Origin of the sequence: Mesorhizobium sp. LNHC232B00 (assembly GCF_000502435.1) — a bacterium.
GTDB classification, from domain to species: Bacteria; Pseudomonadota; Alphaproteobacteria; order Rhizobiales; family Rhizobiaceae; genus Mesorhizobium; species Mesorhizobium opportunistum.
Window position 1 is genome coordinate 112,013 of record NZ_AYWP01000003.1, and the last position, 54,282, is coordinate 166,294.

Below are 54,282 nucleotides of genomic sequence, written 5' to 3' on the forward strand. Positions count from 1 at the left end.
AAGATGGCCTGCAACACGCTGCTGTTGTCGGACGATGGCGAGTTCTCGACCAAGCCTGAGCTCGAAATCTTCGCCGACGACGTCGTCTGCGGCCACGGCGCGACGGTCACCGAGATCGACCACGACCATCTGTTCTACCTGATGGNATGGCGCGCGGTGTCGACGAGAAGAGCGCCCGGGGCCTTCTGGTCAAGGCGTTCGTCGCCGAGGTGATCGAGGAACTGGACGACGAAGCGATCGTCGACGCGCTCGAGGCGCGGCTCGACGGCTGGTTCGTGGCACACGGGTAATTGGATGGGGCCCGGCAAAGCCACCCCTCATCCGTCTCGGCGCTACGCGCCGATCCACCTTCTCCCACAAGGGGAGAAGGTTGGGCGCTCTTCCTTCTCCCCTTGTGGGAGAAGGTGGCCGAGCGAAGCTCGGTCGGATGAGGGGTGTTGCGAGGAACGCGGCCTTGGACGGCAAGGACTTTGAAATGGACCAGAAAGTCGAAAACATCCCTTACGACGTCGAGGCGATCCGCCGCGATTTCCCCATCCTGTCGCGGGAAGTCTATGGCAAGCCGCTGGTCTATCTCGACAATGGCGCCTCGGCACAGAAGCCGCAGGTGGTGCTGGATACGATCCAGCATGCCTATTCCCAGGAATATGCCAACGTCCATCGCGGCCTGCATTTCCTGTCCAATGCGGCGACCGACGCCTATGAAAAGGCGCGGGAAACGGTGCGTCGCTTTCTCAACGCGCCGAGTACCGACAACATCGTCTTCACCTCGAACACGACCTCGGCGATCAACACGGTCGCCTATGGCTATGGCAGGCCCAACATCGGCGAGGGCGACGAGATCGTGCTGTCGATCATGGAGCATCACTCCAACATCGTGCCCTGGCATTTCATCCGTGAGCGGCAGGGCGCCAAGCTGGTCTGGGTGCCGGTCGACGATCTCGGCATCTTCCACATCGAGGAATTCGAGAAGCGCCTGACCGATCGCACCAAACTGGTCGCCATCACCCAGATGTCGAACGCGCTCGGCACGGTGACCCCGATCAAGGAAATCGTGCGCATTGCGCATGCGCGTGGCATTCCCGTGCTCGTCGATGGCAGCCAGAGCGCTGTCCATATGCCCATCGACGTCCAGGACCTCGACTGCGACTTCTTCGTCTTCACCGGCCACAAGGTCTACGGCCCATCGGGCATCGGCGTGCTCTATGGCAAGAAGGATATTCTCCAGGGCATGCGCCCCTTCATGGGCGGCGGCGAGATGATCGAGGAGGTGACGGAAGACATCGTCACCTACAACGAGCCGCCGCATCGCTTCGAGGCCGGCACGCCGCCGATCGTGCAGGCGATCGGGCTCGGTGCCGCGCTGGAGTATATGGAAAAGACCGGCCGCGAGCGCATTGCCGCGCATGAGGAAGACCTCAAGATCTATGCTCATGAACGGCTGCGCGCCATCAACTCGCTGCGCATTTTCGGCGACGCTCCAGGCAAGGGCGCCATCATATCGTTCGAACTCCAGGGTATTCATGCCCATGACGTGTCGATGGTGATAGACAGGCAAGGTGTCGCTGTCCGCGCCGGCACCCATTGCGCCCAGCCGCTGTTGAAACGCTTCGGCGTAACCTCCACATGCAGGGCATCGTTCGGCATGTATAATACCAGGGCCGAAGTCGACGCTTTGGCCGAGGCGCTTGAAAAAGCGCGCAAATTCTTCGGGTGACGATGATGGATGACGCGAGCACCACTGCCGAGACCACCGCGGAAACCGCCGCCAACGCCGTGGTTTCGGCGTCCACCATTCCCGCCGACGAACTGGCGCGGTTGACCGACGACATCGTTTCGGCGCTTAAGACGGTCTACGACCCGGAAATCCCCGCCGACATTTACGAACTCGGCCTCGTCTACAAGATCGACATCGAGGACGACCGCTCGGTCAAGATCGACATGACGCTGACCGCCCCCGGCTGCCCGGTGGCCGGCGAAATGCCGGGCTGGGTCGAAAATGCCGTCGGTGCCGTCGAAGGCGTCTCCGGCGTCGAGGTCAACATGACCTTCGACCCGCCCTGGTCGCCCGACCGCATGTCGGAAGAGGCGCAGGTAGCGGTGGGCTGGTATTAAGTGCAAGCGGAAGGCGCACTTGCGCCAGCGGTAAAACTTCACCATTTTAGGTGAGGAATCATTCGGCAGGCCTTGAACCTGCATGGAATGGAGAAGGAAAAAGAATGGGACGCTTTGCCGTCATCACGATGACCGAAAAGGCCGCCGACCGGGTGCGCGAGATCGTGGCCACGCGTGAGAACGCGCATGGCATCCGCCTCGGCATCAAGAAGGGCGGCTGCGCCGGCATGGAATACACGGTCGACCTGGTGACCGAACCCAACACCAAGGACGACCACATCGAGCGCGACGGCGCCCATGTCTATGTGGCACCCGAGGCCGCGCTTTTTCTGTTCGGCACCGAGATGGATTTCGAGCAGACGACGCTGCGCACCGGCTTCACCTTCCACAACCCGAACCAGAGTTCGGCCTGCGGCTGCGGCGAATCCGTCGAGCTGAAGCCGGCCGACCTGAAGGCGCTGGCCGAGGCACGTGCTTCGGCCTGATCTTCCTTCGCCCCGTTTACGGGGAGAAGGTGGCCCGAAGGGCCGGATGAGGGGCCGCGCCAGCCTCTCCAGAGTTAGCTCCGCCCCTCATCTGCCTGCCGGCATCTTCTCCCCGTAAAACGGGGAGAAGGACGCTACTTCACCCACATCCCCGTCCGCTTGTGCCAGTCGGCGATCGATTCCTCGGGATAGACGTCAAAAGTCTTGTCGCCTTTGCCGACATCCGGCTCGACCCAGTTCGCCTTGTATTTCAGCATCAGATGCACCTTTTCAGGCGGTTTCGGCAGGTCGCTGTCGATCGCCGAGGCGAAGGGATGCACCAGCTCCGGCCAGGTCGGGTCGTAGAGCCAAAGTGCTGATCCACATTTCTTGCAGAAATTGCGCTCGCCGGTCGAGACTTCGCAATGCGGATGCTCGTCGTCCTCGATCTCGGCGCGGTAGACGCCAAGGCTCCTCTTGCCCCGGATGTTCAGGGTCTCATAGTCGGCGCCGAGATTGATGGCGAAACCGCCACCGCCCTGCTGCTTGCGGCAGATCGAGCAGTAGCACAGCATGAATGGCACCGGCGTGTGGCTCTCCACCTCGAAGCGGACGGCGTTGCAGCGGCACGAGCCTTTGAGCAAGACAGGCATGGCGGGAAACTCCGATCGATCCTCTTTCAACCTGTCAGCATGATTTTGGTTGCGGCGATGACAAGGCCTGACGCCGATGACATGATCGCGGCATGGACAATGAACGCATCGCCGAACTGTTCGAGGGCCTCGGCCCGCTCAGCATCCGCAAGCTGTTCGGCGGCAAGGGCATCTATTTCGAAGGCGTCATCGTCGCCATCGTGCTGCGCGGCGAATTGCTGCTGAAGGCCGACGAACAAAGCGCGCCCGACTTCGAAGCCGCCGGCTGCAAGCAATGGACCTACACCGGCTCTCGCCACGGCAAGCTGGTCGCCATGCCCTATTGGAGCGTTCCAGACAGTGCTTTCGATGATCCCGACGAGATGACGGTGTGGGCGCGCCGCGCGTATGAGGCGGGGCGAAGGGCTGGGAAGTGATGCCAACTTGCGGACGTTGCGGGACAGTACCCCCCTCTGGCCTGCCGGCCATCTCCCCCGCAAGGGGGAGATTGGCAGCTCAACTGCCGGCTCTCGCTTTCAACGTCTGCGATTGGCGAAGGCCGGAGTGACAAGCAATCTCCCCCCTTGCGGGGGAGATGTCCGGCAGGACAGAGGGGGTGCTGTCCCGCCGACATTGGCCGCCCTACAGCGCCTTCGCAATCCGCGCCGCCAACCGCGCATTGTTTTCGACCAGGGCGATGTTGGTCTTCAGGCTCCGGCCGCCGGTCAGTTCGAGGATTTTCGACAACAGGAACGGCGTCACCGCCTTGCCCGTCACATTGAGCGCCTCTGCCGCCTTCTGAGCCGCCCCGATATAGCCGGCCATCTCCTCAGCCGGGATTTCGTGGTTTTCCGGCACCGGATTGGCGATCAGCATGCCGCCATTCAAGCCTAGTGCAGCCCTGGTCCGGAAGAAATGCGCGATCTCTTCCGGCTTGTGCAGGGTCAGCGGCGCGCGGAACGGCGACTGCCGCGACCAGAAGGCCGGCATCGTCTCGCAGCCAGCGCCGACGACAGGCACGCCGCGCGTTTCCAGCACTTCCAGCGTCTTTTCAATGTCGAGGATGGCCTTGGCGCCGGCCGAGACGACGATGACCGGCGTGCGCGCCAGTTCGTCGAGATCGGCGGAGATGTCAAAACTCTTTTCCGCGCCCTTGTGCACGCCGCCGATGCCGCCGGTGGCGAACACTTTTATGCCGACCATGTGCGCCGCGATCATGGTGGCGGCGACCGTGGTGCCGCCGGTGCGCCCTTGCGCGACGGCAAAGCCGAGATCGGCACGCGACAGCTTCATGGCATCGCCCGTCATGGCCAGCGATTCCCGCTCTCCATCCGCAAGGCCGATCTTGATGCGGCCGCCGACCACTGCGATCGTCGCCGGCACGGCGCCGCCGTCACTGATGATCTTTTCCACATCGGCCGCCATGGCGCCATTGTCGGGATAGGGCATGCCATGGGTGATGATGGTGCTTTCCAGCGCCACCACCGGCTGGCCGGCGGCGAGGGCCCGCGCCACCGGCGCATGGACGTCGATGAAGGGGTGGGCGGTTTCCGGGTTCATCTGGATCTCCAAGCTGGAGCGCCCGCATCTATCTCGACGCTAGCCGGCGCTGCGGACCATGAATTTGCCGGTCTCATGCCATTTCCTGCGCATCCGGCACAAGGGCCAGGGCTTGCACGAAGGATGCCTCGCTGAAATCGGGAACGGCGTCCGCGCTTTCGATGGCCAGCGTCGCCGCCGCGACGCCGTCGCGCAAGGCCTCGCGAAAAGGCAGACCGCGCAGCAAGGCCGCGATCGTTGCACCTGCCAATGCGTCGCCGGCTCCGGTGACATCGGCGATTTTTCTCGGGGCAGGCGGCAAGATCGAAAAGGCGCCTGCTTGGTCGAAACCCAGCACCGCGCCGCCACCTGCGGTAACCACACCGCTTCTGAGACCGCTGCAGCGCAGCCCGTCGACGACAGCCGGATTCGCGGCATTTGCGTTGACGCCCGCCAGCACGATGGCCTCGCTCCGGTTCATGAAGACCAGCGCCAGCGCGCCGAGCACCGGCATCAGCCGCACCACCTTGGCCGGCGAAATGGCAATCGCGTACACCGGCTTGCCCGCGGCGAGTGCGACGAGCCGCTCCAGCGCCGAGGACGGCAAATTGGCGTCGCACAAGATGGCATCGGCGGCCGCGACCACCTCCCGCACCTTGGAACGCCTGATCTGCTTGGGAAACGCCAGGTCGTAGAGAGCCATGTCGGCAAAGCCGACGATCAGTTCGCCCTCGCGGTCGATCAGCGCCGTGTAGCTCGGCGTGGTTCGGTCGAGGAACACCGCCGACAGATCGGCGATGCCAGCTTCCGCTATGGCGCGCGAAACGGTGTCGCCCGCCGCATCGCCGCCGCGCATCGACATCAGCGAGGCCGACACGCCGCGCCGCACCGTGCTGCGCAATGCATTGAAGACGCCGCCGCCGACATCCTCGCGCATCGTGCCGGGATTGGACGCGGCGGGCACATAGGCGCCGGACACCTGGCCACGCCGGTCTATGTGGGCGCCGCCCACGGCCAGTATCTTTGCGGATTTCACCATGCCGGCGATATGCCCTTTGTTATTCCTGCCGCACAAGCGTTAGGCTGCGGATGGAGTTTCGCACGCAAGGCAGCGATTCGGCGAACCGAAACAATCGAGCTGTCTGGCCCAATGCGAGGTGCATTGCTGTTCGATCTCTTGGTACGAAAAAAGAACAAATCCGGATATCACTTGTTTTTCAGATGTTTGATCCCTCTTGCCAAACGAGAACAAAAAAGGTACAAAATGGTAGGGATTACGGATTGTCCGGCCTTCATTGACGACCAAGGGGTGATGTATCATGGCTCAGAATTCTTTGCGGCTTGTAGAGGATAAGGCAGTGGACAAATCAAAGGCTCTGGATGCGGCGCTGTCGCAAATCGAGCGGGCTTTCGGCAAGGGCTCGATCATGCGGCTCGGCGCGAACGAGCAGGTCGTCGAGATCGAGACGGTGCCGACCGGCTCGCTCGGCCTCGACATCGCGCTTGGCGTCGGTGGCCTGCCGCGCGGCCGCATCATCGAGATCTACGGGCCGGAAAGCTCGGGCAAGACGACGCTGGCGCTGCACACGGTGGCCGAAGCCCAGAAGAAGGGCGGCATCTGCGCCTTCGTCGATGCCGAGCATGCGCTCGATCCGGTCTACGCCCGCAAGCTTGGCGTCGATCTCGAAAACCTCCTGATCTCGCAGCCCGACACCGGCGAGCAGGCGCTGGAAATCTGCGACACGCTGGTGCGTTCCGGCGCCATCGACGTGCTGGTGGTCGATTCGGTCGCGGCGCTGACGCCACGCGCCGAAATCGAAGGCGAGATGGGCGATTCGCTGCCGGGTCTGCAGGCCCGTTTGATGAGCCAGGCGCTGCGCAAGCTCACCGCCTCGATCTCGCGCTCCAACACCATGGTCATCTTCATCAACCAGATCCGCATGAAGATCGGCGTCATGTTCGGTTCGCCCGAAACCACCACTGGCGGCAATGCGCTGAAGTTCTACGCCTCGGTGCGCCTCGACATCCGCCGCATCGGTTCGGTCAAGGACCGTGACGAGGTCGTCGGCAACCAGACCCGCGTCAAGGTGGTCAAGAACAAGCTGGCGCCGCCCTTCAAGGTGGTCGAGTTCGACATCATGTACGGTGAAGGCGTGTCCAAGACCGGCGAACTGGTCGATCTCGGCGTCAAGGCCGGCGTGGTCGAGAAATCGGGCGCCTGGTTCTCTTACAATTCGCAGCGTCTCGGCCAGGGCCGCGAAAATGCAAAACTGTTCCTGCGCGACAATCCCGATACGGCGCGTGAGATCGAACTGGCGCTGCGGCAGAATGCCGGGCTGATCGCCGAGAAATTCCTCGAAAATGGTGGCTCTGAGGGCAATGGCGACGACGGTTTCGAGGATGAAGCCGGCGCGATGTAGGCTAATGGCCGGAGTTCGGCCATAATTCCTGCCTATGATCCAATGCTTATGTAATCGAGTTCTTTAGTACCGCGTCCAAAACCGCCGGCCTTCGAGCCGGCGGTTTTTGTTTTTGGGCTGCCGGCAAGCTGGTGGATTGGCCCAATTCCGTGTTTCTGGACAGGGTGAAGCGTGCCCGCTAAAAGGCCCAATCTATCTCTGCAAAAAGCAGAGCCCATTTCCGCCGGGTTGCCGGCGGTTTTCGCGAAAAAAGGCAGCAGTCATGAGTGGCGTGAACGAAATCCGGTCGACATTCCTCGACTATTTCCGCAGGGAGGGCCACGAGGTCGTCGCCTCGAGCCCGCTCGTGCCGCGCAACGACCCGACATTGATGTTCACCAATGCCGGCATGGTGCAGTTCAAGAACGTCTTCACCGGTTTGGAGAAGCGGCCCTATTCGCGCGCCACGACTGCTCAGAAGAGCGTTCGCGCCGGCGGCAAGCACAACGACCTCGACAATGTCGGCTACACCGCGCGCCACCTGACCTTCTTCGAGATGCTCGGTAATTTCTCGTTCGGCGATTACTTCAAGGAACGCGCCATCGAACTTGCCTGGAACCTGATCACCAAGGAGTTCGGGCTGAAGAAGGACAAGCTGCTGGTCACCGTCTATCACACCGACGATGAGGCGGCCGGCTTCTGGAAGAAGATCGCCGGTTTTTCGGACGACCGCATCATCCGCATACCGACCTCGGACAACTTCTGGGCGATGGGCGACACCGGTCCATGCGGGCCGTGCTCGGAGATCTTCATCGATCGGGGCGAGCATATCTGGGGCGGTCCTCCCGGTAGCCCCGAAGAAGATGGCGACCGGTTCCTCGAATTCTGGAACCTGGTCTTCATGCAGTATGAACAGGTGACGAAGGAGGAGCGCATCGACCTGCCGCGCCCGTCGATCGACACCGGCATGGGCCTGGAGCGCATGGCGTCCATCCTGCAGGGGGTGGAAAGCGTCTTTGAGACCGACCTGTTCCGGCACCTGATCGACGTGGCGTCCTCAGCGCTCGGGCGCGCTCCCGATGCGGAAACCGTGGCCTCCTACCGCGTCATCGCCGATCACCTGCGCTCGTCCTCCTTCCTGGTCGCCGACGGCGTGCTGCCGTCGAACGAAGGACGCGGCTATGTGTTGCGCCGCATCATGCGCCGCGCCATGCGCCACGCGCAGTTGCTCGGCGCGCACGAGCCGCTGATGTGGAAGCTGGTGCCGGCGCTGGTGCGCGAGATGGGCCAGGCCTATCCCGAACTGCTGCGCGGCGAACAGTTGATCACCGAGACGCTGAAGCTCGAGGAGACGCGCTTCCGCAAGACGCTGGTGCGCGGCCTCGGCCTGCTCTCGGAGGCGACGGAAACTTTGCATGCCGGCGACATGCTGGACGGCGAGACGGCCTTCAAGCTCTACGACACCTACGGCTTCCCGCTCGACCTGACGCAGGACGCGCTCCGCCAACGCAACATCTCGGTCGACCTTGCCGGCTTCAACAATGCGATGGAGCAGCAGAAGGCCGAGGCGCGCAAGCATTGGACCGGATCCGGCGAGGCCGCCACCGAGACGGTATGGTTCTCCGTGCGTGAAAAGACCGGCGCCACCGAGTTCCTCGGCTACGAGACCGAGCAGGCGGAAGGCCTCGTCCAGGCGCTGGTCAAGGACGGTAAGACCGTCGACAGCGCCGGCAAGGGCGACGCCGTTGCGGTGGTCGTCAACCAGACGCCGTTCTATGGCGAGTCCGGCGGTCAGGTGGGCGACACCGGCATCATCTCGGGCGAAGGATTTTCGATCGAGATCTCCGACACGCAGAAAAAGGCCGACGGGCTGTTCGTGCATCTCGGCAAGGTGGCAAGCGGCGCCGTCAAGGTAGGCGCTGCCGTCGAGCTCAAGGTCGACCATGCGCGGCGCACCAGGCTGCGCGCCAACCATTCGGCCACGCATCTGATTCACGAGGCGCTGCGCGAGGTGCTGGGCACCCATGTCGCGCAGAAGGGCTCGCTGGTCGCGCCCGAGCGCCTGCGTTTCGATATCTCGCACAACAAGCCGATTTCACCGGAGGACCTCGAAGAGGTCGAGCGGATGGCCAATGAGATCGTCGTCCAGAACGGCCCGGTGACCACGCGCCTGATGTCCGTCGACGACGCCATCGCCGAGGGCGCCATGGCGCTGTTCGGCGAGAAATACGGTGACGAGGTGCGCGTCGTCTCGATGGGCACCGGTGTGCATGGCGCCAAGGCCAACCGGCCCTATTCGGTCGAACTCTGCGGCGGCACCCATGTCCGGGCGACCGGCGATATTGGTTTGGTGCGTGTCGTGTCGGACAGCGCCGTCGCCGCCGGCGTGCGCCGCATCGAGGCATTGACCGGCGAAGCCGCGCGCAAACATCTCGACGAGCAGGACAGGCGTTTGAAGGCGACGGCAGCCGTGTTGAAGATTTCGCCGGCCGATGTGCCGGCGCGCGTCGAGACGCTGCTCGAAGAGCGCAAGAAGCTCGAGAAGGAATTGACCGAGGCTCGCAAGAAGCTGGCTCTGGGCGGCGGTGCCGCGGCCGGCGCGCCTTCGGAAAACGAGACGGTCGCGGGTGTCGGCTTCCTCGGCAAGACGNGTCTCCGGTGTGTCACCGAAGGATCTGAAGCCGCTGGCCGATGCCGGCAAGACGTCGCTCGGCTCCGGCGTCGTCGTCTTCGTCGGCGCCGGCGAGGACAACAAGGCCAGCGTCGTCGTCGCGGTCACCGACGACCTCGTCGGCCGCTTCAGCGCTGTCGACCTGGTCCGCGTCGCCTCGGCCGCGCTGGGCGGGCAGGGCGGTGGCGGACGGCCGGACATGGCGCAAGCCGGAGGCCCGGATGCTTCCAAGGCCAACGACGCGATCGCGGCTGTGAAGGCGGCGCTCGAGGCGGTGTAGGCGAGGACTGTTATAGCAACGGTCGGAGGGACAGTGCCCCCCTCTGTCCTGCCGGACATCTCCCCCACGAGTGGGGAGATCGGACGTCGCACCGGCTTTCGCCAATCTCCCACGTGGAAACAACCGCGCCGGAATAGGCGCCCGGCGGACGCTGCCAATCTCCCCCCAAGTGGGGGAGATGTCCGGCAGGACAGAGGGGGGCACTGTCCCGCAGACGTCTCAACACTTGTCAGCCGACTTTTTCAGTTCGAACGAAGCTCGGCCACGCCGCAATGCGCGCATACCAGTCCCGGATATCCGCGAACCGCGCCAGCAGCTGTTGCCCCTCGCTGACCTTGACGAAATAGGCAATGATCGGCGCCGCATGCAAGTCGGCCAGTGTCAGCCGCTCGCCAATCAACCATGGTCCCTCCGCCTTCAGCGAGGTCAGCACGTTGAGCACCGTCTCCGCTTGCCGCAGCCCGCCGGCGATCAACGCCTCATCCGGCGCTTCCTTCTCCAGCCGCTCGACGGCGACATCCCAGACCATTGACCGGTAGCCATAGGCGTCGAGCATGCCGATGATCTGGCCCATCCTGGCGCGGCCGCGCGCGTCGGCAGGCTGCAGCGCCGGTCCTTCGAAGGCCTCGTCGACATAGCGCGCGATTGCATTTGTTTCGAACAGCCGAAACCCGTCATGCTCGAAAGCCGGAATGCGGCCGAAAGGATGGTGCTCGAGATACCAGGCTGGGATGCCCTCGGCGGCAAAGATGTCGACCGGCACGAGTTCGTGGTCGACGCCTTTCTCCTGCAGCGCCATCCGGGCGATGCGCACATAGACGCTGTAATCCGCGCCGTACAGGATTGGCTTGATCATGCTTTCGCTCTCGGTGGACTAAAAAGCGAAAGCCCCTTTCGGAGCCTTCGCATCCAGACTGCCGGCTTACGCCATCGCCTTCTGCAGATTCTCGTCGATCTTGTCGAGGAAGCCGGTGGTCGAGAGCCAGGGTTGGTCGGGGCCGATCAAGAGCGACAGGTCCTTGGTCATGAAGCCGCTCTCGACGGTCTGGATGCAGACCTTCTCCAGCGTGTCGGCAAACCGCTTCAATTCTGCATTGTCGTCGAGCTTGGCGCGGTGGGCGAGGCCACGCGTCCAGGCGAAGATCGAGGCGATCGAGTTGGTCGAGGTTTCCTCGCCCTTCTGGTGCTGGCGATAGTGGCGGGTGACGGTGCCGTGCGCGGCTTCGGCTTCCACCGTCTTGCCGTCCGGTGTCATCAGCACCGAGGTCATCAGGCCGAGCGAGCCGAAACCTTGCGCCACCGTGTCGGACTGGACGTCGCCATCGTAGTTCTTGCAGGCCCAGACATAGCCGCCCGACCATTTCAGGGCGGAGGCCACCATGTCGTCGATCAGGCGGTGCTCGTACCACAGCTTCTTCGACTTGAACTCGGCCTCGAATTCGGCCTCGTAGACTTCCTGGAAAATGTCCTTGAAGCGGCCGTCATAGGCCTTGAGGATGGTGTTCTTGGTCGACAGGTAGACCGGATAGTTGCGCAGCAGGCCGTAGTTCAGCGAGGCGCGGGCGAACTCGCGGATGGACTCATCGAGATTGTACATGGCCATGGCGACGCCGGCGCCGGGCGCATCGTAGACATCGTGCTCGATCACCTGGCCGTCCTCACCGACGAACTTGATGGTCAGCTTGCCCTTGCCGGGGAAGCGGAAATCGGTGGCGCGGTACTGGTCGCCGAAAGCATGGCGGCCGACGATGATCGGCTTGGTCCAGCCGGGCACCAGGCGCGGTACGTTCTTCATGATGATCGGCTCGCGGAAGATGGTGCCGCCGAGGATGTTGCGGATGGTGCCGTTCGGCGACTTCCACATCTTCTTCAGCTTGAATTCCTCGACGCGCTGCTCGTCGGGGGTGATCGTCGCGCATTTCACGCCGACACCGTATTTCTTGATGGCGTTGGCCGAATCGATCGTCACCTGGTCGTTGGTGGCGTCGCGATGCTCGATGCCGAGGTCATAATATTCGAGCTTGAGGTCGAGATAAGGGTGGATCAGCTTGTCCTTGATGAACTGCCAGATGATGCGGGTCATCTCGTCGCCGTCGAGTTCGACGACCGGGTTCGCCACCTTGATCTTCGCCATGGAAAGAATGCCTCGTTGCTGGGATATGGGACGGCCTTGCCCGCGTGGCGTTCGGCCGGGGATGCGCCCGTATATCAAAGCGTTTTTGGCCACGCAAACGGCGATCGGTCACGAATGCGAGCCCATGACCGCGATCATTTGCGAATGCTTCATTTTCGCGGCCGAATATGGCAGGGGACGCTGAAATGCCGCAAACAGCAGTTCATTGACAATCATGCCCGTCACCAAAGATCCCGATAACGCTTCAGCCGCCGGTCCGGCCATCATCCTCGTCGAGCCGCAGCTTGGCGAGAACATCGGCATGGTCGCGCGCGCCATGGCCAATTTCGGCCTGGCGGAGTTGCGCCTGGTCAACCCGCGCGACGGTTGGCCCAGCGAGAAGGCACGCGCGGCCGCCAGCCGTGCCGATCACGTCATCGATGCGGTCAAGGTGTTCGATGATCTCGCCTCGGCCCTTGCCGACCTGAATTTCGTTTTCGCCACCACTGCAAGGCAACGCGATGGCTTCAAGACCGTGCGCGGCCCGGTCGAAGCGGGCAGGGTGCTGCGGGCCCGTCACGGAATGGGCCAGCGCACCGGCATCCTGTTCGGCCGCGAGCGTTTCGGCCTCTACAATGACGAGGTCGGCCTCGCCGACGAGATCGTCACCTTTCCGGTCGATCCTGACTTCTCCTCGCTCAACATCGCCCAGGCAGCGCTTCTGATGTCCTATGAGTGGATGAAGTCCGGCCTCGAGGACGAGACCAGGACGAATTTCTCCGGTCCGGACATGAAGCCGGCCAGCAAGGAAGAGCTGCACGGCTTGTTCGCCTATCTCGAAGGCGCGCTCGAGGCGCGCGGCTATTTCCGGCCGGCGCCGAAGAAGCCGAAGATGGTCGACAATCTGCGCGCCGTGCTGACGCGCGCCGGCTTTGCCGAGCCGGAGCTGAAAGTGCTGCGCGGCATCATCTCGTCGCTCGACAGGTTCTCGCCGGCAATGCCGCGCGGCGACGGTTCGCCGGGCGATGATCCAAGGCGCTTGCCAGCGGCAGCCGCGCGTGCCCGCAAGGCGGATGCGGCTGGCCAGGCGCCGGACGCCAACGGCGATGACACGGACACGCCGCCGCTCGGCGGCAAGGGAACCGACAATGACTGACCAGCCGATCCTGATGTTCGATTCCGGCGTCGGCGGCCTGACCGTGTTGCGCGAGGCGCGCGTGCTGATGCCGGACCGGCGCTTCGTCTATGTCGCCGACGATGCGGCCTTTCCTTTCGGCGCCTGGGAAGAACCGGCGCTGCGCACCCATATACTGGAGCTGTTCGCCAGGCTGCTCGACCGGTTTTCGCCGGTCATTTCGGTTATCGCCTGCAACACCGCGTCGACCCTGGTCATCGATGCGTTGCGTGACAGATTTCCCGGCCACCCCTTTGTCGGCACCGTGCCTGCGGTCAAGCCGGCGGCGGAGCGCACGCGCTCGGGCCTGGTCTCTGTGCTGGCCACGCCGGGCACGGTCAAGCGGCAATACACGCGCGACCTGATCAGCAAATGGGCGCAGAAATGCCATGTCCGCCTGGTCGGCAGCGACAGGCTGGCGGGGCTTGCCGAGGCCTATATGCGCGAGGGCTTCGTCGACGAGGAGGCCGTGCGCGCCGAGATCACCCCCTGTTTCATGGAACATGACGGGCGCAGGACCGACATCGTCGTGCTGGCCTGCACCCACTATCCATTTCTGGTCAACCGTATGCGCAAGACGGCGCCCTGGCCGGTCGACTGGATCGATCCGGCCGAAGCGATCGCGCGGCGGGCGCTTTCCCTGCTGCCGCCCATCGATGGGGCGCTGCCGCAAGGCGAGCCTGATCTCGCCGTCTTCACGTCTGGCAAGGCGGATTTCGCCGTCAGCCGGCTGATGCAGGGCTTTGGACTGGTGGCGGAAGCGTCCGCCGTTCAGGCAGGTTCGAACACGATGCGGCGTTGATCCGGATCGGCCAGGACCAGCCTTAGCGTTAGGCCGTCACCCTGTCCGAGCCCGGCTGCGTCCACGTTGGCAACGATAGGCATGTCGGCAAGCTGGACGCGCACGCCATGGTTGACATCGGTCACGACGGCCTTGAATGTCTCCCCCTCGCGTCCCCTGAGCATCACCGCCTCGGCAAGGTCGATGGCCGCATGGTTGATCTGCGAAGCGCGGGCACCCGCCCGTCCCATCACTTTCGGCAATCTGGTGAACGCATCGGTGACGGCCTGCGGTGCGGGCTGGCCGTTGGCGATTGCCAGCGCGCAGCGCACGACGTAGCGATCGGCCAGTCGCCTGAGCGGCGCGGTTGCATGGGCATAGGTCGCCGCCATCGCCTCGTGCCAGGGGACGACACCCTCCTGATAGGGTTGGTAAGACGCGCCTGGGCTTGCATGGCGGATTTCCAGCATCAGCGCCGCCTGTTGCGGATCGGCCGGGTCAAGGGTTCGCTGGTAGTCGTGCAAGCTGGTGGAGGCCGGCCAGGACAGCCCCAGAGCCAGTGCCGCGTTGCGCAGTCTTTGCACCTTGGAAGCATCCGGCTCCGACATCACACGGAACAAGCCGGTATGATGCGCAAGCATGGCGTCGGCAATCGCCATGTTGGCGGCCAGGGAAAGCGCGGCGTTGTCTTGCTCGGATTGCAGCAGCGGTCTGAACGAAAGCCGGAACGTGCCGTCGGCGAGCCTTTCCACCTCCTGCTCGGGCGGGTCGACGCGGGACGCGCCACGCCGCTTTTCGTTCATCGCCATGCGCCGTGCCATTTCGGCGAAGCCGGCCGGGAGATCGGAGGCCTGCACGCTGTCATAGGCGAGCTTGGCGCGGCTTTGAATGATTGCCCGCTCCGCGCCGTCCAATTTCACCAGACCATCCTCGGCGACCCGGACGGCGAAGACGACCGCCGGGCGCGGTCCATCCGGCAGCAGGCTCGCTGCGCCTTCGGCAAGTGCCGGCGGGTAGAGCCCGGCCTTGCCGTCCGGGAGGTAAAGCGTCTCGCCCCGCGTCCAGGCCTCGAGATCGATCGCGTCGCCGTCCTCGACGAACCAGGCTACGTCGGCAATCGCATAATGCAGCAGCAGATCGCCGCCGCTCGCCTCGATTGAAAACGCCTGATCAAGATCGGTGGAGCTTGCCGGATCGAGCGTAACGAAGGGCATCGCTGTTCGATCGCTGTGCTGGTTGGGCACGCGTTTGGCCGCCGCCTCCGCTGCGGCCATTACGACTGCCGGAAATCCTTCCGGCACGTGGAATTCGGTGCGGATTTTCGCCAAGCCCGTGGAGAGTGCTTGTGAGGGATCGGTCAGTGATTTCATGCCGCCGTCCTACACTGGCGCTCCGGACACGGGAAGGCGGGAACTGCGCCGCTGGCGAGGGAACCGCCGCCAAGGCGCGGGCGTTTCTCCTGACAGCAAAGCCAGCCACCTCGAAAGCCCAGCAGAAAGCCGCCGGCGCCGCCCTGTCGGCCAAGCGCGGAGAGACGAAAAAGAGCGAACTCCAGGGCGCTTCCAAGGGCATGTATAAATCGATGAGCGAAAAGCAGCTTGAGGAATTCGCCGAGACGAAGCGCAAGGGACTGCCGGAGAAAAAATCCAAGGATTGAGCGCTTCGAGCCAGCCTGATCATTGAAAAGGCCAGCGACGGTTCGCTGGCCTTGGATTGTTGCTTGGGGCAGCTTACCAGCGGTGGCAGCGCCTCACCCTCTGTACGATCACCCGGCGGTGGCCATTCCGCCACACCACCCTTTTCTTGACGATAACGCGGCACACCTGTTTGTGCCCGTGCCAATGACGGGCCATCGCCGGCTCCGGCGCAACCGCCATCGACCCGGCCAATACCGCGGCACCGGCCAAGGTAAGGAAGAACTTCTTCATGCTTATTGGACTCCTCTAACTCCAGTCGCTTCCTGGTGCCGTTGGCGCAAACCTCCCGCCCCAACCGGCATCGCATCTACGTCCCGGACGGTATAAGGTTGCGTTACGCGGCGCCACTCACAAGCTTGACACCGGTTAAATCTCGGTTTAACCAGCCGCCAACGCCGGGCAGCGATGTCCGGTGTTTGTTTTGTATGCGCAAGGTCGGCGACACTGGTTGTTTCTGATCTTGTTTGAACTGACGTGTCCCGTGGGTTTTCCGCCGCGTTGCGTGGGAAAACCCTGTCAGGTCTCGAAAACGGAGGCCAGAGGAGGGCGCGTTTCCTTCACCCGGACATGAGGTGCCGGGTGTGTTGTTTTTGAAAAGGGAATGCGATGAGCAAGCGCGAATCCGCGAAATACAAGATCGACCGCCGTCTCGGCGAAAATATCTGGGGCCGCCCGAAGTCCCCGGTCAACAAGCGTGAATACGGCCCCGGCCAGCACGGCCAACGCCGCAAGGGCAAGCTTTCCGACTTCGGCCTGCAGCTGCGCGCCAAGCAGAAGCTGAAGGGTCACTATGGCGACGTTTCGGAAAAGCAGTTCCGCAAGGTCTATGAAGAGGCGGACCGCCGCAAGGGCGACACCTCGGAGAACCTGATCGGCCTGCTCGAGTCGCGTCTCGACGCGGTCGTCTACCGCGCCAAGTTCGTGCCGACCATTTTCGCCGCCCGTCAGTTCGTCAACCACGGCCACGTCAACGTCAACGGCAAGCGCGTCAACATCGGTTCGTACCGCTGCAAGCCGGGCGACGTCGTCGAAGTGCGTGAAAAGTCGAAGCAGCTGGTGATCGTCCTGGAAGCGGTCGGTCTCGCCGAGCGCGACGTTCCGGACTACATCGAAGCCGATCACAACAAGATGGTCGCGACCTTCTCGCGCATCCCCGGCTTGGCGGACGTTCCGTTCGCCGTGCAGATGGAGCCGAACCTGGTCGTCGAATTCTATTCGCGCTAAGCGAACGCTTTTCTGCGATATCGGAAAGGCCGCCCTCGAGGCGGCCTTTTTGTTTCGTGCATCCGCTTTGCCGTTTCGGTTTTCCTGCCGATGCGCTAATCCGGTCGGTAGTTACATACGGGGCCGTCGCGCCATGAACATGCAGCCGGACATCGAAACGCTTGAACCGATCGCCGAGGGCGGGTTCCATCCGCTGTTCGCCGATGTGCCATCCTCGGTCGAGTTCAACAAGCTGCGCAAGCGGCTGCTGCGGCTGACCCGCCAGGCGATCGAGGATTTTACGATGGTCAGGCCTGGCGAGCGCTGGCTGGTCGCGCTGTCGGGCGGCAAGGATTCCTACGGCCTGCTTGCCGTGCTGCTGGACCTCAAATGGCGCGGACTGCTGCCGGTCGATTTGCTTGCCTGCAATCTCGACCAGGGCCAGCCGAATTTCCCCAAGAACATCCTGCCGGACTATCTCAACGCCAACGGCATCGCGCATCGGATCGAATACCAGGACACCTATTCCGTCGTCACCGACAAGCTGCCGCAGGGCAGCACCTACTGCTCGCTGTGCTCGCGGCTGCGCCGCGGTCATCTCTACCGGATCGCGCGCGAGGAGGGGTGCTCCGCCCTGGTGCTTGGCCACCACCGCGAGGATATCCTCGAGACCTTCTTCATGAACCTGTTCCACGGCGGCCGCCTCGCCGCCATGCCGCCAAAGCTGCTCAACGACGACGGCGACGTCATTGTGTTGCGGCCGTTGAGCTACTGCGCCGAGATCGACCTCGAAAAATTCGCTGCCGCCATGCGGTTCCCGATCATTCCCTGCGACCTCTGCGGCAGCCAGGAGGGTCTCCAGCGCAACGCCATGAAGGCGATGCTGGACGACATCGAAAAGCGCATGCCTGGCCGCAAGGACACGATGCTGCGTGCGCTGTCCAACACCAGGCCGTCGCATCTGCTCGACAGGAAACTGTTCGATTTTGCTGCCCTCAACGAAACCCTCAGGCAAGCCGATGACATTTGACGATACCGCGATCGACTGGCTGGCCAGCCTGCTGGCTGAAGCGGCCGACACCGAAATCATGCCCCGCTTCCGCCGGCTGGGCGATGGCGACGTCAGGCAGAAGACCTCCGCCGCCGACCTGGTGACCGAAGCGGACGTCAATGCCGAACGGTTGATCACCGCCAGGCTGCGCCAACGCTATCCCGGCGCCATGGTTGTCGGCGAGGAGGCCTGTTCCGACGATCCGGCGCTGCTCGACGGTCTGGGCGACGCCGATCTTGCTTTCGTCATCGACCCGGTCGACGGCACCTTCAACTTCGCTTCCGGGGTGCCGCTGTTCGGCGTCATGCTTGGCGTCGTGGTCAAGGGCGAGACGGTCGCCGGCATCATCCACGATCCGGTCGGCAAGGACTGGCTGATCGGCGCCAGGGGTGCCGGCAGCCATATCCGTCATGCGCATGGCACGCTGGAGAAAGTCCGGGTTGCCGCGAGAGCGCCGATCTCTGAGATGACCGGCGCGGTCTCCTGGCAATACATGGCCGAGCCCGACCGCACGCGGCTGGCCCGCAACCAGACCAAGACGCTGTCGCAGTTCAACTACCGCTGTGCCGCCCACGAATACCGCTTGCTGGCCAGCGGCCACGGCCATTTCGTCGTCTACAACAAGCTGATGCCCTGGGATCATCTGGCCGGCGTGTTGATCCATGCCGAGGCGGGCGGCCATGCCGCGCGGTTTGACGGCACGCCCTATCTGCCGTCGCATGTCGGCGGCGGTCTGCTGGTCGCGCCCGACCGGGAAAGCTGGCAGGAATTGCGCCGCGAACTGTGGTCGCAATAGCTCAAATTTCCGCGGGCGGCGTTCGCGCCGCCGGCTTTTACCGGCAAAGAAGTGATGCGGCCACCCGCGAACCCAAAGATCCGGCGAATATGGTGCGCGGTAGTCGCGGCCATCGCCTTGTTTGCGGGCTCCAGTGAGGCCTGGGCACGGCAACGCAGCTGTCGCAGCCCTGATCCCATCGACACCATCGAGGAAATGTTCAAGGCCATCTTCGCGTGTTGGAAGCCGCCAGCTGGAACCGCCGGCATGTCCCTGACGTTGCAGTTCTCGCTTCGCCGAAACGGCACACTGATCGGCAAGCCTCGCGCCACCTATTCCGATCTCGGGACTGATGCCCGGCTTAGCCGTGCCTTCGTGGCTTCCATCCTCAAGGCTCTCGATGATGCCTTGCCATTGCCCTTTTCGGACAGCATGGGCGGGGCAATCGCCGGGCGTATGCTGACCCCTCGCTTCACGGCAACTCTTGAAGGCGCCTCCTAAGCGCAGCGGTTTTGGGACAGTTTTATGAGTTGCGGCCTGGACGGCACCTTGTAGATTGGACGCATGGCGCTCAAGCGGATGGACAATATAGGGATCGTCGTCGATGACCTCGAAGAGACGATCGATTTCTTTCGCGAGCTCGGCCTTGAGCTCGAAGGGCGGGCCACGATCGAAGGAGAATGGGCCGGACGTGTCACTGGACTGGGCGATCAGCATGTCGAAATCGCCATGATGCGCACGCCGGACGGCCACAGCCGGCTTGAACTTTCCCGCTTCCTCGCGCCGCCTGTCGTCGCGGATCACCGCAACGCCCCGGTCAACGCCTTGGGCTACCTCCGCGTCATGTTCACCGTGGATGACATCGACGAGACGCTTGAAAGGCTCCGCAATCGAGGCGCGCGGCTCGTAGGCGAAGTCGTCCAGTATAAGGACGTGTATCGGCTCTGCTACATCCGCGGGCCTGGAGGGCTTCTCATCGGCCTCGCCCAGGAACTCGGCTGAGCGCAATACGACGATGATAGCGAAGGGCGACCAATGTCAGCGAGCCCGTCTCGCCAAGGGTTGGATCAGCCTAATGCAGGTCGGTGATGTGTCCTGAAACCGGCGCGTTGTGCGGCTGGAACATCTTGCCGCGCTCGGCGATGAGGATCATCAGCAGCGCTGCGACCGAAACGCTGCAGAAGCCGGCGGCAAGCGGCGTCACGGTGCCGTTGAAGGCCTGGCCGATCAACGTGCCGAGAATGCCGCCGAGAAAAGTCTGCATGAAACCCAGGATCGATGACGCCGTGCCGGCCAGTTGCCCGAGTGGCTCCATGGCCAGAGCATTGAAATTGGCGCCGAGCGCACCGAACGGCAGCATGGCGCTGGCAAAGAAGGTGACGAACAGCCACAGCGGCATCTTCAATTCCAGCGACACGACCAGCCAGGCGAGACTGATGGTCAAGAACAGCAGCAGCGCGCTTTGCGACAGACGGCGCATGCCGATGCGGCCGACGAGGCGCGAGTTCAGGAAGTTCGAGAAGGCGAGCACGCCCGCAACCCCGGCGAAGATGAGCGGGAACATCTCGCCGACGTTGAATATGTCGACATAGATCTGCTGCGCCGAGGCGATGAAGCCGAACATGGCTGCGAAGATGAAGGTGCTGGCGAAGGCGTAGCAGAGCGCGACGCGATTGGTGAGCACGATGCGAAAACCGCCAAGGATGGATGATGCCGTCAGCGGCCGGCGATGTTCGGGACGCAGCGTTTCAGGCAGGCGCAGCAGTGACCACGCCGACACCAGCAGCGCCCCGACGGCCATGGTGATGAAGATCCAGTGCCAAGTGGCAAACAGCATGATGAACTGGCCGATTCCCGGCGCAATGACCGGTATCGCCATGAACACCATGAAGATCAGCGACATCACCTCGGCCATGCGTCGGCCTTCGAATGTGTCGCGCACGATCGAGACGGCGATGACGCGGGTAGCCGCGGCCCCGACGCCTTGCACGACGCGGCATAGCAGAAGTGTTTCAAAGCTGGGCGCGATGGCTGCCGCGCCCGCCGCCGCCACGTAGATGATCAAGCCGGCGACCAATGGCGCGCGACGCCCGAACCGGTCCGAGATCGGCCCGAAGAAAAGTTGGCCGCCGCCGAAGCCGAGCATATAGGCGACCACGACATATTGCCGGTGGTTTTCGTTCTCGACGCCGAGCGAAGCGCCGATCTGCTGCAGCGCCGGCAGCATGATGTCGATGGCCAGCGAATTCAGCGCCATCAGCGCCGCGCACAGCGCGATGAATTCCCAGCGCGGAATAGACAGTCTGCTTGCCGACTGCGGCGCTATCGATTGCTGGTCCACGGCAAGTCCGATCTCTAAAAACGAAAACGCGCCGGCGGGCCGGCGCATTGGCTCGTCCTGGTCCCGATATCAGGGGCCCGACATCAGGATGTAAAAATTGCCGAGGTGGAGCCGCCCCGGTGCCCACAAACAGAAGTCAGGCATGTCGACAGCGACATGCCCAAAAACTGGAATCAGGCGGCGCCTTTGACGCTCACGCCTTTTTCGACCAGGAAGGTCTGCAGCTCGCCGGCCTGGAACATCTCGCGGATGATGTCGCAGCCGCCCACGAACTCGCCCTTGACGTAGAGCTGCGGGATCGTCGGCCAGTTGGAATAGTCCTTGATGCCCTGGCGCAGTTCGGCCGAGTCCAGAACGTTCACGCCTTTGTAGTCGGCGCCGATATAGTCGAGGATTTGGACGACCTGGCCGGAAAACCCGCACTGCGGGAAACCGGGCGTGCCTTTCATGAAAAGGACGACGTCGTTGCCCTTCACTTCATTGTCGATGTAGTCGTTGATACCGCTCATGGAATATCCTTTCCCGCCTGTGGGAGTCAGGCTCGAAGCATGCCTTTCAAATAAACCCATAGGTTGCCCGAAACAAGAGTTTAGCCAAGTCATCGGCCAAATGGCGCAAAGGATGGGGCGTTTTGGGCCAAGCGGGTCTGAGGCTGTATGCCTCAATCAGGAACGCTGGTCTGCAGCGCCAGCGCGTGCAGCACGCCGCCCATATTGCCCTTCAGCGCATCATAGACCATCTGGTGCTGCTGGACGCGGCTCTTCCCGCGAAAGCTTTCGGCCACGACCTCGGCCGCGTAGTGGTCACCGTCGCCGGCGAGGTCGCGAATCGTCACCTTTGCGTCCGGAATGCCGTCCTTGATCAGTTTTTCGATGTCGTGGGCGTCCATTGCCATGAAAGAAATTCCTGTTTTCGGGCGGGCGGCGGCGTGGCTGCCCGTGCGATGAGAGTCGGGATAAACCTAAAGCCTTTCCGGCCGCGATTGAAGCCGTTCCGTCCAGCACCGTCGCGATTGTGGCCTACGGCGCATTCTCATCCGGACGGATCGGGTCGGCTGGAGGATCGTCTTCGCGCATCGAGAAGGTCCGGCCGAGGCTGAAGGCCAGCACGTAGAGCGGGATGTTGACCGCCAGGTTGGCAATCGGCAGATAGCTGGTCATCCGCCAGGCGGGCGAGAAGAACGGCCGGCCGTAGCCATCGCAGACAAGTGAAGAGCCATACTCCCACAGCGCTCCCAGTATGGCCGCTACGGCGAAAAGCTTGATGCAGGTGACGACGTGCCCGGTCCGCGCCTGGTCCGGCAAGAGCCGGCTCCACAGCACCAGGCAGATGAGCGGAACCGCATAGATGAGGTTCTGCAGCACCAGCATCGGAAGCGTGCCCTTGGCCGCTGCGAGGAACTCGGCGCGCGTTTCCAGCCTGGGGCAAACCTCGCTAGAGGTCGTCGACAGCAGGAAAAAGACGAACGGTCCGAGGAACCAGAAGAAGAACAGCGACGGCCAGAAAACGACTGCGAGCAGCGCCCGGGCAGCCAGTCTGCTCAACTGGCCTGATCCATGAAGCGCGGGAACCAGCTTTCGTGAGCGGCGGTCAAATCGCTGACCGGGATCGCCCTGGCATCGCCGAGCTTCAGCGTCTTGCCGCCGGTCGAGCCGATCCACGGCGCGAAGATGGCGAGTTCGCCCTGCTGCTTGCGGATCGCATCCCATTCATCGCCATGCGGATCGATCGACAGCGTCAGGAGATAGCGCCCCTGGTCCTCGCCGAACCAGACCGGAATGGGATCGGTGCCGACGAGGCCGGGAACGGTCGCGCCGATGCCCGACGCCATCGCCATCTCGGCCAAAGCGACCGCGATGCCGCCATCGGAAACGTCATGCGCCGCGGTGACGATGCCGGACGCGATCAGCGAGCGCACATGGTCGCCGACGCGCTTCTCGTGCTCGAGATCGACCGGCGGCGGCGGACCGTCGGAACGGCCGTGGATGTCCCTGAGATAGACCGATTGGCCAAGATGCGTCCCCCAGGAGGCGGGTGCGCCGACCAGAAGGATCATCTCAGATTCGGCGGCAAAGCCGGTTCGCACCATTTTCGACCAGTCGGCGATCAGGCCGACGCCGCCAATCGTCGGTGTCGGCAGGATGCCTTGGCCGTTGGTCTCGTTGTAGAGCGAGACATTGCCCGACACGATCGGGAAGCCGAGCGCGCGGCAGGCATCGCCGATGCCTTTCACCGCGCCGACCAGTTGGCCCATGATCTCGGGCCGTTCCGGATTGCCGAAATTGAGATTGTCGGTGGCGGCGAGCGGCACGGCGCCCGTGGCGGTCAGGTTGCGCCAGCATTCGGCCACCGCCTGCTTGCCGCCTTCGTAAGGATCGGCCTCGCAATAGCGCGGCGTGACGTCGGAGGAGAAGGCGAGTGCCTTGGTCGGATGACCCTCGACGCGCACCACGCCGGCATCGCCGCCGGGAAGCTGCAGCGAGTTGCCCTGGATCAGCGTGTCGTATTGCTCCCACACCCAGCGGCGCGAGGAGAGATCCGGTCCGCCGAGCAGCTTCAGCAGCGCATCGGCGACATCGGCCTGCGGAACGTCGTTGGCGGCAAGCGGCGCCGGCTTTTTCGGTTCGACCCATGGCCTGTCGTACTCCGGAGCCTTGTCGCCGAGATCCTTGATCGGCAGGTCGGCGACCTGGTCGCCCTGGTGCAGCACACGGAAGCGCAGGTCGTCGGTGGTCTTGCCGACAATGGCGAAGTCGAGCCCCCATTTGTGGAAGATCGCCTCGGCCTCCTTTTCCTTTTCGGGGCGCAGCACCATCAGCATGCGCTCCTGGCTTTCCGACAGCATCATCTCGTAGGCGCTCATGCGCTCTTCGCGCACCGGCACCTTGTCGAGGTCGAGTTCGATGCCGAGGTCGCCCTTGGCGCCCATCTCGACCGCCGAGCAGGTGAGGCCGGCCGCGCCCATGTCCTGGATGGCGATAACCGCCCCCGAGGCCATCAGTTCAAGACTAGCCTCCAGCAGGCATTTCTCGGTGAAGGGATCGCCGACCTGGACGGTCGGGCGCTTCTCGTCGATCTTGTCATCGAATTCGGCCGAGGCCATGGTGGCGCCGCCGACGCCGTCGCGGCCGGTCTTGGCGCCGAGATAGACGACCGGCAGGCCGACGCCCTTGGCTTCCGACAGGAAGATCGCATCGGTCTTGGCCAGGCCCGCGGCAAAGGCGTTGACCAGGATGTTGCCGTTGTAGCGGGCGTCGAAATTGACCTCGCCGCCGACCGTCGGCACGCCGAAGGCGTTGCCGTAGCCGCCGACGCCGGAAACCACGCCTGAGACGAGGTGCCTGGTCTTGGGATGATCGGGTGCGCCGAAGCGCAGCGCGTTCATTGCCGCGATCGGACGCGCGCCCATGGTGAAGACGTCGCGCAAGATGCCGCCGACGCCGGTCGCCGCACCCTGGTAGGGCTCGATGTAGGAGGGGTGGTTGTGGCTCTCCATCTTGAAGACGACGCAGTCGCCGTCACCAATGTCGACCACGCCGGCATTTTCGCCTGGGCCCTGGATGACCTGCGGCCCGGTGGTCGGCAGCGTGCGCAGCCATTTCTTCGAGGATTTGTACGAACAATGCTCGTTCCACATCGCCGAGAAGATGCCGAGCTCCGTAAAGCTCGGCTCGCGGCCGACAAGATCGAGGATGCGCTGATACTCGTCGGGCTTCAGCCCATGCGCGGCAATGAGCTCTGGGGTGATCGGCACGGAATTGGAAATGGTCATGGGCGGCGATTGATGTCCATGGGAGCGGGGATTTTGAGTCCCCTCTTATCGCAAGCTTTGCGACCGATACACCCGTCGATCGAGGAAAAAGACAGAAAGCAACATTGGGAACGCCAAGGGTGTCCCCGTCGTTAGGGTCTCAACCACCGAGGAGACCCGCACCATGGCTGACAAGCAAGCCAAGAACGACAATCGCCTCTCGGACAAGGAGGCCCTCCATATCGCGGAGACCACCGACGTTTCGCCCCGGCAAGCCAAGGAACTGGCTGAGAAGCACGGCAAGGAGAAGGCCAAGAAGGAAGCCAAGAACTTCAAGGCCGAGGGCTGATCCGAGATCAGACTCCCGAGAGGCCCAGTTTCGTAAGCTGCCAGTGGAAGCGCGAACGGCTCAGGAGAAGCTGTCGTAGCCGGCGCGGCCCTCGTCGAGGAGACGCCGGATAACCGCAACGCCGTCGGCGACGTCCCCGTGCTGTCTCGGCTGTGAAACGCCGAAGCGCACGCCGTGGAAAACCTGCTCGGAGCGACCGGCCTTGAACTGGTCCTCATCATTGATCAGCACCCCGTGCTCGAGGCAGGCATTCTTGAAGGTGCCGGAAAGCCACGGGTCGGGCAGGGTAAGCCAGACAAAGGGCACCTTCACGTGCGACTTGAACGCGAAGCCGGCCAAAGTCTTGCGCACGATCGCGATGCGGGCGCTAATTTCAGCGATGCTGCGCTTGCGGATATCGCTGGCCTGACCGGAAAGCACCAGCCGCGCATTCACCTCCGCCAGCAGGAAGGGCATGCCGCCTGTCATCATCTTGTGGGCGACACGGATGCGGTGGCGATAGGCGGGCGGACAGGAGAGCCAGCCGCCGCGAACGCCGGCCGCGACCGACTTCGACAGGCCGCCGGCGACAATGGTGCGTTCAGGGGCATATTCAGCGAGCAACGGTGTCGGGTCGTCGGTCAGATGACCATAAAGATCGTCCTCGATCAGGATGACATTGTATTCGCGCGCAACCCGCGCGATCGCCTCGCGACGCGCCGCCGACAAGGTCGCCAGCGTCGGGTTCTGCACCGTCGGCATCAGGAAGATCATCTTGGGATGTTTTTGCGCGCAGACGCGCTCGAAATCATCTGGGTCGAGGCCTTCATCGTCCGATGCCACCAACGCCGTCCGTCGGCCGATCAGGCTGGCGCTGCGGGAAACCTGTGAATAGGTGAGGTGCTCGAAGGCGACATAATCGCCAGGGGTGGTCAGCGCGGCGATCGCTGCCATCACCGCGGCAAGCGTGCCGAGCGTCGGGACAACGGCGTCGGCATTTGGGTGGAAAGAATTGCGTGACAGCCAGCGGGCGCCGGCCTCGTACCAGCGGTCGGGAAAATCGCGCGTGTAGCTTGATATCTCATGGGGATGGTCCTGCGCCACGCGCGACAGGACATCGGCGACATCAGCGCCCTGGCCGATGTCGGGCGCCGCCATGCTGTCGAAACGCAGTTCGCCGCGCGGCGCGTCGATAGTGCGTGTGCCTTCACCACCGACGTCCGGAGCCAGGAAGTCCGGTTTTGCGCCATCGGCGCGCTGGCCGACCACATAGGTTCCGCGCCCGACTTCGCCGCTCACCAGCCCCCGTTCGCGGAGCAATTGATAGGCCCGGCCGACCGTGCCGACCGTTGTGCCGATGTCATAGGCGAGGTCGCGCTGTGGCGGCAGTTTTGCGCCAGCATCGATCACGCCCCGGTCGATGTCCGTTTCGATGGAATCCGCAAGCCGTTGGTATAGCGGGCCGGAGCCGGCGGTCAGGTCTGGAAGCCAATTTGTCATGGTGACAATTTTCTATATTGCACCGAATTATGAGTCAATACATATCAGTCATGCGCTAAAAAAGGTGCAATTTAGACTATTGGCAGAAAGAAAATGGATACAATCGCGACAATACGTCATTCGAGAACCGAGGGCCAGATTATGCGCCCGCCCGCCCAGCGCGGCTTCGTCAGCCGTCTGGCGCGGCTGGCCAGGTCGCTGGCGAGGTGGATCGACTATCTGCTGGATCGCCGGCGCAGCCGACTGGCATTGCTGGAAATGACCGACGATCAGCTCAAGGACATCGGCATCTCCCGCTGCGACGCCCATCGCGAGGGCATCAGGCCGATCTGGGAATAGACCTGCCTAGCGGACGGTTTTGGTCTGCAGGCGGGCAATGCCCTGGTCTGCCAGGACGGCGACGACGCATATCGCCAGGAACAGCCCGGTGATGGCCAACGACGCCATGGCGACGCTGCCCGAGCCGTTCTTGGCGACATCGAGGAACGGATAGGGCACCTCGCCGGCGAGCGGCGCCCGCGCCAGCGCATAAATCAGATAGACGATAGGATAGAGCACCCACCAGGAGATGTCGCTCCAACGCGTCCTGCCGTCGGCGCCCGACATCAGCCACCACAGCACGAACAGCACCGGTGTCACATAGTGCAGCAGGATATCGCAGAGCAGGAACAGGCCCTGCGGCTGCCAGAGGCGTGCCAGCACCGTGGCATAGATGATCAAGACCAGGGCGATCGAAACCGCGACACCCGCACGCATCCGTGGCCCGGCGAAGGCAGGCAGCCATGCGTAGCCGGTGGGCGACAGCAGCGAGGCGTGCACCAGCACCGCGCCGATGTTGGTCAGGATGGTGAAGAAGCTTAGATAGAAGACGACCGAGCCGAGCAGGCCACGGCCAGCCTCCATCGACGCCGGAACGGTGATGCAGAACTGCAGGACAAGTCCGGCCAGACCGATGATCAGACCGGCGACCTGCAGAAAGCGACCCACGGTCAGGTGGTCGCCGCGCAGGCTGGATTGCCTGTCTGCCAGCGGGCGATGTCCGAACCGATGCGCGCGCCGAGCGGATCGTTCATCAGCGGTCCGAAGACGTCGACGCGGCTCGAATTGCCTTGCGCCTGCACGACCAGCAAGGGCTTGCCGCCATAATGCTTGGCCGGCACCAAAAGGAAACGCGGCGTGCCGCTGAACGAATTCAGTTCATTGGCCATCTGATATTGCTTGAAGGCCGGATCCTTGCTGGCGATCCAGCATTTGTGAGCTGCTATCGCCACTTGCTCCATGGCCAGCAACGCGGCACTCTTGCCGGAAGGAACAGGCGTGCTCTTGGGGCTCGATTGGCACGATGCCAAGGCAAAGCCTGCCGCCGCAACCAGGGCGATCGTCCTGTTTTTGATCAAGCGGCACCCATCTCGAGTTCGGACAAAAAGAGCTCCAGGCCATCGGTCATCTCGCCCCATACCCGCGACAACGCTGGGTGCTGCAGCGCGATCTGCTCATAAGCATCGAATTTGGGATAGGCGTCGAGCAGGTTGTTGCGGCCTGTCATGGCGCGGAAATTGTTGAAGATGAACCGCGTTGGGGTCAGCCAGGCATCGGCGAAGCTGATGTCGTTGCCGAGCGCGAAGGGGCCTTGCGCCATGCGCGCCTCGATCGCCGCCAGCCCATGGTGCAGGCGGGCGAATTGGGCGTCGATCTCGGCATTGTCGCGCTTCGGCACGGAATGCAGTTTGAAGAGCTTCATCATCGGCGTCAGCACGTCGAGATCGGTGATGCGCGCGAACATGCGCACCAATGCGCGGTCCTTGGAATCGGGTGGCAGCAGCGCCGGCTCAGGAAAGCGCTCCTCGAGATATTCGGCGATGACGACCGATTCGACGATCGTTTCACCCGAGCCGGTGATCAGCACCGGTATCCGGTTCATCGGCGAGATGGCGCGAAATCCTTCAGGGATCGGAAAACCCGGCGGCGGCGCGATGATCTTGATCGGTACGTCCTTGACGTAGGCGAGCGCCCGCACGATCGACGAGTAGGGCGACAACGGCCGCGAATAGAGTTTCATGACCGTCTCTCTCCCCAGAGCAATGGACTTGATGTCCTTGTAAACTTTAGCGCATTCTCGGCTGAAATCGTCAAGCGGCGATGCCGAGCGCGCTCTCGAACAGCGCACGGCCGTCGCTGCCGCCATGGGCGGCTTCGATCAGGTTTTCAGGATGCGGCATCAGGCCGAGCACATTGCCCCGGTCGTTGACGATGCCCGCGATGTCGTTGATGGAGCCGTTGGGGTTGGTGCACTCGGCATAACGGAACACGACTTGTCCTTCGCCTTCCAGGCGCGCAAGTGTGCCGGCATCGGCAAAATAATTGCCGTCATGATGCGCCACCGGCGAGCGGATGATCTGGCCCGGTTTGTAGCGGCTGGTGAACATGGTGTTGGCATTGGTGATTTCGAGTTTCACCTGCCGGCAGACGAATTTCAGCGAGGTGTTGCGCATCAAGGCGCCGGGCAGCAGGCCGGCCTCGACTAGGATCTGGAAACCGTTGCAGACGCCGATGACCGTCACGCCCTTGGCCGCCTTTTCGGCGACCGCCCGCATAACTGGCATGCGCGCCGCGATCGCGCCGCAACGCAGATAGTCGCCGAACGAGAAGCCGCCGGGGATGGCGATCAGGTCGACATCGGGGATTTCAGTATCGGTCTGCCAGACCGTAACCGGCGGTTTTCCCGAAATCTTGGTCAGCGCCGCGATCATGTCGCGGTCGCGGTTGAGGCCGGGAAGGAGGACGACGGCTGATTTCATTTCGGTTCGTAAGGCCTTTGTGCTTCGGCGAGTTCGCGCAACTCGAGGCGCTGCTCAATCCGTTCGAGACGTTGATCGATGCGACCTGTTATCGCGTAGATATTGTTAATGTCCGTTTGCGTGCTCAACGCCTGCAGCCTGATCGCGACAATCTCGTGCTTGACTTCGCCTAGGCCATTCTCAAGTCGATCCATTCGTGAATGGACTTTCTTCAGAAGCTCGTACATCAGTTCATTCGTGACTTCAGGCATCCGTGCCTCCGGCACAACCTTAGGTAAGCGTCACACTATAATTCTCAATCACCGTGTTCGCCAGCAGCTTGTCGCACATGGCTTTCAGGTCTGCCTCGGCCTTGGCCTTGTCGCTTTCCGCCAGCTCGACGTCGAACACCTTGCCTTGCCGCACCGCGCCGACGCCATCAAAGCCCAGTCCGGACAGTGCATGTTCGATCGCCTTGCCTTGTGGGTCGAGCACGCCATTCTTGAGGGTAACGGTTATGCGGGCCTTGATCACGCTGGACATGCTCCTGTTCGAACTCTTGGTTAGTGCGGCTTGCCTTTGAGGCCGTCGGTCGAGGCGACAAGCACCGGGCCGGTGGGGCGCGGCGGCTCGTTCTCGTTCATGATGCCGAGGCGGCGGGCGACTTCCTGGTAGGCTTCGACCAGGCCGCCCATGTCGCGGCGGAAACGGTCCTTGTCGAGCTTGTCCTGCGTCGCCACGTCCCACAGGCGGCAGGAGTCCGGCGAAATCTCATCGGCGACGACGATGCGCATCATGTCGCCCTCGAACAGGCGCCCGCATTCGATCTTGAAGTCGACGAGCTGGATGCCGACACCCATGAACAGGCCGGAGAGGAAGTCGTTGACACGGATGGCCAGCGCCATCACGTCGTCGATCTCCTGCGGGCTTGCCCAGCCGAACGCCGTGATGTGCTCTTCCGACACCATCGGGTCGTCGAGCGCATCGGCCTTGTAATAGAATTCGATGATCGAGCGCGGCAGAACCGTGCCTTCCTCGATGCCGAGGCGCTTGGACAACGAGCCGGCGGCGACATTGCGCACCACCACTTCCAGCGGAATGATCTCGACTTCCTTGATCAGCTGCTCGCGCATGTTGAGCCGGCGGATGAAGTGGGTCGGAATGCCCATGCGGTTCAGGTGATTGAAGATATATTCGGAAATGCGGTTGTTGAGCACGCCCTTGCCGTCGATGACCTCGTGCTTCTTCTTGTTGAACGCGGTTGCATCGTCCTTGAAGAACTGGATCAGCGTGCCCGGCTCGGGTCCTTCATAGAGGATTTTGGCCTTGCCTTCATAAATGCGGCGGCGATTTTTCATCTGAATTTTTCTCTGGATTTGCGGGCAGGCGGCAAGCGACCAGTTCCTGTCCGTCTGCCTAAATTAGTATGGCGACGGTTGGGTTCAATGCCGGGTCTATCCCAATCACATCGTTTGCTCAATCCGCAAATCCTTCCAATCAACCGCTTTCGGGACCGAAATGCCGCAGCGCAGCATGCGACGAAGCGTATTGACCGGCCCGCGACCTTTTGGTTTGTGCTTTGGCAACACACATATCCTTTTGCAAACGAATCGCATTTGACCCGGAGGGACGCCATGAGCAGCATGAAAGACCGCGAAGAGGGCTTCGAACGCAAATTCGCATTCGACGAGGAGCTTCGGTTCAAGGCCTCGGCCCGCCGCAACAAGGCGCTCGGCCTTTGGGCCGCCGAAAAGCTCGGAAAATCGGGCGCTGACGCCGATGTCTACGCCAAGGAAGTGGTGGTTTCCGATATCGAGGAAGCCGGCGACCACGACGTGTTCCGCAAGATCCGCAAGGATTTCGATGCCGCTGGCGTCGACCAGTCCGACCATCAGATCCGCCGCACCATGGACGAGTTGATGGCGCAAGCGATCGAGCAGATCAAGAACACCTGATCCGGCCGAATCTGGTTTTCGCAAAAGTGTCCCACGGTTTTGCGACGGAGCCTGCGACAAAAAGAATAACTGGACCAATCGACCGCCCGGTCCAGCCGGGCGGTTTTTCTTTGCCTTTGCCATGGTTTCCGGCTGAAACTGAGATCGTTAACAAGGAAAGTGTCCATGTCCCTGAAGTCCCGTCTCGCCGCCGATGAAACGCTGGTTACCGCATGGTCGGGCGTGCCCGACGCACTGACCGTCGAGATCCTCGCCAAGCAGGGCTTCGATGCCGTGACGCTGGACATGCAGCATGGCGGCCATCACGAGGACAGCGTCCTGCGCGGTCTGATGCCGGTGCTTGCCGCGAACAAACCCGCGCTGGTGCGCATACCGGTCGGCCGTTTCGATATGGCGAGCCGTGCGCTCGATTTCGGCGCCGAGGCGGTCATCGCCCCGATGGTGAACTCGGTGGCCGACGCAAGGCTGTTCGCCGCAGCGATGAAATATCCGCCGCTCGGCGAGCGTTCGTGGGGTCCGACCTACGCCTTTCCACGCCATGGCAAGGGCGACCAAGCCGAATGGCTGCGCGACACCAATCAACGCACCATGGCCTTCGCCATGGTGGAGACGCGCGCCGCGCTCGACGCGCTCGACGGCATTCTCGACACGCCGGGCATCGACGGCATTTTCCTCGGGCCGTCGGATTTCTCGATCGCCTGGACCAACGGCGCTACGGTCAGTTCCACGCTGGAGAGCATGATGGAGACGGTAGCTTCGGTTGCCGAGCGCACCCGCAAGGCCGGCAAGCACGCGGCTATCTATGTCGTCGAACCGGCAATAGCCGGTCGTGTCGTGTCGATGGGTTATCGCCTGCTCGCCACGGGCTCGGAGCATGCGCTGATTTCGCTGGGCGCAAAGACCCTGCTCAAGAGCATCAAGGATTCGATCGGATCCTGAACCCGACCCGGCTGCCGCAAGCGTCGCGTGGTCAGGCCTTGGCTGCCGCTGGCGCCGCTGCGGAGGGTCTGCTGCGTCTGACCTTGTCGAACAGGGCGCCGAGCGCTTGAACCCAGCGGTTGTTGAAGGCCATCAGCGGCAAGGCCACGAGAATCGAACCTGCTATGGCGGCAGCGGCGGCGAATGCGGCCGAACCGCTGGCCAGCACCACGCCCTCCGCCAATGGCGCGAAAGCACGCAAACAATGCCCATTCAGAACAACGAGTGCGGCGACTCCTCTCAACAAATTCGAGTGAAGCATCCTGGCGCGATGGCCTGCCGAGCAGCTTCGTGCTCAGGTTTTGACAGTATATATTAAAGGTCCGTCAGGAACTTGGCGAAGGTCATGGAACCTTCAGGCCAAGGGCCGAAGCCCGAATCCTCGCTGAGATGCCCGGTCTCGCCGGCGTCGATGAACAGCGAGCCCCAGGCGCCGGCAATGTCCTCGGCGACATCGAAGGCGCAGAACGGGTCGTTACGGCTGGCGATCACGATCGAAGGAAAAGGCAGCGGTTCGCGCGGGTAGGGACCGAAGGTCATCAGGTGCCTTGGCTTGATCTTTGGATTGGCGACATCGGGCGGCGCCACGAAAAAGGCCCCGGCGACCCGCTTCTGGAACCGCGGAATGGCTTGCACCGCCGCGGCGACCCCCAGCGAATGGGCGACGATGACAACCGCCCTCTCAGCCTCGTTGACCGCTTTGGCCACGCTCGCCGTCCAGTCCTCGCGCACCGGCTTTGACCATTCCGCCTGCTCGACCCTCCGCGCCGTCGACAATTTCGATTGCCAGCGGGTCTGCCAATGCTCGGGCCCGGAATTGGTGTAGCCCGGAACGATCAGAATATCTGCGTCTTTGACTTTCATGGCGCTGAGATAGCGAGAGCGCTTATCTCATGCAACCGCTGATGGGCGCCCCTCGTAATGGTGAACACGATGTTCGCTTTTCGCTGTCTTGTGTGAACGATCGCGATCGACGATTTGTCGTTGGGAAAGAAACAGCCGTGAAGGACCGGAGTTTGGCGCTGACACGACGTAGGATGATCGGCGGCGCAGGGCTCTTGGCTTTTGGAGTTCCGCGGAGCGTAGCCGCAACGGAGACAATGATGAGCGAACTGCCATTTGCTGCCACCACGCCGGTGAGCGTAGCCCGCGTCGGGCTGAAGGCGCGCGATGCCGAAGGCCTCGCAGCCTATTACCGCAGGGTCGTCGGCCTGCAGGAGTTGAGCCGTGCCGATGGCGCGATCACGCTCGGCGCCGGCAGCCGTCCGTTGCTGGTCATCGAACCGGATGCTTCCGCCAAGCCGGACGATCCGCGCAGCGCCGGCCTGTTTCATACGGCTTTCCTGCTGCCCAGCCGCGCCGATCTCGGCCGCTGGATCAACCATGCCATATCGGACAAGATCGCCATCGAAGGTGCTTCCGACCATCTGGTCAGCGAAGCGTTGTACCTGACTGATCCCGAAGGCAACGGCATCGAGATCTATGCCGACCGCCGTCCGCAGGACTGGAAATGGAATGGCGACAAGATCGCCATGGCGACCGAACGGCTGAACATTCCTTCCGTCGTCGCCGAAGTGCCGGCCGGCGATGCCGGCTGGCAAGGCGCGCCGGAAAACAGCATTGTCGGCCACGTTCACCTGCGCGTCGGCAGGCCGGAAGAAGCCGAAGCCTGGTGGAACCAGGAATTCGGCTTCGACACGATGGCCAGATATGGCGGCCAGGCGGTGTTTCTGTCGTCCGGCGGCTACCACCACCACATCGGCGCCAATGCCTGGCAGAGCTCCGGTGCGGGTCGTCGCGACGCGTCGCGATCGGGTCTCGCCTGGGTCGAGATGCGCTCGGACAATGTGAGCAGTGAAACGACCCGTGAGGACCCTTGGGGCACGATGATCAGGACCGTGCCTGGCAAGGCTTGATTTGACGTCGGCGCAGCTTCTTTCTCCCCGTCACTATACGGGGAGAAATGCCCGGTAGGGCAATGAGGGGCGGCGCCGAGGTTGGGAGGTTATCGTTTCTGTACAAAGCGATGGGTAGCTTTAACCGCCAAAGTCCGCGCCGCCCCTCATCCGCCCGTCGGGCACCTTCTCCCCGTAAACGGGGAGAAGGAAAGCTCAAGCCTCGCCGAACACCCGTCTGAAAATCGTGTCGACATGCTTGGTGTGGTAGCCCAGGTCGAATTTCTCGCGGATCTCCGCCTCCGGGAGCGCTGCGGTCACTTCCTTGTCGGACAAAAGTTCTTCAAGAAAATCAGCGCCTTGTTCCCACACTTTCATGGCGTTGCGCTGCACCAGCCGGTAGGAATCCTCGCGTGACAGGCCGGCCTGCGTCAACGCCAGCATGACGCGCTGGGAATGCACAAGACCGCGGAACTTGTTCATGTTCTTCAACATGTTCTCGGGATAGACGACCAGCTTGTCGACGACGCTGGTCAGCCGCGACAGCGCGAAGTCGAGCGTCACCGTGGCATCCGGACCGATCATCCGCTCGACCGAGGAATGCGAGATGTCGCGCTCGTGCCAGAGCGCCACATTCTCCATCGCCGGCAATGCCATGGAGCGCACCATGCGGGCGAGGCCGGTAAGGTTTTCCGTCAGCACCGGGTTGCGCTTGTGCGGCATGGCCGACGAGCCTTTCTGGCCGGGCGAGAAAAACTCTTCCGCTTCCAGCACTTCGGTACGCTGCAGATGCCGCACCTCGATCGCCAGCCGCTCGATCGACGAGGCGATGACGCCGAGCGTGGCGAAGAACATGGCGTGGCGGTCACGCGGGATCACCTGCGTCGACACCGGCTCCGGCTTCAGCCCGAGTTTTGCCGCCACATGCTCCTCGACATAGGGTTCGATGTTGGCGAAGGTGCCGACCGCACCCGAAATGGCGCAGGTGGCGATATCCTCCCGCGCATGCACCAGCCGCTCGCGGCAGCGCGAGAATTCGGCATAGGCCTGCGCCAGCTTGATGCCGAAGGTCGTCGGCTCGGCATGGATGCCGTGGCTGCGGCCGATGGTGACGGTGTCCTTATGCTCGAAGGCACGGCGCTTGAGCGCCGCGAGCAGCCCGTCGATGTCGGCGAGCAGAATGTCGCTGGCGCGGGTCAACTGCACGGCAAAACAGGTGTCGAGAACATCGGAAGACGTCATGCCCTGGTGGATGAAGCGGGCGTCCGGCCCGACGAATTCGGCGAGATGGGTCAGGAACGCGATGACGTCATGCTTGGTGACTCGCTCGATCTCGTCGATCTTCTCGACGTCGAATTTCGCGGCACCGCCTCTTTCCCAGATGGTTTTCGCGGCCTCTTTCGGAATGACGCCGAGTTCGGCCAGCGCATCGCAGGCATGGGCCTCGATTTCGAACCAGATGCGGAACCGGGTTTCGGGCGACCAGATGGCGACCATTTCCGGCCGGGAATAGCGTGGGATCATCGGTCAGTCCTGACATATAGAGAGGTTTGCCCGCGTCCTAACAGAGGCGGACAAAATGCTCAACGCCGCTGCCGCGCAAACCAGACGCTCGCGGCGAACAAGGCGATGAAACCGAGCGGAAAGTAAAGCCGGATGCCCAGCACCACGAACTGGTAGAACGCGATCAAGGTCGTGAAGATGAGCTGGAGAGCCCAGGTGTGGGTGAGGGCGGGCGCATGCCACTCGGCATAGTAGGAGCGGTATTGCAGGGCATAGAGCCCGCCGGTCAAGCCGATCGTCGCGGCGGCGAGGCAAACGAACGCTGCCGCGAAGGCAACTTCCCCGCGCCTTCCGAGAGACAGCAGCTGCGCCGCAAACAGGCCAAACGGAAAGGCGAGGGTTCCACCCATCGCAAAGAGCAGCGACACGGTTCGTATCTTCTCCGGCGTCTCCCAATCGTCCAGCAGCAGATTGAGAAGCGCGCTGCCGCCCATCACCACGGCCCACACCAAGGCGCCGAGAAACGCCGTCCGCCACCCCGGCAAGGCGCGGCGGACATAGTTCGGGCCGGGGCTGGCGGCGTGCGGTGTCACAGGCGGCCCGTCACGGCAATCCAGCGATAGTCCGGCCCCTCGAAACCGTATTGGCGCACCGCGATCACCACCGCATAGGCGCTGAGGCTGTCCATCGAGAACGTCTGGACCGCACCGATGCTGTAGCCGTTCGGGCAGCCGCGGCTTTTGGGAATCGACTTGTCCTCGTGCAGCAGCTTGGTGGTGCCGCCGTCTCGCGCCTCGACCCGCAGCAACCGAAAGCCGTTGATCTCGCCCTGGCTCTCGCAGCCTTCGGTGTTGTTCATGCCCAGCTCGTCCAGCCGGAATTCGAGCGGCTGGTCGACCGGTGAGAAGATCGGGCGTGGGTTGACCACCATGCGGTGCGGATCGGCCGAAAGTTCGGTCACCGAATTGAAACCGGCGGTGATGCCGCGGTTGGCGCTCAACTCGGCCTGGCTGACAATGGCCTCGCCCTTCTGCCGGGCTTGCAGGCGCGCTGCCTCGATCGTGGCGGTCTCGTCGTCCAGACGCACACGGATCGGCGTTCCCTTGAGAAAGCTGTCATCATTGGTGTCGATGTAGTAGCGGTTGGCGTAGGGAAAACCCGACCCATCCTGGACGCCATATTCCTCGAAAGCGAACACGCCGCCGTCCTTGGTGAATCCCAGGATTTCGAGCTCGGCGACATCGCCGGCACGGGCCACGATCGGCGTCGTGACCTGTGCTGACAGGCAAACGGCAAACAGCAAAAGGATCCGCATCGTCTTTCACCCCCGGTGTTCGTGATCGTCTAGTCCCTAGCATGATGGAATCAAAACGTCGTGCTGCCTGAAAGCCGATGCATCCAATCGGTCGGTCGTTTGTTATTGTCGGCAATCCCAATGGAGAACCACCATGACCGACACCAGCAAAATTCGTGAGCACATGGAAGTCGTTGGCGCCGATGGCGTACATATCGGCACCGTCGACAAGGTCGACGGCCAGCGCATCAAGCTGACCAAGGCCGACAGCGGCGAGGGTGCTCACAAGGGCCATCACCATTACGTCCCTCTGGCCTTGGTTGCCGAAGTCGACGGCAAGAAGGTTTGGCTGTCGGCGAATTCCGATGTCGCGGTGACCTTCGAGGAAGAAAGATCCGATCGTGTGTGATCGACCGGTTCAGCCCGGGCGCGACGACCAGACCGGGAAAAGATCGTTTTCGGCAGGCGTTGCGGCGAATACGCCGCGGCTGATGGCGCGCGCCATGGTGGCGCCGGCAGCGGCATAGAGGTCGATTGCCGCGTCGGCTTCGAGCCGGACACCGCTCTTGCCGGTCGCCAGCGCGAACACCAGGTCGCCATCGGCTGGCGTGTGCGTCGGCCAGATGGCGCGCACGAAGCCGTCATGCGCCGATATCGCCAGGCGCTTTGCAGCAGCCTTGGTCAGAACCGCGTCGGTGGCGATGACGGCGATGGTCGTGTTGCCACCGGTCTCCATCTGCCTCCCGGCATGCTGGTCGCGGTATTTCAGCAAAATCCTCTTTGCATCGTCCGGCATTGGCGAGGGATAGCCGAGCCCGCCGAATTCGTCGTCGATTTCGAAAGGTGCCGCCCAGAAATGGCGCGTGCGGCCAACGGTCACCGAGCCGGTCGGGTTGACGGCAGCCAGCGCACCGATGGTGACGCCATTGTCCAACAGCGTCGAGGCCGAACCCAGGCCGCCCTTCAGCCCCGCGGTCAGCGCGCCGGTGCCGGCGCCGGCCGTACCGAGCTGGAAATCCATTGCCGCGGTTTGCGCTGCCTCATAGCCGAGGTCGCGGTAGGGCGGATAACGGCCCCAGTCCTTGTCGCCGCCATTGCGCAGGTCGAACAGGATCGCCGCCGGCACGATCGGCACGCGAAAGCCGCCCACCTCGAAGCCGATACCGCGCTCGCGCAATGCTGCCTGCACACCGGACGCCGCGTCGAGGCCGAAAGCCGAACCGCCCGACAGCACCACGGCATGCACCGCCTCGACCGAATTATGCGGTTCGAGCAAGTCCGTCTCGCGAGTACCCGGCGCGCCGCCCAGGATCTGCACGCCGGCGATCGCCGGCTCGTCGCAAAGGACGGTCGTTACGCCGGACTTCAACAGGGCGTCGGTCGCATTGCCGACGCGCAGGCCGGCAACATCGGTGATCAGGTTGCGCGGGCCGGTCCGGAACATCAGTTGCTTTCCAACATCAGTTGCCTTCCAGGGGCACGAAGCGCGTGCCGTCGAAGCGGAACACGCGATAGGGGCTCTGACTGAGGTCGCCCTTGGCGTCGAAGCGGATCGGCCCGATCGCCGTGGTGAAATCATGCCCGGGCAGCACCTCGGTCAGCGGCGTGCCCGAGGATAATGCCGATGCCGCCTTGGCGATTTCGATCGCCGCATAGGCCGGCAGCGTGTAGCCGTCCGGCACGATCTTTTGCGCGGCGAAGCTTTCCAGCACCTTGGGATCGGCGACATCGGCCCATTCGGGCGGCGCGATCATCAGCGTGCCCATCGCATAGGGTACCTCGCCGGGCGGCGTGCGCAGGTTTTCACCGCCGGCAAAGACGATGCCCGCCTGGAGCTGTGCGGCATCGCGGCCCATGATGGCGATGTCGTCGCCATCGCCGCCGGCAAAGACGTGCGTGGCGCCGGCCTTCTTCAGCCGGCCGATCAGGCCGATCTGGTTGTCGAGCTGCGGCCGGAATGTGTCGACGAAGACGGGTTTCAGCGCCGCTTGCTCCGCCGCGGCGCGAAACGTCTCGGCCATTTCGCGGCCATAGATGGTGCCGTCGTCGATGATGGCGAACAGCTCGTTCTGCCATAGGCGGGTGAGGCTGGAGGCAACGGCGTTGCGCTCATCGTCGCCGCGCGGCCCCAGGCGATAGACCGGCCAACCGGTCTTGGCGCGGCGGTCGGTCAGGCTTTCGGTTCGCGCGCCAACGGTGATCACGGGAATGTTGGCGTCCTTCAGGATCGGCATCGCCGCCTCGATCGCATCGGTGCAAAGGAAGCCGACGACGATATTGACCTTGGCCGCCACGAAGTCCCTGGCCGCAGCCGCGCCGCCATCGGCGGTACAGGCGTCATCCACGGTCTTGAGTTCGACACCGTTTGCTTCCGCCGCGAGCCCGGCACCGGCCTCGACCTGCTTGCCGAGAATGGCCGATGGTCCCGACAGGGGTGCGGCAACGCCGATCGTGAGCGTCTGGGCGTTGGCGGCGCCGGCCAGCAGCAGCCAGGCCAGCGCGGCCGATATCGTTGCCCGGGATCGCATCCTGCCGAAGTGTTCCTCCAAGCCCGCGACATCGCGCAGGCACCAGTTCCCGCCAAGACCTAAAGGCTGCCCGGCCTCGGTGCAACACGCGAATTTGGCGAGATGGGCCAAGCACTTCGCTTGTGGCATGTCATGTCTAGCCATATATAGCGGTGAGGTTTCTGGCTGTGGAAAATTCTGGTGCTGAAGAAGAATGACATTGGACCTCAGGCCTATCGCGACGCGATGAGCCATTTTGCCGGTCACGTCCATGTGGTTACCACCGACGGGCCAGCCGGCAAACGCGGCGCGACGGTGATCGCGGCCTGCTCGGTATCGGACACGCCGCCGACCATTCTGGTCTGCCTCAACCGTGAAAATCCCAAGAACGAGCCGTTCGTGAAGAACGGCCGGTTTGCCCTGAACACACTGGCTTCGCACCAGGAGCCGCTGTCGGTCGGGTTTTCAGGCATCACCGGCCTGCCGGTCGAGGAGCGTTTCGCGCTCGGCGAATGGGACGTGATTTCCACCGGAGCGCCGACCTTGAAAGGCGCGCTCGCCGTTTTCGACTGTGAGCTGATCGACACCAAGGACCTGGCCACCCATCGTGTGCTTTTTGGCAAGGTGACAGGTCTGCGCATGAGCGATAATTTGCGGCCGCTGATCTACCACGCCCGCGGCTACCATGTTCTGGACAGCGGAGCAGCGGTGTTCACGGAGAAAGAATGAACGAGCTGAAACCGCGAGCCGTGCCGCGGACGATCGACGAAACGCTCGATCTCCTGACTGGCGCGGACTATGTAGCGGACCGGTCGCTGGCGACCGTGCTTTTCCTGTCGCTGCGCATGAACCGGCCATTGTTCCTCGAGGGCGAGGCCGGCGTCGGCAAGACCGAGATCGCCAAGGTGTTGGCGCAGGCGCTTGGCCGCCGGCTGATCCGCCTGCAGTGCTACGAGGGGCTCGATGTCTCCTCGGCGGTCTACGAGTGGAATTACGCCGCTCAGATGATCGAGATCCGCATGGAGGAGGCGGCCGGGAAGGTCGAGCGCTCCGCCATGGAACGCAACGTGTTCTCGGAAAAATACCTGATCCGCCGCCCGGTGCTCGACGCGCTGACCGGCAAGGCGGGTGCGGCCCCGGTCTTCCTGATCGACGAGCTCGACCGCACCGACGAAGCCTTCGAGGCCTTCCTGCTCGAAATCCTCTCCGACTTTCAGGTGACGGTGCCCGAGCTCGGCACCATCAAGGCGGAAGAGCCGCCGATCGTGATCATCACCACCAACCGCACCCGCGAGATCCACGACGCGCTGAAGCGGCGCTGCCTCTATCACTGGGTCGATTATCCCAATGCCGAGCGTGAGCTTGAGATCGTGCACCGCAAGGTGCCGCAGGCTAACCAGCGGCTCTCGGCCGAGGTGGTCTCCTTCATCCAGAAACTGCGCCAGATCGAGCTGTTCAAGGTGCCTGGCGTCGCCGAAACCATCGACTGGGCCGGTGCGCTGACCGAACTCGACAAGGTCGCGCTCGATCCGGAGACGGTATCCGACACGATCGGCGTGCTGTTGAAATACCAGGACGACATTGCCCGCATCGAACAGGGTGAAGGCCGGCGCATCCTCAACGAGGTGAAGGCCGAGCTTTCGGCGGCGGAGTAGGCGATGCTCCGCCCCGAACCGAAAGAGGCGACAGCGGATGGCCGGATCGCCGACAACATCGTCTATTTCGCCCGCACCTTGCGCAAGGCCGGCATGCGTGTCGGGCCAGCCTCGGTCAAGGACGCCATCGAGGCGGTGCTCGTCGCCGGTATCGGTTCGCGCGATGATTTCTACTGGACGCTGCACGCCGTGCTGGTCTCGCGGCACGAGGATCACGCCATCTTCGACGAAGCTTTCCGGCTGTTCTGGAAATCGCGCGAGTTGATCGAGAAGATGCTGGCGATGTTTTCGCCGGTGGCGCCTGACGCCAGGGAGAAGCAGAAGCCGCGCGCGGCCGAGAACCGCGTCAGCCAGGCGATGTTCGAAGGCCACCAGAAGAACCAGCCGCCGCGGGAAATCCCCGAGATCGAGGTCGATGCCCGCTTCACTTTTTCCGGCAACGAGGTTTTGCGGGGCAAGGATTTCGCCCAGATGAACGCCGCCGAGATCGCCGACGCCAGGAAGGCGATCGCCGGGCTGCGTCTGCCCGTCGACATGGTGCGTATCAGGCGCTTCAAGGCCGATGCGTATGGCCGCCGTATCGACCCGCGCGCCATGATGCGTTCGGCCGCGCGCACCGGCGGCGAATTGATCTTGCCGAAATTCCGCTCGGCCCGTGAAGTCCACCCGCCGCTGGTGGTGCTGGCCGACATATCGGGCTCGATGAGCCAGTACACGCGCATCTTCCTGCATTTCCTGCATGCGTTGACCGAAAAGCGCCGGCGCGTGCACACTTTCGTTTTCGGCACGCGGCTGACCAATCTGACCAGGCAGATGCGCCACCGCGATCCCGATGCGGCACTTGCCGACTGTTCGGCGGCGGTCAAGGACTGGTCGGGCGGCACGCGCATCGGCGACGCGCTGGCCGAGTTCAACCTGATTTGGTCGCGGCGCGTGCTGGGGCAGGGCGCGGTGGTGCTTTTGATCACCGACGGGCTGGAGCGCGACGATGTCACCGGGCTTTCGGAGGAGATGGAGCGCCTGCACAAATCCTGCCGGCGGCTGATCTGGCTGAACCCGTTGCTGCGCTTTGACGGTTTTCAGGCGCGCGCCCGCGGCGTCAAGGCGATGCTGCCGCATGTCGACGAATTCCGTTCGGTGCACAATCTCGACGCGCTCGCCGACCTCTGCGCCTCGCTGGACAAGAAATCGGCGCTGTCGGTCGATCCGCGGCGATGGATGGATGCTGGCGAGAGGCATGCCGCATAACCATATGTTTTCCCTGTTCCCTGGAAAAACAGACCCTGTGAGAAGCAACTATGAGTGACAGTCTTTATCTCGATGAAGCCCGCGATCCGCTGATCATCGCCGAAGGTTGGATGAAGGACGGCAAGGATGTCGCTATCGCGACGGTGGTCGAGACCTGGGGTTCGGCGCCGCGCCCGGTCGGCAGCCACCTTGTCATCGATGCGGAAGGTAATTTCCACGGTTCGGTTTCGGGGGGCTGCGTCGAGGGCGCCGTGGTGACCGAGGCGATCGACGTCATCGGCTCCGGCAAGGCCAGGATGCTGGAATTCGGCGTTGCCGACGAGGCCGCCTGGCAGGTCGGCCTGTCCTGTGGCGGCCGCATCAAGGTGTATGTCGAGCGGTTAGGCTGATCTCAGATGGATCCGTATACCCTAAAAACCTTGAATGCCGAGCGCCGCGCCCGCCGTGCGGCGATCCTCGTCACCGATCTCGGTGACGGCCGCGATCGTATCGTGCGAGAGGGCGACCACGTCGCCGGCGATCTCGGAACGGCGATCGCCAAGGCGTTTCGATCGGGCAATTCCGGTTCCGTCGAGGCGGAGGGGCGGACATTCTTTCTCAACGCGCATCTCCCGCAGCCGCGCCTGCTGGTCATTGGCGCCGTCCACATAAGCCAGGCGCTCGCCCCGATGGCACGGATTGCCGGCTATCCCCTGGAGATTATCGATCCGCGCACCGCCTTTGCCACGCCTGACCGCTTTCCCGATGTCGTCTTGCATGCCGAATGGCCCGAGGATGTGCTGACGCGCCAGCCGCTCGACAGCTATACGGCGCTCGCCGCCGTCACCCATGACCCCAAGATCGACGATTTCGCGCTGAAGGCGGCACTCGACGCCAAATGCTTCTATGTCGGGGCGCTTGGCAGCCGCAAGACCCACGCCAAGCGCGTCGAACGCCTGCTGGCGCTGGGCGCGAGCGCCGACCAGATCGCCCGCATCCATGCGCCGATCGGCCTCGATATCGGTGCTGCGAGCCCCGCCGAGATCGCCGTCGCCATTCTGGCGCAGACCATCCTTGCCTTCCGCTCGCGCGGCCTCGATGTAAAAGGTGCGGCAGCGTGAAATTCGGTCCAATTCCGATCGACGCGGCCGAAGGCGCGGTGCTGGCGCATGCCACCACCGCCGGCGAACGGCGGTTTCGCAAGGCGCACAGGCTGACCGCCGAAGACATCTCCATACTCAAGGGAGCCGGGATTTCGCAGGTCGTCGCGGCCGTGCTGGCCCCGGACGATCTGGGCGAGGACGCCGCGGCGCAAAGAATTGCCGAGTGCATGACATTCAGCGGCATCGAGGCAAGGCCCGCCGCCACCGGCCGCGTCAATCTCCATGCCAAGGCGGCCGGCATCTTCACGGTCAATGCCTCGATGATCGATGCCATCAACGCCGTCGATCCCGCCATCACCATTGCCACGCTGGCCCAGCACGCGCCGGTCGAGAAAGGGCAGATGGTCGCGACGGTCAAGATCATCCCCTTCGCCGTCGCCTCCATGCTGGTCGACACGGTGACCAAACTCTGCGCCGACGGCGAGATCTTTGCCGTCAACGTCTACCAGCCGGTGCGCGTCGCCGTCATCCAGACGGTCTTGCCGGGCACCAAGCCTGGCGTGCTCGACAAGACGCTGCGGGTCACCGAAGCGCGGTTGGCGCGCTCGGGTGGCCGGTTGACGGCGGAGCGCCGCACGCCGCATGAGATCGCGCCCGTGGCGGAGGCCGCAGCCGCGCTGGCGCGCGACAACGACATGGTGGTTATCTTCGGCGCCTCCGCGATGAGCGATTTCGCCGATGTCGTGCCGGCGGCGATCGAAAGGGCCGGCGGTACGGTGATCCGCGCGGGCATGCCGGTCGATCCCGGCAATCTGCTAGTGCTCGGCATGCTCCGCGGCAAGCGCGTCATCGGCGCGCCCGGCTGCGCCCGCAGCCCCAAGGAAAACGGCTTCGACTGGGTGCTCGATCGGTTGGTTGCCGGCCTCAACGTCACCGCGCGCGACATCGCAGGCATGGGAGTCGGCGGGCTGCTGATGGAAATCCCGACGCGGCCGCAGCCGCGCGAACCGGTGCCGGCCAAGAACCAGCTCAAGGTCGCGACCGTGCTCCTGGCGGCAGGCCGGTCGAGCCGCATGGGCGGGCCGAACAAGCTGCTGGCGCTGTTCGACGGCAAGCCGCTGGTGCGCCGCACCACCGAGCGCGCGCTCGCCTCGAAGGCTGCAGGCACGATTGTCGTCACCGGCCATCAGCGCGAACGGGTGCGCGCTGCATTGTCGGGTCTCGACGTCACCTTCGCCGACAATCCAGATTTTGCCGATGGCCTGTCCACCTCGCTGAAAGCCGGGATCGCCTATCTGCCGCAAGACATCGCCGGCGTGATGATCGTTTTGGGAGACATGCCGGGTATCGCGTCCGGCGATCTCGACCGGCTGATCGATGCGTTCCGCCGGGCCGGAGGCAATTCCGTGGTCCGCGCCTCGCATCTTGGAAGACGCGGCAACCCGGTGCTTCTGCCGCGCTCGCTATTCCCCGCCATCGCCCATCTCGAAGGCGATACCGGCGCGCGGCACTTGGTCGAGGCCGAAGGGCTCGACGTCATCGACGTCGAGATCGGCGAAGGCGCGTCTGTCGATGTCGATACCCGCGAGGCGCTGGAAGGCGCCGGCGGGGTGCTGCAGGATTGACAAACCCGAACTGAATTAAGCATGGCTTGGGGATGGCTACTCGTACCGTCGCACACCCCTCTGGCCTGCCGGCCATCTCCCCCTCAAGGGGGGAGATTGGCAGCTTCCGCGTCGACACTCTTTCTCCAGCGGTGGTGATTGGCGAAAGCCGTGATGACATCCGATCTCCCCCCTTGAGGGGGAGATGGCCGGCAGGCCAGAGGGGGGCGTGCCGCGCTGTCCTAGCTGCCTTGCTTTTCTTGTTTTCTTCAGCCGCCAACGCCGACACGTTGTCCCTAAAACCCTTCAAGGATGATCTCTTCGCCTATCCGGCCGCGCTTTCCTCCGACACCAACGGTGCCTACACGGTCATCGACTATCGCGAAATGCGCGACATCAACCAGCGCGACGAGGTGCCGGAAAAGCGCGTGCATGCGCAGTACACCGACACCGGCGTGCGCAAGGTGCAGCAGGATCTGCTCCTGAGGACCGATGCCGGCGACGTCAGGCATGTCGCTGTCGGCAAGACTGAGGGTGCCGGCATCATCGTGCTTTACCTGCACGGGCAGGGCGGCAATCGCAAGCAAGGCGTCGACGACTTCACCTTCGGCGGCAATTTCAACCGCCTCAAGAACCTGATGGCCGCCAATGGCGGCCTCTATCTCAGTCCCGATTTTCCCGATTTCGGCGACAAGGGCGCGGCACAGGTGGCGGCGCTGGTCGATCACTACGCCGAACGGTCGCCGGGCGCGAAGATCTTCGTCGCCTGCGGCTCGATGGGCGGTGCGCTGTGCTGGAAGCTCGCCGGACGCAACGATACCGGCCGGCGCATCGACGGGCTGCTGCTGCTTGGCTCGCTGTGGGACGACAGCTTTTTTGCCAGCCCTGCATTCAAGCGCCGCGTGCCGGTCTTCTTCGGCCAGGGCAGCCATGACGTGGTCTTTCCCGTGGCAAGCCAGGAGACCTTCTTCCGTTCCATCATCGCCAAGTCGAAAGCCTATCCGACCCGGTTCGTCCGCTTCGAGACCGGCACGCATGGCACGCCGATCCGCATGGTCGACTGGCGCGAAACGCTCAACTGGATGCTGTCGAAGGCGCACTGATCGACGCGGGCTTAAAGCGGAGCGGCGCTCTACGGCGCGGTGTTGTAGTCGACGACCGTCTGCGGGTTCTCCTCGCCGTCATAGGATGCGTCGACGTCGTACTGGACCAGCGAGAAATTCCCGTTGCGGAACAGATAGGTGCCGGCGTCCGACGCATCGCCGACACCGCGCCACTTGTTGAACGTGGTGATCGTATGGGCATCCGGGTCATAGTCGGAATTGACCGCCCAGCCGCTCGTCTGGAAGCCGACGATGCTCATGCCCAGCAGTTTGCCATCGCTGTCATTGTTCTCGTAGCGGATGTCCATCTTGGGTTCGGCGAACTGCAATTGCTGCACGGCCGACAGTTCGTCGGTCATGTAATAGACCGAGCTTTCATTGTAGGCGGCCGCCGAGCAGGAAAAATGGAACAGCCGCGTCTCCTTGTCGGGATCTCCGGGCTGGGCATCCTTGTCCTTGTACTTGATCGAAAAGACCTCCGGCTCATTGGCCACGAGATCCTTGTCGCACTGGTCGCCATAGGTAGCCAGAAAAGCCTTCTTGGCCTGCTCGAGCGCGGTATCCTTCTTCGGCGGCGGCGGCCCGTCGCCGCAGCTAGGCGGCACCGCCTCCTCGAAATTGGCGGTGGAGGGCTTCAGCGCGCCCTTTTCGATGTGGATCGGGTCGAAAGGCGGCGCGGCCTGGATCTGGGCATTGACCTGGCGCAGTGTGTAGCAGCCGGCGAAAACCGTTTCGCCGCCGGTCTTGTCGGTGGCGCGGATGGCGACTGGGACGTTGTAGAAAATGCTGCCCGCGGCACCTTCGTCCGAGATCGCGCCGGTCTCGACCTCGACCTTGGCGGTGCCGTCATAGCCCTTGACGAAGCCGTCAAAATCCTTTGCCGGCTTTGCATCGCCGAAATAACCCCATGCGCGGGCGAATTCGTGCCGGTTGATGGCGCTGTAGAGCGAATGGATGACCGCCTCGGCGCTCGAACGATCATCGACATAGGGCGCTTCGGCGGCATCATCGGCGGCGAGGGCCGTTTGGCCAGTCGTGGCAAGGGAGAGAAGGGCAGTCGCTGCGAGAAGGGCGCGTCTCATCGGGAATCTCCGCTCGATAACGAAGATTCTACCATGGTGATTGCGGCGGCCTGGTGACGCTGCGTCGCCGGCGCTTGAAGAATCGAGCGCGAAGGCGCTACCTGCCGACCGCCGGCGTTCGGCCGGACGGGAGATTTGACGTGACGATATCGATGTATGAGGCATCCGTGCCCGTGTTTTCAGCCCGGCTGAAAGCACTTTCCAATGTGCTGGCATCAGCCGAACAGAATGCGCTTGACCGCAAGATCGACCCGCAGGTGTTTTTGACGGCGCGACTCGCGCCCGACATGTTCGCGCTGACCCGGCAGGTGCAGATCGCCACCGACCATGCCAAGGGCGCGCCGTCGCGGCTGGCCGGCCGCGAAGTGCCGAAATACGAGGACAATGAGGCAAGTTTTGCCGATCTCGAGGCGCGGATCGCCAAGACGCTCGCGCTTCTGGCAACGTTCTCGGCTGCCGATATCGATGGTTCGGACGACAAGATGATCGAGTTGAAGCTCGGCGGGCGCGAAACCACATTGGGCGGCATGCAGTATCTGCTGCATGTTGCCATGCCCAACTTTTACTTCCACCTCACCACCGCTTACGACATTCTTCGCCACAATGGCGTGCCGCTGGGCAAGTCGACATTCCTCGGATCGCGCTGAGGAATTGGACGTCGAGATGTCCCGGACCGATCCGGGACATCTCGCAATATGTATTTAGCGAATGGACATTTCGCGGGCGATGCGCGGAAAATCGGCGGGCTTGACGCCGATGTCGGCACGGTCGGCATTGCTCATCGAATGAAGCAGCGCGAGAGCCGCGCGATATCTCAGATGTTCCTGCGGGCGCGGCCGGGCGAACATTTCAGTGAAGAAACCCATGACTCAGGCTCCTGGTTGGTCCTCCACATCCGGCAATATAGATGAATCGTGACAATTGTGCAGTGCAGCATTTGCATGCCTGCCATGTCTGAATGATTTGCATAAAATATTTTTGGGCCCGGTGAAACTTTTGGGCGGCAAGACCCGTAGGCTTGAACGCTGGCACATGGCCAGTTTTTCCTCGCCAACTCCTTGCGAATTTCCGGGCTGCATGGAAAGTGCAGTCCGGCTTTTGTTTGAGCAGCTTTGCTCGGGCGGCAATCCTCGCAACGGCTAAATTCCTTAAGATCGGTGGCATGTATTTTTAACGAGCCGGTTCTATGGTCTGTAACCCAGACAGTCGGGCAAGTGGGAGGCTGACATCGCTACCAGCGCCAAGCGCGATTTCGCTTCGCTGCTCGACGACCTCTTCGTTGCGTCCGACAAGGGTGACGGCATCGGGGGTGACGGCATCGGAGGCGACGGCATCGGAGGAGACGGCATGGAGGGCGACGGGGCCAGTGCGCGTCCATCCATTCCGTTTGATTATCTGTCTGTTGCCGATGAACTGCATTCCGGCCGTATCAAGGTATCCGCGGCCGAATATCGTGAGGCGGGTACCGACCTGGCGAGCGAATTCGCTGCCTTGCTCGAACACGCCAAGCTCGCTCTGGCCGGCGAAGAACCAAAGCCTGAGGAGAAATTGCCGCCGATCGATCTTGAATCGATCGCGGTCGAACTGGGACTGGATCAGCCAAAGAGCATCGCCGATTTCGGCCGTATTCGCCGCAGCTTCGCCTTCGCCAACCATCCGGACCGTGTCGCCCCGCATCTGCGCCAGCGCGCCATGATCCGCATGCAGGTGGCCAACATGCTGATCGACGAAGCCAAGCGCCGCGCGGTGGCCGGCGCTCGCCGCTAGACAACCCCAACTCACGCAAAAGTCGGCCTGCCGAGGCTTGGAGAGCGCCGCCGCTTTCCCTATAGATGCTGACCTCATTCCCGCGCTGCCGCGCACGCTTTCCCTCGGAGCAGAAATTCCATGCACAAACGCCGTCTCGGTCGGACCGATCTCCTTGTTACCCAGATTTGCCTGGGTTCGATGACCTGGGGTCAGCAGAACACGGAAGCCGAGGGGCATGCCCAGATGGACCTCGCCTTCTCGCGTGGCGTCAATTTCATCGACACCGCTGAACTCTATCCGATCCCGCCGAAGGCCGAGACGCAAGGGCGGACCGAAAAGATCATCGGCAGCTGGATGAAGGCCAAGGGCAACCGCGACAAGGTGATCCTTGCCTCCAAGGTCGTCGGCCGCACCGCCAACAGCTGGTTTCGCGGCGACAGGCCGTCGCAACTGGTGCGCGCCGATATTCTTGACGCCATCGACAAATCGCTGGCCAAGCTCGGCACCGATTATCTGGACCTTTATCAAATTCATTGGCCGGAAAGGGACATTCCGTGGGGCGCCAACCCGACACGCGTCGGCGCCGTAGCGCGTCGTCCCGATGCGATCGGTGCGCCGGCGGGCGAAACGCCGATAGAAGAGACGCTTGCCGTCTTCGAGGAACTGGTAAAGGCGGGAAAAATTCGCCATTTCGGCCTCTCGAACGAGAGTTCCTGGGGCGTGATGCGGTTCCTTGCCGAGGCCGACAAGGGCGTTGGTCCGCGCGTCGCTTCGATCCAGAACGCCTACAATCTGGTCAACCGCACCTTCGAGGTGAACCTCGCCGAGGTCTGCGAACGCGAAGGGGTTTCGTTGCTCGCCTATTCGCCGCTGGCACAGGGCTACCTCACCGGTAAATACGACCATGGCGCCCGCCCGCAAGGGTCGCGCTCGCAGCTGTTCAATCGTGGCCAGCGCTACGAGACGCCAAATGCCGCGGAGGTGCAACTCGAATACAACGAGTTGGCGCGCTCGTTTGGGCTGGAGCCGGCGCTGTTTGCCAATGCCTATGTGTCGAGCCGTCCGTTCGTCACCTCGAACATCGTCGGGGCAACGACCATTTCACAGTTGGAAACGGCGCTGTCCTCGGTGGATGTCGTCTGGACCGAAGAGATGCAGAAGGCGGTGGATGCGATCCATCAGCGGGTCGGTAATCCCTGTCCTTGATTGGTTCAAGGTGCGGAATTAATCAGGAATAACAAAAGGGTGGAGACAATGGCGGACTTTCCGATCGAGGCGGTGCGAGCGAGATTCCCGGCTCTCTTCCTGACCGACAAGGGCCGTCGCCGCATCTATCTCGACAACCCTGCGGGCACGCAGGTGCCGCAGGCTGTCGCCGACGCGGTGTCGCGCTGCCTGCTCACCACCAACGCCAATCTCGGCGGCTATTTCGAAACGACGATCGCCGCTCAACAAGTCGTCGATGACGCGCATCAGGCAATGGCCGATTTCCTCGGTGCGCCGAGCCGCGAGGAAATCATCATCGGCGCCAACATGACGACGCTGACCTATCACATGTCGCGCACGCTCGGCCGCACCATGAAGCCCGGCGACGAGCTCATCCTCACCCGCATGGACCATGAGGGCAATGTCTCGCCCTGGCTGCAGCTGGCCGAGGATCTTGGCCTCGTGGTGCGCTGGCTGCCCTTCGACGAAAAGAGCTGGCAGGTCGAGGAGGCGACGCTGAATGATCTGCTATCCGACAAGACGCGGCTGGTCGCGCTAAACTATGCCAGCAACCTGACCGGTTCGATCAACCGGGTTAAATCCCTGACTGCCATCGCACAACAGGCCGGCGCGCTGGTCTATGTCGACGCCGTCCAGTTCGCGCCGCACGGCCTGATCGACGTGCAGGAACTCGGCTGCGATTTCCTGATCTGCTCGGCCTACAAATTCTTCGGCCCGCATATGGGCATATTGTGGGGACGGCTGGATATCATCGATGGCCTGAAGGCCTACAAATGCCGCTGCTCGTCCAATGGCCTGCCGGAGCGGTTCGAACTCGGCACGCCGCAGATCGAGCTGATGGCCGGTCTTACGGCGGCGGTCGATTATTTTGCTGACGTTGGAGCTTCGGCGGGCGAGGGCGGTTCGCGCAGGCAGAAGCTCGCGAGGGCGTTCGAAGCCTCCATTGCCTATGAAAACCGGCTGGCGCAGAGGCTGATCGATGGCCTGGCCGACATTTCAGGCCTGACTATCCACGGGATCACCGACCCGAAGCGGCTCGGAGATCGCGTACCGACAGTCTCCTTCACTGTTGACGGCATCGTTCCCGAAACCATCGTCCGGCAGATGAATGCCGAAAACATCTTCCTGTGGTCCGGCCATAACTACGCTTGGGAGATCGTCCACCAACTGGGCATTCCGGCCGAGCAAGGCGTCGTGCGCATCGGCATCGCACACTACAACACATCCGACGAGATCGACGAGACGCTGGAGAGCGTGCATCGGGTCGTCGCCATGCTTAGGCAGCAGCGATCCTAAAGCCGGTTTGAATTGTCACCGCGCCTTGCCGCCGAAACCGGTGAGGAAGGCGGTGAGATTGTCGCCGAGTGCGTCGCAGAGATAGCCGCCTTCCTGGACGATGACGCTCGGCAGGCCGCGCTCGGCGATCGCCTCGCCAATGCGCGAGAAGCCGGGCGTGGTCACCGAGAGACCGCCGAACGGATCGCCCTCGAACGCATCGAGGCCGAGCGCCACCACCAGCGCATCGGGCGAAAAGGCACGGATGCGCTGGAATGCGACCTCGAGCGCTTCGAGGAACGCCGCGTCGGCGGATTTGCGTGGCAGCGGCAGGTTGAAATTATAGCCGAGGCCCGGCCCTTCGCCACGCTCGTCGGCATGACCCCAGAAGAACGGATAGAAACGCACCGGGTCGGCGTGCAGCGACACGGTGAGCACATCGGGCCGTGCATAGAAGATGCCTTGCGTGCCGTTGCCATGATGCAGGTCGACATCGAGGATCGCCACGCGGGCCGCGTTTCTGCGCAGAACCTGAGCCGCAACGGCCGAATTGTTGATGAAGCAGAAGCCGCCGGCGACATCGGCAAAAGCGTGGTGGCCGGGCGGGCGGCACAGCGCATAGGCGGCCGGTGCGCCAGCCATCACCGTTTCGGCGGCTTCGACCGCGCTCCAGGCGCTCCACAGCGCGCTCTGCCAGGTCTCGCCGGAGATCGGGCAAGCCGTATCGGCCATGTGATAGCCGGCCTGGCCGACCGCCGAGGCCGGGTAGGAACCATTGCGGGCGATCGGATGGATGTTGGGGATCACCTCGGCGGATGCGCCATCGATGCGTTGCCAGCGTTCAAAGATATGCTCGAGAAAGTCGAGATATTCGGGTGTGTGCACCGCCGAAACAGGGCCGAGCCCGTGATCGCGTGGCCGTTCGATCGTGCAGCCCGCAGATTTTGCGCCGGCTAACAATCTCTCGACGCGTTCGGGCTTTTCCGGATTGGGCTGTGCGGCACCGCTGGAAAGAAAGGCCTTGGGGTCGTGGCGCTTCTGCTCCTGCGCATAAAAGGCTTTCATTCCTGCTCCCCATTTTCCGGCGCATCGGCGAAGGCGAAAAAGGCTTCACCGATGATCTTCTGCGTCTGTTCGTAGCTGGACCAGGCAATGCCCAGTCTTTCGTAGAAGGCCTTGGCGCCTTCATTGTCGGTGTCGACGGACAGTCTGAGATAGACCCCACCTTCTTTCCGGCATTCAGCCGCGACGCGCCGCAACAACCGCTCGCCGACCTTGCGGCCGCGAAACCGGTCCTCGACGTAGAGATCCTGCACATAGACGCCAGGCCGCCCCATCCAGGTCGAGAAGATCGGGAAATGCAGACAGAGGCCGGCGAATTCGCCGCCGACTTCGGCGATCAGGGTCGAGAAGGCGGGTTTTGCGCCGAAGCCCCAGGTTCTGAGATCGTCCGCCGTCGAGACGATTTCCTCGGGCGCGCCGACGTGGGTGCCGAGTTTCAGGATTGCCGCGTGTATGGTTTCGACGTCTTCGATGCGGCCGGGGCGGAGGAGGATTTTGGGCAAAACGGCAGTCACTGGAGGTACGGTGCCAAGGCGCCCCCCTCTGTCCTGCCGGACATCTCCCCCTCAAGTGGGGAGATTGGCCATCTTGATCTCGCCCACCATTCTAAACCGTTGGAAATTGGCGAAAGCCGAAATGGCATCCAATCTCCCCCCTTGAGGGGGAGATGTCCGGCAGGACAGAGGGGGGTAGGACTGGACGCCATCATCTCAGATCAATCGTCTCAAAACGCCACTCTATCCCCGCCCTTGAGCGCCAGCATGTCGCGCGCTTCGGCTGGCGTGGCAACTTCCAGCGACAGCCCGTCGAGAATGCCACGGATGCGCCGCACCTGGTCGGCGTTGGATTTCGCCAGCTGGCGGCCATCATAGAGGCTGTCTTCCAGCCCGACACGGACATTGCCGCCCATGGCTGCCGCAATCGAGATCAGCGGCATCTGGTTGCGGCCGGCGGCCAGCACCGAAAACTGGTAGCTGTCGCCGAACAGTTTGTCGGCGATGCGCTTCATGTGGACGAGATTGTCCGGATCGGCGCCAATGCCGCCCAGGATGCCCAGCACGAACTGGATGAACAGCGGCCCCGACACCAGGCCCCGGTCGCGGAAATGCGCCAGCGAATAAAGGTGGCCGACGTCATAACACTCGAACTCGAAGCGCGTGCCGCAGCCTTTTCCGAGTCTTTCGAGCACGCCCTCCATGTCGGCGAAGGTGTTTTTGAAGATGGTGTCGCGGGTGGCTTCTAGCAGTTTCGGTTCCCATTCGTGCTGCCACTCCCGTGGTTTGTCCAGCATCGGGAACAGCGCGAAGTTCATCGAGCCCATGTTGAGCGAGCACATTTCGGGCTCGGCGCGGAGCGGCGCAGCCAGCCGTTGGTCGAGCGTCATCAGCGACGAGCCACCGGTGGTGATGTTGATCACCGCGTCGGTTGCCTGCTTGATGCGCGGCAGGAACTGCATGAAGACGTCCGGATCG

General features: G+C 63.0%; 62 protein-coding genes and 2 pseudogenes (2 of these 64 only partly in view). 32 read left to right on the forward strand and 32 right to left on the reverse strand.

The annotated features are described in order from the left end of the window. The 4 genes and pseudogenes from sufD to sufA all read left to right on the forward strand — a co-directional run. A pseudogene (sufD, locus tag X743_RS01000000168645) lies at positions 1-290 on the forward strand (Fe-S cluster assembly protein SufD) (it extends 984 nt beyond the left edge of the window). 185 nt (positions 291-475) lie between these two features. Beyond that, on the forward strand, positions 476-1,717 hold the full coding sequence (locus X743_RS163790) for a cysteine desulfurase (protein ID WP_023764152.1): 1,242 nt from the start codon (positions 476-478) through the stop codon (positions 1,715-1,717). Between the two features lie 5 nt (positions 1,718-1,722). Then, positions 1,723-2,115 carry an SUF system Fe-S cluster assembly protein gene (locus X743_RS163785; protein ID WP_023764153.1) on the forward strand — a complete coding sequence of 131 codons (393 nt, stop codon included), beginning with the start codon at positions 1,723-1,725 and terminating at the stop codon, positions 2,113-2,115. A gap of 104 nt (positions 2,116-2,219) precedes the next feature. Next, the gene (sufA, locus tag X743_RS163780) at positions 2,220-2,600 is read left to right on the forward strand and encodes a Fe-S cluster assembly scaffold SufA (protein WP_013895897.1); all 381 of its coding nucleotides are present in this window, start codon (positions 2,220-2,222) and stop codon (positions 2,598-2,600) included. Between the two features lie 134 nt (positions 2,601-2,734). Here sufA and X743_RS163775 read toward each other — a convergent pair whose 3' ends face one another. Beyond that, positions 2,735-3,232, reverse strand: a complete 498-nt coding sequence (locus tag X743_RS163775) for a GFA family protein (protein ID WP_023764154.1) — start codon at positions 3,230-3,232, stop codon at positions 2,735-2,737. Between the two features lie 92 nt (positions 3,233-3,324). Between X743_RS163775 and X743_RS163770 the strand changes: the two genes are divergently transcribed. Continuing rightward, positions 3,325-3,648 (forward strand): TfoX/Sxy family protein, encoded by a 324-nt coding sequence (locus X743_RS163770; RefSeq protein ID WP_023764155.1) that lies wholly within the window; start codon positions 3,325-3,327, stop codon positions 3,646-3,648. 205 nt (positions 3,649-3,853) lie between these two features. Here the strand turns inward: X743_RS163770 and X743_RS163765 are convergent, their stop codons facing one another. Together X743_RS163765 and X743_RS163760 are read right to left on the reverse strand one after the other, a co-directional pair. Then, positions 3,854-4,771 carry a pseudouridine-5'-phosphate glycosidase gene (locus X743_RS163765; RefSeq protein WP_023764156.1) on the reverse strand — a complete coding sequence of 306 codons (918 nt, stop codon included), beginning with the start codon at positions 4,769-4,771 and terminating at the stop codon, positions 3,854-3,856. A gap of 73 nt (positions 4,772-4,844) precedes the next feature. Further along, positions 4,845-5,789, reverse strand: a complete 945-nt coding sequence (locus X743_RS163760) for a carbohydrate kinase family protein (RefSeq protein ID WP_023764157.1) — start codon at positions 5,787-5,789, stop codon at positions 4,845-4,847. A 280-nt stretch (positions 5,790-6,069) separates the two neighbouring features. Between X743_RS163760 and recA the strand changes: the two genes are divergently transcribed. Both recA and alaS read left to right on the forward strand, forming a co-directional pair. Next, a complete protein-coding gene (gene recA / locus X743_RS163755) occupies positions 6,070-7,170 on the forward strand; it encodes a recombinase RecA (protein ID WP_013895892.1) in 1,101 nt (366 codons plus the stop codon). A 262-nt stretch (positions 7,171-7,432) separates the two neighbouring features. Next, a pseudogene (alaS, locus tag X743_RS01000000168650) lies at positions 7,433-10,100 on the forward strand (alanine--tRNA ligase). Positions 10,101-10,329: 229 nt separating this feature from the next. Here the strand turns inward: alaS and X743_RS163750 are convergent. Together X743_RS163750 and X743_RS163745 are read right to left on the reverse strand one after the other, a co-directional pair. Continuing rightward, positions 10,330-10,956 (reverse strand): glutathione S-transferase family protein, encoded by a 627-nt coding sequence (locus tag X743_RS163750; RefSeq protein WP_023764158.1) that lies wholly within the window; start codon positions 10,954-10,956, stop codon positions 10,330-10,332. A 66-nt stretch (positions 10,957-11,022) separates the two neighbouring features. Beyond that, positions 11,023-12,234, reverse strand: coding sequence for an NADP-dependent isocitrate dehydrogenase (locus X743_RS163745; protein WP_023764159.1), 1,212 nt, complete (start codon positions 12,232-12,234; stop codon positions 11,023-11,025). Between the two features lie 214 nt (positions 12,235-12,448). Here X743_RS163745 and X743_RS163740 point away from each other — a divergent pair, with 214 nt between their 5' ends. Then, positions 12,449-13,369: an RNA methyltransferase gene (locus X743_RS163740; RefSeq protein WP_023764161.1), complete on the forward strand. Its 921-nt coding sequence runs from the start codon at positions 12,449-12,451 to the stop codon at positions 13,367-13,369. Continuing rightward, on the forward strand, positions 13,362-14,189 hold the full coding sequence (murI, locus tag X743_RS163735) for a glutamate racemase (RefSeq protein WP_023764162.1): 828 nt from the start codon (positions 13,362-13,364) through the stop codon (positions 14,187-14,189). The genes X743_RS163740 and murI overlap by 8 nt, the downstream gene beginning before the upstream one ends. Here the strand turns inward: murI and X743_RS163730 are convergent. Continuing rightward, positions 14,159-15,538: an RNB domain-containing ribonuclease gene (locus X743_RS163730; protein WP_023764163.1), complete on the reverse strand. Its 1,380-nt coding sequence runs from the start codon at positions 15,536-15,538 to the stop codon at positions 14,159-14,161. The two genes, murI and X743_RS163730, sit on opposite strands and share 31 nt — an antisense overlap. 89 nt (positions 15,539-15,627) lie before the next feature. On the opposite strand from X743_RS163730, the gene X743_RS0135465 reads away from it, so the two are divergent. Next, entirely contained in the window at positions 15,628-15,825 is a 198-nt protein-coding gene (locus X743_RS0135465) for a DUF3008 family protein (RefSeq protein WP_031257461.1), read from the forward strand. Between the two features lie 73 nt (positions 15,826-15,898). Here X743_RS0135465 and X743_RS163725 read toward each other — a convergent pair whose 3' ends face one another. Continuing rightward, positions 15,899-16,096: a hypothetical protein gene (locus tag X743_RS163725; protein ID WP_023764165.1), complete on the reverse strand. Its 198-nt coding sequence runs from the start codon at positions 16,094-16,096 to the stop codon at positions 15,899-15,901. Positions 16,097-16,471: 375 nt separating this feature from the next. On the opposite strand from X743_RS163725, the gene rpsD reads away from it, so the two are divergent. The 5 genes from rpsD (at position 16,472) to X743_RS163705 (ending at position 19,896) form a co-directional block, all read left to right on the forward strand. Then, positions 16,472-17,089: a 30S ribosomal protein S4 gene (gene rpsD / locus X743_RS163720; protein ID WP_023759539.1), complete on the forward strand. Its 618-nt coding sequence runs from the start codon at positions 16,472-16,474 to the stop codon at positions 17,087-17,089. A gap of 133 nt (positions 17,090-17,222) precedes the next feature. Beyond that, positions 17,223-18,098, forward strand: a complete 876-nt coding sequence (gene ttcA, locus X743_RS163715; protein WP_023764166.1) for a tRNA 2-thiocytidine(32) synthetase TtcA — start codon at positions 17,223-17,225, stop codon at positions 18,096-18,098. Continuing rightward, positions 18,088-18,915, forward strand: coding sequence for an inositol monophosphatase family protein (locus tag X743_RS163710; RefSeq protein ID WP_023764167.1), 828 nt, complete (start codon positions 18,088-18,090; stop codon positions 18,913-18,915). The genes ttcA and X743_RS163710 overlap by 11 nt, the downstream gene beginning before the upstream one ends. A gap of 246 nt (positions 18,916-19,161) precedes the next feature. Then, complete coding sequence (locus X743_RS1000000173225) at positions 19,162-19,395, forward strand: hypothetical protein (protein WP_224686713.1); 234 nt, start codon at positions 19,162-19,164, stop codon at positions 19,393-19,395. 63 nt (positions 19,396-19,458) lie between these two features. Then, positions 19,459-19,896 carry a VOC family protein gene (locus tag X743_RS163705; protein ID WP_023764169.1) on the forward strand — a complete coding sequence of 146 codons (438 nt, stop codon included), beginning with the start codon at positions 19,459-19,461 and terminating at the stop codon, positions 19,894-19,896. A gap of 70 nt (positions 19,897-19,966) precedes the next feature. On the opposite strand, the gene X743_RS163700 is transcribed toward X743_RS163705, so the two are convergent. From X743_RS163700 to purL, 5 genes are all read right to left on the reverse strand, one after another. Then, the gene (locus X743_RS163700; protein WP_051508509.1) at positions 19,967-21,190 is read right to left on the reverse strand and encodes a multidrug effflux MFS transporter; all 1,224 of its coding nucleotides are present in this window, start codon (positions 21,188-21,190) and stop codon (positions 19,967-19,969) included. A gap of 218 nt (positions 21,191-21,408) precedes the next feature. Next, positions 21,409-21,744: a Grx4 family monothiol glutaredoxin gene (grxD, locus tag X743_RS163695; protein ID WP_013895877.1), complete on the reverse strand. Its 336-nt coding sequence runs from the start codon at positions 21,742-21,744 to the stop codon at positions 21,409-21,411. 152 nt (positions 21,745-21,896) lie between these two features. Further along, positions 21,897-22,130 (reverse strand): BolA family transcriptional regulator, encoded by a 234-nt coding sequence (locus X743_RS163690; RefSeq protein WP_010909092.1) that lies wholly within the window; start codon positions 22,128-22,130, stop codon positions 21,897-21,899. 124 nt (positions 22,131-22,254) lie between these two features. Continuing rightward, positions 22,255-22,779: a hypothetical protein gene (locus X743_RS163685; protein WP_023764171.1), complete on the reverse strand. Its 525-nt coding sequence runs from the start codon at positions 22,777-22,779 to the stop codon at positions 22,255-22,257. Next, positions 22,776-25,007 carry a phosphoribosylformylglycinamidine synthase subunit PurL gene (gene purL / locus X743_RS163680; protein WP_023764172.1) on the reverse strand — a complete coding sequence of 744 codons (2,232 nt, stop codon included), beginning with the start codon at positions 25,005-25,007 and terminating at the stop codon, positions 22,776-22,778. Before purL ends, X743_RS163685 begins: the two co-directional genes overlap by 4 nt. 163 nt (positions 25,008-25,170) lie before the next feature. Here purL and X743_RS1000000172715 point away from each other — a divergent pair, with 163 nt between their 5' ends. Further along, positions 25,171-25,335, forward strand: a complete 165-nt coding sequence (locus X743_RS1000000172715; RefSeq protein WP_023764173.1) for a hypothetical protein — start codon at positions 25,171-25,173, stop codon at positions 25,333-25,335. A gap of 60 nt (positions 25,336-25,395) precedes the next feature. On the opposite strand, the gene X743_RS163675 is transcribed toward X743_RS1000000172715, so the two are convergent. Further along, a complete protein-coding gene (locus X743_RS163675) occupies positions 25,396-26,814 on the reverse strand; it encodes a PLP-dependent aminotransferase family protein (RefSeq protein ID WP_023764174.1) in 1,419 nt (472 codons plus the stop codon). A 93-nt stretch (positions 26,815-26,907) separates the two neighbouring features. Between X743_RS163675 and X743_RS163670 the strand changes: the two genes are divergently transcribed. Then, positions 26,908-27,153, forward strand: coding sequence for a DUF1127 domain-containing protein (locus X743_RS163670; RefSeq protein WP_023764175.1), 246 nt, complete (start codon positions 26,908-26,910; stop codon positions 27,151-27,153). Positions 27,154-27,159: 6 nt separating this feature from the next. Here the strand turns inward: X743_RS163670 and X743_RS163665 are convergent, their stop codons facing one another. The 7 genes from X743_RS163665 to purC form a co-directional block, all read right to left on the reverse strand. After that, on the reverse strand, positions 27,160-27,801 hold the full coding sequence (locus tag X743_RS163665) for a Pr6Pr family membrane protein (protein ID WP_023764176.1): 642 nt from the start codon (positions 27,799-27,801) through the stop codon (positions 27,160-27,162). A gap of 2 nt (positions 27,802-27,803) precedes the next feature. Then, positions 27,804-28,211, reverse strand: coding sequence for a hypothetical protein (locus X743_RS163660; protein ID WP_023764177.1), 408 nt, complete (start codon positions 28,209-28,211; stop codon positions 27,804-27,806). After that, complete coding sequence (locus tag X743_RS163655; protein WP_023764178.1) at positions 28,208-28,873, reverse strand: glutathione S-transferase family protein; 666 nt, start codon at positions 28,871-28,873, stop codon at positions 28,208-28,210. The genes X743_RS163660 and X743_RS163655 overlap by 4 nt, the downstream gene beginning before the upstream one ends. 70 nt (positions 28,874-28,943) lie before the next feature. Then, positions 28,944-29,612: a phosphoribosylformylglycinamidine synthase subunit PurQ gene (gene purQ, locus X743_RS163650; RefSeq protein ID WP_023764179.1), complete on the reverse strand. Its 669-nt coding sequence runs from the start codon at positions 29,610-29,612 to the stop codon at positions 28,944-28,946. After that, positions 29,609-29,863 carry a hypothetical protein gene (locus X743_RS163645; RefSeq protein WP_023764180.1) on the reverse strand — a complete coding sequence of 85 codons (255 nt, stop codon included), beginning with the start codon at positions 29,861-29,863 and terminating at the stop codon, positions 29,609-29,611. The genes purQ and X743_RS163645 overlap by 4 nt, the downstream gene beginning before the upstream one ends. 19 nt (positions 29,864-29,882) lie before the next feature. Continuing rightward, the gene (gene purS / locus X743_RS163640; protein WP_013895864.1) at positions 29,883-30,125 is read right to left on the reverse strand and encodes a phosphoribosylformylglycinamidine synthase subunit PurS; all 243 of its coding nucleotides are present in this window, start codon (positions 30,123-30,125) and stop codon (positions 29,883-29,885) included. Positions 30,126-30,154: 29 nt separating this feature from the next. Further along, on the reverse strand, positions 30,155-30,949 hold the full coding sequence (purC, locus tag X743_RS163635) for a phosphoribosylaminoimidazolesuccinocarboxamide synthase (RefSeq protein ID WP_013532127.1): 795 nt from the start codon (positions 30,947-30,949) through the stop codon (positions 30,155-30,157). A gap of 276 nt (positions 30,950-31,225) precedes the next feature. Here purC and X743_RS163630 point away from each other — a divergent pair, with 276 nt between their 5' ends. Beyond that, a complete protein-coding gene (locus tag X743_RS163630) occupies positions 31,226-31,546 on the forward strand; it encodes a DUF1476 domain-containing protein (RefSeq protein WP_013895863.1) in 321 nt (106 codons plus the stop codon). 165 nt (positions 31,547-31,711) lie between these two features. Beyond that, positions 31,712-32,485 carry an HpcH/HpaI aldolase/citrate lyase family protein gene (locus X743_RS163625; RefSeq protein WP_023764181.1) on the forward strand — a complete coding sequence of 258 codons (774 nt, stop codon included), beginning with the start codon at positions 31,712-31,714 and terminating at the stop codon, positions 32,483-32,485. 31 nt (positions 32,486-32,516) lie between these two features. On the opposite strand, the gene X743_RS163620 is transcribed toward X743_RS163625, so the two are convergent. Then, positions 32,517-32,696, reverse strand: coding sequence for a hypothetical protein (locus X743_RS163620; protein ID WP_198028413.1), 180 nt, complete (start codon positions 32,694-32,696; stop codon positions 32,517-32,519). A gap of 143 nt (positions 32,697-32,839) precedes the next feature. Then, positions 32,840-33,388, reverse strand: a complete 549-nt coding sequence (locus X743_RS163615; protein WP_023764183.1) for an alpha/beta hydrolase — start codon at positions 33,386-33,388, stop codon at positions 32,840-32,842. Between the two features lie 239 nt (positions 33,389-33,627). On the opposite strand from X743_RS163615, the gene X743_RS163610 reads away from it, so the two are divergent. Beyond that, positions 33,628-34,440 carry a VOC family protein gene (locus X743_RS163610; protein WP_023764184.1) on the forward strand — a complete coding sequence of 271 codons (813 nt, stop codon included), beginning with the start codon at positions 33,628-33,630 and terminating at the stop codon, positions 34,438-34,440. Positions 34,441-34,635: 195 nt separating this feature from the next. On the opposite strand, the gene purB is transcribed toward X743_RS163610, so the two are convergent. The 3 genes from purB to X743_RS163595 are packed head-to-tail and all read right to left on the reverse strand — an operon-like array spanning position 34,636 to position 37,237. Beyond that, the gene (gene purB, locus X743_RS163605) at positions 34,636-35,943 is read right to left on the reverse strand and encodes an adenylosuccinate lyase (RefSeq protein ID WP_023764185.1); all 1,308 of its coding nucleotides are present in this window, start codon (positions 35,941-35,943) and stop codon (positions 34,636-34,638) included. Positions 35,944-36,002: 59 nt separating this feature from the next. Next, a complete protein-coding gene (locus tag X743_RS163600; protein ID WP_023764186.1) occupies positions 36,003-36,515 on the reverse strand; it encodes a hypothetical protein in 513 nt (170 codons plus the stop codon). After that, positions 36,512-37,237 (reverse strand): DUF2259 domain-containing protein, encoded by a 726-nt coding sequence (locus X743_RS163595; RefSeq protein ID WP_023764187.1) that lies wholly within the window; start codon positions 37,235-37,237, stop codon positions 36,512-36,514. Before X743_RS163595 ends, X743_RS163600 begins: the two co-directional genes overlap by 4 nt. Before the next feature lie 133 nt (positions 37,238-37,370). Here X743_RS163595 and X743_RS163590 point away from each other — a divergent pair, with 133 nt between their 5' ends. After that, the gene (locus X743_RS163590) at positions 37,371-37,625 is read left to right on the forward strand and encodes a DUF2171 domain-containing protein (RefSeq protein WP_013895855.1); all 255 of its coding nucleotides are present in this window, start codon (positions 37,371-37,373) and stop codon (positions 37,623-37,625) included. Positions 37,626-37,634: 9 nt separating this feature from the next. Here X743_RS163590 and X743_RS163585 read toward each other — a convergent pair whose 3' ends face one another. Both X743_RS163585 and X743_RS163580 read right to left on the reverse strand, forming a co-directional pair. Continuing rightward, the gene (locus X743_RS163585) at positions 37,635-38,660 is read right to left on the reverse strand and encodes a P1 family peptidase (protein WP_023764188.1); all 1,026 of its coding nucleotides are present in this window, start codon (positions 38,658-38,660) and stop codon (positions 37,635-37,637) included. A gap of 16 nt (positions 38,661-38,676) precedes the next feature. Next, entirely contained in the window at positions 38,677-39,744 is a 1,068-nt protein-coding gene (locus X743_RS163580) for an ABC transporter substrate-binding protein (protein WP_023764189.1), read from the reverse strand. Between the two features lie 180 nt (positions 39,745-39,924). On the opposite strand from X743_RS163580, the gene X743_RS163575 reads away from it, so the two are divergent. The 7 genes from X743_RS163575 to X743_RS163545 all read left to right on the forward strand — a co-directional run bounded on the left by X743_RS163575 (position 39,925) and on the right by X743_RS163545 (position 46,415). Beyond that, positions 39,925-40,452, forward strand: coding sequence for a flavin reductase (locus X743_RS163575; protein WP_023764190.1), 528 nt, complete (start codon positions 39,925-39,927; stop codon positions 40,450-40,452). Next, entirely contained in the window at positions 40,449-41,378 is a 930-nt protein-coding gene (locus X743_RS163570; RefSeq protein WP_023764191.1) for a MoxR family ATPase, read from the forward strand. The genes X743_RS163575 and X743_RS163570 overlap by 4 nt, the downstream gene beginning before the upstream one ends. 3 nt (positions 41,379-41,381) lie before the next feature. Next, positions 41,382-42,626, forward strand: a complete 1,245-nt coding sequence (locus X743_RS163565; RefSeq protein ID WP_023764192.1) for a VWA domain-containing protein — start codon at positions 41,382-41,384, stop codon at positions 42,624-42,626. A gap of 50 nt (positions 42,627-42,676) precedes the next feature. Further along, complete coding sequence (locus tag X743_RS163560) at positions 42,677-43,015, forward strand: XdhC family protein (RefSeq protein ID WP_023764193.1); 339 nt, start codon at positions 42,677-42,679, stop codon at positions 43,013-43,015. Between the two features lie 6 nt (positions 43,016-43,021). Then, positions 43,022-43,726 carry an XdhC family protein gene (locus X743_RS163555; protein ID WP_023764194.1) on the forward strand — a complete coding sequence of 235 codons (705 nt, stop codon included), beginning with the start codon at positions 43,022-43,024 and terminating at the stop codon, positions 43,724-43,726. Then, positions 43,723-45,333, forward strand: a complete 1,611-nt coding sequence (locus X743_RS163550) for a molybdopterin-binding/glycosyltransferase family 2 protein (protein WP_023764195.1) — start codon at positions 43,723-43,725, stop codon at positions 45,331-45,333. Before X743_RS163555 ends, X743_RS163550 begins: the two co-directional genes overlap by 4 nt. A 230-nt stretch (positions 45,334-45,563) precedes the next feature. Next, positions 45,564-46,415, forward strand: coding sequence for an alpha/beta fold hydrolase (locus X743_RS163545; protein ID WP_031257464.1), 852 nt, complete (start codon positions 45,564-45,566; stop codon positions 46,413-46,415). Positions 46,416-46,444: 29 nt separating this feature from the next. Here X743_RS163545 and X743_RS163540 read toward each other — a convergent pair whose 3' ends face one another. Then, a complete protein-coding gene (locus X743_RS163540; protein WP_023764197.1) occupies positions 46,445-47,497 on the reverse strand; it encodes a DUF1176 domain-containing protein in 1,053 nt (350 codons plus the stop codon). A gap of 140 nt (positions 47,498-47,637) precedes the next feature. Here X743_RS163540 and X743_RS163535 point away from each other — a divergent pair, with 140 nt between their 5' ends. Further along, entirely contained in the window at positions 47,638-48,144 is a 507-nt protein-coding gene (locus X743_RS163535; RefSeq protein ID WP_023764198.1) for a DUF1993 family protein, read from the forward strand. Positions 48,145-48,198: 54 nt separating this feature from the next. Here X743_RS163535 and X743_RS1000000170345 read toward each other — a convergent pair whose 3' ends face one another. Next, positions 48,199-48,363: a hypothetical protein gene (locus X743_RS1000000170345; RefSeq protein ID WP_013895844.1), complete on the reverse strand. Its 165-nt coding sequence runs from the start codon at positions 48,361-48,363 to the stop codon at positions 48,199-48,201. A 481-nt stretch (positions 48,364-48,844) separates the two neighbouring features. Here X743_RS1000000170345 and X743_RS01000000168655 point away from each other — a divergent pair, with 481 nt between their 5' ends. The 3 genes from X743_RS01000000168655 to X743_RS163525 all read left to right on the forward strand — a co-directional run bounded on the left by X743_RS01000000168655 (position 48,845) and on the right by X743_RS163525 (position 51,769). After that, on the forward strand, positions 48,845-49,264 hold the full coding sequence (locus tag X743_RS01000000168655; protein ID WP_023764199.1) for a hypothetical protein: 420 nt from the start codon (positions 48,845-48,847) through the stop codon (positions 49,262-49,264). Between the two features lie 120 nt (positions 49,265-49,384). Further along, a complete protein-coding gene (locus X743_RS163530; protein WP_023764200.1) occupies positions 49,385-50,452 on the forward strand; it encodes an aldo/keto reductase in 1,068 nt (355 codons plus the stop codon). A 48-nt stretch (positions 50,453-50,500) separates the two neighbouring features. Beyond that, a complete protein-coding gene (locus tag X743_RS163525; protein WP_023764201.1) occupies positions 50,501-51,769 on the forward strand; it encodes a cysteine desulfurase-like protein in 1,269 nt (422 codons plus the stop codon). A gap of 15 nt (positions 51,770-51,784) precedes the next feature. On the opposite strand, the gene X743_RS163520 is transcribed toward X743_RS163525, so the two are convergent. From X743_RS163520 to X743_RS163510, 3 genes are all read right to left on the reverse strand, one after another. Further along, a complete protein-coding gene (locus X743_RS163520) occupies positions 51,785-52,813 on the reverse strand; it encodes a histone deacetylase family protein (protein WP_023764202.1) in 1,029 nt (342 codons plus the stop codon). Continuing rightward, positions 52,810-53,313 (reverse strand): GNAT family N-acetyltransferase, encoded by a 504-nt coding sequence (locus X743_RS163515; protein ID WP_023764203.1) that lies wholly within the window; start codon positions 53,311-53,313, stop codon positions 52,810-52,812. The genes X743_RS163520 and X743_RS163515 overlap by 4 nt, the downstream gene beginning before the upstream one ends. A gap of 221 nt (positions 53,314-53,534) precedes the next feature. After that, on the reverse strand, positions 53,535-54,282 hold the 3' portion of the coding sequence (locus X743_RS163510; protein ID WP_023764204.1) for a 3-keto-5-aminohexanoate cleavage protein. 182 nt of this gene lie beyond the right edge of the window; only the last 748 of its 930 coding nucleotides appear in the window; its start codon lies off the right edge, out of view; the stop codon is at positions 53,535-53,537.

Excerpts from the sequence above, each read along its gene's own strand:
- X743_RS163705 (WP_023764169.1), top strand. The coding sequence starts at position 19,459 with ATGGCGCTCAAGCGGATGGACAATATAGGGATCGTCGTCGATGACCTC.
- X743_RS163625 (WP_023764181.1), top strand. The coding sequence starts at position 31,712 with ATGTCCCTGAAGTCCCGTCTCGCCGCCGATGAAACGCTGGTTACCGCA.
- X743_RS163530 (WP_023764200.1), top strand. The coding sequence starts at position 49,385 with ATGCACAAACGCCGTCTCGGTCGGACCGATCTCCTTGTTACCCAGATT.
- X743_RS163540 (WP_023764197.1), bottom strand. The coding sequence starts at position 47,497 with ATGAGACGCGCCCTTCTCGCAGCGACTGCCCTTCTCTCCCTTGCCACG.
- X743_RS163645 (WP_023764180.1), bottom strand. The coding sequence starts at position 29,863 with ATGCCTGAAGTCACGAATGAACTGATGTACGAGCTTCTGAAGAAAGTC.
- X743_RS163595 (WP_023764187.1), bottom strand. The coding sequence starts at position 37,237 with ATGCGGATCCTTTTGCTGTTTGCCGTTTGCCTGTCAGCACAGGTCACG.
- ttcA (WP_023764166.1), top strand. The coding sequence starts at position 17,223 with ATGAACATGCAGCCGGACATCGAAACGCTTGAACCGATCGCCGAGGGC.
- purB (WP_023764185.1), bottom strand. The coding sequence starts at position 35,943 with ATGATCCCACGCTATTCCCGGCCGGAAATGGTCGCCATCTGGTCGCCC.
- X743_RS163590 (WP_013895855.1), top strand. The coding sequence starts at position 37,371 with ATGACCGACACCAGCAAAATTCGTGAGCACATGGAAGTCGTTGGCGCC.
- X743_RS163525 (WP_023764201.1), top strand. The coding sequence starts at position 50,501 with ATGGCGGACTTTCCGATCGAGGCGGTGCGAGCGAGATTCCCGGCTCTC.
- X743_RS163740 (WP_023764161.1), top strand. The coding sequence starts at position 12,449 with ATGCCCGTCACCAAAGATCCCGATAACGCTTCAGCCGCCGGTCCGGCC.
- purL (WP_023764172.1), bottom strand. The coding sequence starts at position 25,007 with ATGACCATTTCCAATTCCGTGCCGATCACCCCAGAGCTCATTGCCGCG.
- X743_RS163565 (WP_023764192.1), top strand. The coding sequence starts at position 41,382 with ATGCTCCGCCCCGAACCGAAAGAGGCGACAGCGGATGGCCGGATCGCC.
- sufA (WP_013895897.1), top strand. The coding sequence starts at position 2,220 with ATGGGACGCTTTGCCGTCATCACGATGACCGAAAAGGCCGCCGACCGG.
- X743_RS163520 (WP_023764202.1), bottom strand. The coding sequence starts at position 52,813 with ATGAAAGCCTTTTATGCGCAGGAGCAGAAGCGCCACGACCCCAAGGCC.
- X743_RS163770 (WP_023764155.1), top strand. The coding sequence starts at position 3,325 with ATGGACAATGAACGCATCGCCGAACTGTTCGAGGGCCTCGGCCCGCTC.
- purQ (WP_023764179.1), bottom strand. The coding sequence starts at position 29,612 with ATGAAATCAGCCGTCGTCCTCCTTCCCGGCCTCAACCGCGACCGCGAC.
- X743_RS163570 (WP_023764191.1), top strand. The coding sequence starts at position 40,449 with ATGAACGAGCTGAAACCGCGAGCCGTGCCGCGGACGATCGACGAAACG.
- recA (WP_013895892.1), top strand. The coding sequence starts at position 6,070 with ATGGCTCAGAATTCTTTGCGGCTTGTAGAGGATAAGGCAGTGGACAAA.
- X743_RS163675 (WP_023764174.1), bottom strand. The coding sequence starts at position 26,814 with ATGACAAATTGGCTTCCAGACCTGACCGCCGGCTCCGGCCCGCTATAC.
- X743_RS163615 (WP_023764183.1), bottom strand. The coding sequence starts at position 33,388 with ATGAAAGTCAAAGACGCAGATATTCTGATCGTTCCGGGCTACACCAAT.
- purC (WP_013532127.1), bottom strand. The coding sequence starts at position 30,949 with ATGAAAAATCGCCGCCGCATTTATGAAGGCAAGGCCAAAATCCTCTAT.
- X743_RS163725 (WP_023764165.1), bottom strand. The coding sequence starts at position 16,096 with ATGAAGAAGTTCTTCCTTACCTTGGCCGGTGCCGCGGTATTGGCCGGG.
- X743_RS163765 (WP_023764156.1), bottom strand. The coding sequence starts at position 4,771 with ATGAACCCGGAAACCGCCCACCCCTTCATCGACGTCCATGCGCCGGTG.
- X743_RS163710 (WP_023764167.1), top strand. The coding sequence starts at position 18,088 with ATGACATTTGACGATACCGCGATCGACTGGCTGGCCAGCCTGCTGGCT.
- rpsD (WP_023759539.1), top strand. The coding sequence starts at position 16,472 with ATGAGCAAGCGCGAATCCGCGAAATACAAGATCGACCGCCGTCTCGGC.
- X743_RS01000000168655 (WP_023764199.1), top strand. The coding sequence starts at position 48,845 with ATGGAGGGCGACGGGGCCAGTGCGCGTCCATCCATTCCGTTTGATTAT.
- X743_RS163560 (WP_023764193.1), top strand. The coding sequence starts at position 42,677 with ATGAGTGACAGTCTTTATCTCGATGAAGCCCGCGATCCGCTGATCATC.
- X743_RS163610 (WP_023764184.1), top strand. The coding sequence starts at position 33,628 with ATGAGCGAACTGCCATTTGCTGCCACCACGCCGGTGAGCGTAGCCCGC.
- murI (WP_023764162.1), top strand. The coding sequence starts at position 13,362 with ATGACTGACCAGCCGATCCTGATGTTCGATTCCGGCGTCGGCGGCCTG.
- X743_RS163630 (WP_013895863.1), top strand. The coding sequence starts at position 31,226 with ATGAGCAGCATGAAAGACCGCGAAGAGGGCTTCGAACGCAAATTCGCA.
- X743_RS1000000170345 (WP_013895844.1), bottom strand. The coding sequence starts at position 48,363 with ATGGGTTTCTTCACTGAAATGTTCGCCCGGCCGCGCCCGCAGGAACAT.
- X743_RS163775 (WP_023764154.1), bottom strand. The coding sequence starts at position 3,232 with ATGCCTGTCTTGCTCAAAGGCTCGTGCCGCTGCAACGCCGTCCGCTTC.
- X743_RS163785 (WP_023764153.1), top strand. The coding sequence starts at position 1,723 with ATGGATGACGCGAGCACCACTGCCGAGACCACCGCGGAAACCGCCGCC.
- X743_RS163580 (WP_023764189.1), bottom strand. The coding sequence starts at position 39,744 with ATGCGATCCCGGGCAACGATATCGGCCGCGCTGGCCTGGCTGCTGCTG.
- X743_RS163790 (WP_023764152.1), top strand. The coding sequence starts at position 476 with ATGGACCAGAAAGTCGAAAACATCCCTTACGACGTCGAGGCGATCCGC.
- X743_RS163745 (WP_023764159.1), bottom strand. The coding sequence starts at position 12,234 with ATGGCGAAGATCAAGGTGGCGAACCCGGTCGTCGAACTCGACGGCGAC.
- X743_RS163670 (WP_023764175.1), top strand. The coding sequence starts at position 26,908 with ATGGATACAATCGCGACAATACGTCATTCGAGAACCGAGGGCCAGATT.
- X743_RS163730 (WP_023764163.1), bottom strand. The coding sequence starts at position 15,538 with ATGAAATCACTGACCGATCCCTCACAAGCACTCTCCACGGGCTTGGCG.
- X743_RS163690 (WP_010909092.1), bottom strand. The coding sequence starts at position 22,130 with ATGGCAATGGACGCCCACGACATCGAAAAACTGATCAAGGACGGCATT.
- X743_RS163750 (WP_023764158.1), bottom strand. The coding sequence starts at position 10,956 with ATGATCAAGCCAATCCTGTACGGCGCGGATTACAGCGTCTATGTGCGC.
- X743_RS163555 (WP_023764194.1), top strand. The coding sequence starts at position 43,022 with ATGGATCCGTATACCCTAAAAACCTTGAATGCCGAGCGCCGCGCCCGC.
- X743_RS163585 (WP_023764188.1), bottom strand. The coding sequence starts at position 38,660 with ATGTTCCGGACCGGCCCGCGCAACCTGATCACCGATGTTGCCGGCCTG.
- X743_RS163655 (WP_023764178.1), bottom strand. The coding sequence starts at position 28,873 with ATGAAACTCTATTCGCGGCCGTTGTCGCCCTACTCGTCGATCGTGCGG.
- X743_RS163760 (WP_023764157.1), bottom strand. The coding sequence starts at position 5,789 with ATGGTGAAATCCGCAAAGATACTGGCCGTGGGCGGCGCCCACATAGAC.
- X743_RS1000000173225 (WP_224686713.1), top strand. The coding sequence starts at position 19,162 with ATGTCCCTGACGTTGCAGTTCTCGCTTCGCCGAAACGGCACACTGATC.
- grxD (WP_013895877.1), bottom strand. The coding sequence starts at position 21,744 with ATGAGCGGTATCAACGACTACATCGACAATGAAGTGAAGGGCAACGAC.
- X743_RS1000000172715 (WP_023764173.1), top strand. The coding sequence starts at position 25,171 with ATGGCTGACAAGCAAGCCAAGAACGACAATCGCCTCTCGGACAAGGAG.